The sequence below is a fragment of the Fusobacterium perfoetens genome (genome assembly GCF_021531475.1).
Taxonomy (GTDB): Bacteria; Fusobacteriota; Fusobacteriia; order Fusobacteriales; family Fusobacteriaceae; genus Fusobacterium_B.
The window spans coordinates 1-48,417 of the sequence record NZ_JADYTX010000014.1; the positions used below are offsets into that span (position 1 = coordinate 1).

48 protein-coding genes are annotated in these 48,417 nt (G+C 28.6%); 16 read left to right on the forward strand and 32 right to left on the reverse strand.

Annotated features, from left to right (window positions below; all coding sequences use genetic code 11):
* Positions 1-92: 92 nt before the first annotated feature.
* The 10 genes from I6E15_RS04480 to ald form a co-directional block, all read right to left on the reverse strand.
* Complete coding sequence (locus I6E15_RS04480; protein ID WP_235245606.1) at positions 93-1,337, reverse strand: nucleotide sugar dehydrogenase; 1,245 nt, start codon at positions 1,335-1,337, stop codon at positions 93-95.
* Positions 1,338-1,358: 21 nt separating this feature from the next.
* Positions 1,359-1,907 carry a serine O-acetyltransferase gene (locus I6E15_RS04485; RefSeq protein ID WP_235245608.1) on the reverse strand — a complete coding sequence of 183 codons (549 nt, stop codon included), beginning with the start codon at positions 1,905-1,907 and terminating at the stop codon, positions 1,359-1,361.
* Positions 1,908-1,932: 25 nt separating this feature from the next.
* A complete protein-coding gene (locus tag I6E15_RS04490) occupies positions 1,933-2,964 on the reverse strand; it encodes an NAD-dependent epimerase/dehydratase family protein (RefSeq protein WP_235245611.1) in 1,032 nt (343 codons plus the stop codon).
* A 1,075-nt stretch (positions 2,965-4,039) separates the two neighbouring features.
* Positions 4,040-4,612, reverse strand: coding sequence for a hypothetical protein (locus I6E15_RS04495; protein WP_235245613.1), 573 nt, complete (start codon positions 4,610-4,612; stop codon positions 4,040-4,042).
* Complete coding sequence (locus I6E15_RS04500) at positions 4,612-5,955, reverse strand: AAA family ATPase (RefSeq protein WP_235245614.1); 1,344 nt, start codon at positions 5,953-5,955, stop codon at positions 4,612-4,614. The genes I6E15_RS04495 and I6E15_RS04500 overlap by 1 nt, the downstream gene beginning before the upstream one ends.
* A gap of 406 nt (positions 5,956-6,361) precedes the next feature.
* Positions 6,362-7,501, reverse strand: a complete 1,140-nt coding sequence (gene tnpB, locus I6E15_RS04505) for an IS200/IS605 family element RNA-guided endonuclease TnpB (RefSeq protein WP_235245615.1) — start codon at positions 7,499-7,501, stop codon at positions 6,362-6,364.
* A 19-nt stretch (positions 7,502-7,520) separates the two neighbouring features.
* On the reverse strand, positions 7,521-7,925 hold the full coding sequence (gene tnpA, locus I6E15_RS04510) for an IS200/IS605 family transposase (protein ID WP_235245616.1): 405 nt from the start codon (positions 7,923-7,925) through the stop codon (positions 7,521-7,523).
* 266 nt (positions 7,926-8,191) lie between these two features.
* Positions 8,192-8,449: a hypothetical protein gene (locus I6E15_RS10305; protein WP_419180947.1), complete on the reverse strand. Its 258-nt coding sequence runs from the start codon at positions 8,447-8,449 to the stop codon at positions 8,192-8,194.
* A complete protein-coding gene (locus I6E15_RS04515; protein WP_235245617.1) occupies positions 8,446-8,772 on the reverse strand; it encodes a DUF3644 domain-containing protein in 327 nt (108 codons plus the stop codon). The genes I6E15_RS10305 and I6E15_RS04515 overlap by 4 nt, the downstream gene beginning before the upstream one ends.
* A gap of 47 nt (positions 8,773-8,819) precedes the next feature.
* On the reverse strand, positions 8,820-9,926 hold the full coding sequence (gene ald, locus I6E15_RS04520; protein ID WP_235245618.1) for an alanine dehydrogenase: 1,107 nt from the start codon (positions 9,924-9,926) through the stop codon (positions 8,820-8,822).
* Positions 9,927-10,108: 182 nt separating this feature from the next.
* Between ald and I6E15_RS04525 the strand changes: the two genes are divergently transcribed.
* The 7 genes from I6E15_RS04525 (at position 10,109) to I6E15_RS04555 (ending at position 16,452) form a co-directional block, all read left to right on the forward strand.
* The gene (locus I6E15_RS04525; RefSeq protein WP_235245621.1) at positions 10,109-11,437 is read left to right on the forward strand and encodes a Na+/H+ antiporter NhaC family protein; all 1,329 of its coding nucleotides are present in this window, start codon (positions 10,109-10,111) and stop codon (positions 11,435-11,437) included.
* A gap of 72 nt (positions 11,438-11,509) precedes the next feature.
* A complete protein-coding gene (locus I6E15_RS04530; RefSeq protein WP_235245623.1) occupies positions 11,510-12,430 on the forward strand; it encodes a phosphatidylserine decarboxylase in 921 nt (306 codons plus the stop codon).
* The gene (locus tag I6E15_RS04535) at positions 12,427-12,819 is read left to right on the forward strand and encodes a NusG domain II-containing protein (protein ID WP_235245626.1); all 393 of its coding nucleotides are present in this window, start codon (positions 12,427-12,429) and stop codon (positions 12,817-12,819) included. Before I6E15_RS04530 ends, I6E15_RS04535 begins: the two co-directional genes overlap by 4 nt.
* An 11-nt stretch (positions 12,820-12,830) precedes the next feature.
* A complete protein-coding gene (locus tag I6E15_RS04540; protein WP_235245628.1) occupies positions 12,831-13,979 on the forward strand; it encodes an AI-2E family transporter in 1,149 nt (382 codons plus the stop codon).
* Positions 13,979-15,118 (forward strand): THUMP domain-containing class I SAM-dependent RNA methyltransferase, encoded by a 1,140-nt coding sequence (locus I6E15_RS04545; protein WP_235245630.1) that lies wholly within the window; start codon positions 13,979-13,981, stop codon positions 15,116-15,118. The genes I6E15_RS04540 and I6E15_RS04545 overlap by 1 nt, the downstream gene beginning before the upstream one ends.
* Before the next feature lies 1 nt (position 15,119).
* On the forward strand, positions 15,120-15,761 hold the full coding sequence (locus tag I6E15_RS04550; protein ID WP_235245631.1) for a hypothetical protein: 642 nt from the start codon (positions 15,120-15,122) through the stop codon (positions 15,759-15,761).
* Positions 15,762-15,855: 94 nt separating this feature from the next.
* On the forward strand, positions 15,856-16,452 hold the full coding sequence (locus I6E15_RS04555; RefSeq protein WP_177161008.1) for a peptidylprolyl isomerase: 597 nt from the start codon (positions 15,856-15,858) through the stop codon (positions 16,450-16,452).
* Positions 16,453-16,799: 347 nt separating this feature from the next.
* Here I6E15_RS04555 and I6E15_RS04560 read toward each other — a convergent pair whose 3' ends face one another.
* The 14 genes from I6E15_RS04560 to mutL form a co-directional block, all read right to left on the reverse strand.
* The gene (locus tag I6E15_RS04560) at positions 16,800-17,453 is read right to left on the reverse strand and encodes an amino acid ABC transporter ATP-binding protein (RefSeq protein WP_177160992.1); all 654 of its coding nucleotides are present in this window, start codon (positions 17,451-17,453) and stop codon (positions 16,800-16,802) included.
* Positions 17,453-18,079: an amino acid ABC transporter permease gene (locus I6E15_RS04565; protein ID WP_235245632.1), complete on the reverse strand. Its 627-nt coding sequence runs from the start codon at positions 18,077-18,079 to the stop codon at positions 17,453-17,455. Before I6E15_RS04565 ends, I6E15_RS04560 begins: the two co-directional genes overlap by 1 nt.
* A 27-nt stretch (positions 18,080-18,106) precedes the next feature.
* Positions 18,107-18,868, reverse strand: a complete 762-nt coding sequence (locus I6E15_RS04570; RefSeq protein WP_177160994.1) for an amino acid ABC transporter substrate-binding protein — start codon at positions 18,866-18,868, stop codon at positions 18,107-18,109.
* A 179-nt stretch (positions 18,869-19,047) separates the two neighbouring features.
* Positions 19,048-19,656: a copper homeostasis protein CutC gene (locus I6E15_RS04575; protein ID WP_177160995.1), complete on the reverse strand. Its 609-nt coding sequence runs from the start codon at positions 19,654-19,656 to the stop codon at positions 19,048-19,050.
* A gap of 19 nt (positions 19,657-19,675) precedes the next feature.
* Positions 19,676-21,238, reverse strand: a complete 1,563-nt coding sequence (locus tag I6E15_RS04580) for a ClC family H(+)/Cl(-) exchange transporter (RefSeq protein WP_235245633.1) — start codon at positions 21,236-21,238, stop codon at positions 19,676-19,678.
* Between the two features lie 114 nt (positions 21,239-21,352).
* Complete coding sequence (gene recJ / locus I6E15_RS04585; RefSeq protein ID WP_235245634.1) at positions 21,353-23,935, reverse strand: single-stranded-DNA-specific exonuclease RecJ; 2,583 nt, start codon at positions 23,933-23,935, stop codon at positions 21,353-21,355.
* Positions 23,936-24,050: 115 nt separating this feature from the next.
* The gene (locus I6E15_RS04590; RefSeq protein ID WP_235245635.1) at positions 24,051-24,719 is read right to left on the reverse strand and encodes a DUF3226 domain-containing protein; all 669 of its coding nucleotides are present in this window, start codon (positions 24,717-24,719) and stop codon (positions 24,051-24,053) included.
* Entirely contained in the window at positions 24,716-25,729 is a 1,014-nt protein-coding gene (locus tag I6E15_RS04595) for an AAA family ATPase (protein ID WP_235245637.1), read from the reverse strand. Before I6E15_RS04595 ends, I6E15_RS04590 begins: the two co-directional genes overlap by 4 nt.
* A 462-nt stretch (positions 25,730-26,191) precedes the next feature.
* A complete protein-coding gene (lysS, locus tag I6E15_RS04600) occupies positions 26,192-27,688 on the reverse strand; it encodes a lysine--tRNA ligase (RefSeq protein ID WP_320614639.1) in 1,497 nt (498 codons plus the stop codon).
* A gap of 20 nt (positions 27,689-27,708) precedes the next feature.
* The gene (locus I6E15_RS04605; RefSeq protein WP_235245639.1) at positions 27,709-29,151 is read right to left on the reverse strand and encodes a tetratricopeptide repeat protein; all 1,443 of its coding nucleotides are present in this window, start codon (positions 29,149-29,151) and stop codon (positions 27,709-27,711) included.
* A 17-nt stretch (positions 29,152-29,168) separates the two neighbouring features.
* Positions 29,169-29,540 carry a DUF1934 domain-containing protein gene (locus I6E15_RS04610; RefSeq protein WP_235245641.1) on the reverse strand — a complete coding sequence of 124 codons (372 nt, stop codon included), beginning with the start codon at positions 29,538-29,540 and terminating at the stop codon, positions 29,169-29,171.
* Positions 29,540-29,875: a DUF1292 domain-containing protein gene (locus tag I6E15_RS04615; RefSeq protein WP_177161001.1), complete on the reverse strand. Its 336-nt coding sequence runs from the start codon at positions 29,873-29,875 to the stop codon at positions 29,540-29,542. The genes I6E15_RS04610 and I6E15_RS04615 overlap by 1 nt, the downstream gene beginning before the upstream one ends.
* Before the next feature lie 25 nt (positions 29,876-29,900).
* Complete coding sequence (gene rlmH, locus I6E15_RS04620; RefSeq protein WP_177161002.1) at positions 29,901-30,368, reverse strand: 23S rRNA (pseudouridine(1915)-N(3))-methyltransferase RlmH; 468 nt, start codon at positions 30,366-30,368, stop codon at positions 29,901-29,903.
* Positions 30,369-30,377: 9 nt separating this feature from the next.
* Entirely contained in the window at positions 30,378-32,387 is a 2,010-nt protein-coding gene (mutL, locus tag I6E15_RS04625; protein WP_328221909.1) for a DNA mismatch repair endonuclease MutL, read from the reverse strand.
* A 107-nt stretch (positions 32,388-32,494) separates the two neighbouring features.
* Between mutL and I6E15_RS04630 the strand changes: the two genes are divergently transcribed.
* The 6 genes from I6E15_RS04630 to I6E15_RS04655 all read left to right on the forward strand — a co-directional run bounded on the left by I6E15_RS04630 (position 32,495) and on the right by I6E15_RS04655 (position 39,025).
* On the forward strand, positions 32,495-33,148 hold the full coding sequence (locus tag I6E15_RS04630) for a toxin-antitoxin system YwqK family antitoxin (protein WP_235245644.1): 654 nt from the start codon (positions 32,495-32,497) through the stop codon (positions 33,146-33,148).
* Positions 33,149-33,216: 68 nt separating this feature from the next.
* Positions 33,217-34,080: a KH domain-containing protein gene (locus tag I6E15_RS04635; protein ID WP_235245645.1), complete on the forward strand. Its 864-nt coding sequence runs from the start codon at positions 33,217-33,219 to the stop codon at positions 34,078-34,080.
* Positions 34,061-34,483: an HD domain-containing protein gene (locus I6E15_RS04640; protein WP_235245646.1), complete on the forward strand. Its 423-nt coding sequence runs from the start codon at positions 34,061-34,063 to the stop codon at positions 34,481-34,483. Before I6E15_RS04635 ends, I6E15_RS04640 begins: the two co-directional genes overlap by 20 nt.
* Positions 34,484-34,501: 18 nt before the next feature.
* On the forward strand, positions 34,502-36,283 hold the full coding sequence (locus I6E15_RS04645) for a TIGR03960 family B12-binding radical SAM protein (protein ID WP_235245648.1): 1,782 nt from the start codon (positions 34,502-34,504) through the stop codon (positions 36,281-36,283).
* A 14-nt stretch (positions 36,284-36,297) separates the two neighbouring features.
* Complete coding sequence (locus tag I6E15_RS04650) at positions 36,298-36,972, forward strand: uracil-DNA glycosylase (RefSeq protein ID WP_235245649.1); 675 nt, start codon at positions 36,298-36,300, stop codon at positions 36,970-36,972.
* A gap of 343 nt (positions 36,973-37,315) precedes the next feature.
* Entirely contained in the window at positions 37,316-39,025 is a 1,710-nt protein-coding gene (locus tag I6E15_RS04655) for a bifunctional metallophosphatase/5'-nucleotidase (RefSeq protein WP_235245651.1), read from the forward strand.
* A 179-nt stretch (positions 39,026-39,204) separates the two neighbouring features.
* Here I6E15_RS04655 and rpsP read toward each other — a convergent pair whose 3' ends face one another.
* From rpsP to ylxM, 3 genes are read right to left on the reverse strand one after another with little or no spacing between them, the layout of a single operon-like run.
* Positions 39,205-39,465 (reverse strand): 30S ribosomal protein S16, encoded by a 261-nt coding sequence (rpsP, locus tag I6E15_RS04660; protein WP_235245653.1) that lies wholly within the window; start codon positions 39,463-39,465, stop codon positions 39,205-39,207.
* Positions 39,466-39,524: 59 nt separating this feature from the next.
* Positions 39,525-40,877, reverse strand: a complete 1,353-nt coding sequence (gene ffh / locus I6E15_RS04665) for a signal recognition particle protein (protein ID WP_235245656.1) — start codon at positions 40,875-40,877, stop codon at positions 39,525-39,527.
* An 8-nt stretch (positions 40,878-40,885) separates the two neighbouring features.
* Positions 40,886-41,197 carry a YlxM family DNA-binding protein gene (gene ylxM / locus I6E15_RS04670; protein ID WP_177161825.1) on the reverse strand — a complete coding sequence of 104 codons (312 nt, stop codon included), beginning with the start codon at positions 41,195-41,197 and terminating at the stop codon, positions 40,886-40,888.
* Positions 41,198-41,337: 140 nt separating this feature from the next.
* On the opposite strand from ylxM, the gene I6E15_RS04675 reads away from it, so the two are divergent.
* Positions 41,338-41,796: a CAP domain-containing protein gene (locus tag I6E15_RS04675; RefSeq protein ID WP_235245658.1), complete on the forward strand. Its 459-nt coding sequence runs from the start codon at positions 41,338-41,340 to the stop codon at positions 41,794-41,796.
* Positions 41,797-42,051: 255 nt separating this feature from the next.
* Here I6E15_RS04675 and I6E15_RS04680 read toward each other — a convergent pair whose 3' ends face one another.
* The 5 genes from I6E15_RS04680 to I6E15_RS04700 form a co-directional block, all read right to left on the reverse strand.
* Positions 42,052-43,230: a DUF3798 domain-containing protein gene (locus I6E15_RS04680; RefSeq protein WP_235245659.1), complete on the reverse strand. Its 1,179-nt coding sequence runs from the start codon at positions 43,228-43,230 to the stop codon at positions 42,052-42,054.
* 32 nt (positions 43,231-43,262) lie between these two features.
* A complete protein-coding gene (locus I6E15_RS04685; RefSeq protein WP_177161828.1) occupies positions 43,263-43,988 on the reverse strand; it encodes a basic amino acid ABC transporter substrate-binding protein in 726 nt (241 codons plus the stop codon).
* A 30-nt stretch (positions 43,989-44,018) separates the two neighbouring features.
* Complete coding sequence (locus I6E15_RS04690) at positions 44,019-44,747, reverse strand: amino acid ABC transporter ATP-binding protein (protein ID WP_235245661.1); 729 nt, start codon at positions 44,745-44,747, stop codon at positions 44,019-44,021.
* The gene (locus I6E15_RS04695; protein ID WP_235245663.1) at positions 44,740-45,453 is read right to left on the reverse strand and encodes an amino acid ABC transporter permease; all 714 of its coding nucleotides are present in this window, start codon (positions 45,451-45,453) and stop codon (positions 44,740-44,742) included. The genes I6E15_RS04690 and I6E15_RS04695 overlap by 8 nt, the downstream gene beginning before the upstream one ends.
* 332 nt (positions 45,454-45,785) lie before the next feature.
* Positions 45,786-46,475, reverse strand: coding sequence for a DUF554 domain-containing protein (locus I6E15_RS04700; protein WP_235245664.1), 690 nt, complete (start codon positions 46,473-46,475; stop codon positions 45,786-45,788).
* A 144-nt stretch (positions 46,476-46,619) separates the two neighbouring features.
* On the opposite strand from I6E15_RS04700, the gene I6E15_RS04705 reads away from it, so the two are divergent.
* Positions 46,620-47,657, forward strand: coding sequence for a threonine aldolase family protein (locus I6E15_RS04705; protein ID WP_235245667.1), 1,038 nt, complete (start codon positions 46,620-46,622; stop codon positions 47,655-47,657).
* A 9-nt stretch (positions 47,658-47,666) separates the two neighbouring features.
* The gene (locus I6E15_RS04710) at positions 47,667-48,308 is read left to right on the forward strand and encodes an NUDIX hydrolase N-terminal domain-containing protein (RefSeq protein WP_235245668.1); all 642 of its coding nucleotides are present in this window, start codon (positions 47,667-47,669) and stop codon (positions 48,306-48,308) included.
* Positions 48,309-48,417 lie beyond the last annotated feature (109 nt).

The following is a 48,417-nucleotide window of genomic DNA, read 5'->3' on the forward strand; positions in this document are numbered from 1 at the left end:
TTTTTGTGATGCATTTTTTTAAATTAACAAATTTATTTAATTTTTTTATTTTTGACTTGACATTTAATAGTTAGTCTTATATATTTTGTTAATTAATCTCTACCAAATAAATCCCTTGTATATACCTTTTCCCTTACATCATCTAATGTTTCATCATATCTATTAGCTATTATTGCATTTGACATTTTCTTAAATTTCTCTAAATCATTTACAACTAAACTTCCAAAGAATGTTTCTCCATCATTTAATGTAGGTTCATATATTACAACCTTAACTCCTTTAGCTTTTATTCTCTTCATTACTCCTTGAATTGAACTTTGTCTAAAGTTATCTGAGTTTGATTTCATTGTTAAACGATATACTCCAACAACACCTTGATTTTCCTTTTCTTGATCCCATTCACTATTTTCTTCATAACAACCAGCAAGAGTTAATACTCTATCAGCTATAAAGTCTTTTCTAGTTCTATTAGATTCTACAATTGCACCGATAATATTTTCTGGCACATCTTTATAGTTTGCTAAAAGTTGTTTTGTATCTTTTGGAAGACAATATCCACCATAACCAAAAGATGGGTTGTTGTATTGATCTCCAATACGTGGATCAAGACATACACCTTTTATTATTTGTTGAGTATTAAGACCTTTCATTTCTGCATAAGTATCAAGCTCATTAAAATATGAAACTCTTAGGGCAAGATAAGTATTAGCAAATAATTTAACAGCTTCAGCCTCAGTAAATCCCATAAATAGAGTGTCTATATTTTCTTTTATAGCTCCCTCTTGAAGAAGTCCAGCAAAAGTATGAGCTGCTTCAACTAATTTTTCATCTTTCATATCAGTTCCAACTATGATACGTGATGGATAAAGATTGTCATACAAAGCTTTACTTTCTCTTAAAAATTCTGGGCTGAATAATATATTTTTTGTATTATATTTTTCTTTTACTGATTCTGTGAAGCCCACAGGAATAGTAGATTTTATTATCATAATTGCGTTTGGATTATATTCCATTACAAGTTCTATTACTTTTTCAACAGCTGAAGTGTCGAAGAAATTTTTCTTACTATCATAGTTAGTAGGAGCAGCAATAACTACAAAATCTGCATCGCAATATGCTTCTTTTGCATCAAGTGTTGCTACTAAATCTAAATCTTTTTCAGCTAAATATTTCTCAATATATTCATCTTGAATAGGAGATTTTTTATTATTTATTAAATCTACTTTTTCAGGTACAATATCAACAGCTACAACTTTATGATGTTGTGCTAAAAGTGTTGCAATACTAAGACCTACATACCCTGTACCAGCCACTGCTATTTTTAATTTTTTGTCCATTTTTTTACACATCCCTTTTATCTAAACTATATTATTAATATAATCTTTTGTTGCTTCTATATTCTCTATTATTTTACAAGGATTTCCTACAACTATTGAGTTATCAGGAATATCTCTATTTACATAGGTATTTGGTGCTATCAAAACATTATTTCCTATTTTTATTCTACCTACTATCGTTGAGTTTACTCCAATCCATACTTTATTACTTATTATAGGAGTGCCTTTTCTTTCTCCCCTATTTTCCTGACCAATAGTAACTCCTTTATGAATATTTACATTCTCTCCTAGAATTACATTTGGATTTATAGTTATATCAAAGGGATGACCCACATAAAATCCCTTTCCTATTTTTGTATTTGGACTTATCTCTATTCCATACTTAAGTCTTATTTGCCTTATAAAAATTTTATAAAATAATTTTAAAAATTTATTGTTTGAATTTTGATATTTTCTAAAAAAATAATTAAATCTCAATTCGTGATTAAATATTACTTTTAAGATATCTTTATTCTTGCATTCTCTTCCAAAATATCTATAAAAATCTTGTGAAAATTTTAAACTATTCATAAACTTACCCCTCTATTTGTATTTCTTATAAATAGAATTTTTTATACCATTCTGCAAATTTTCTTAATCCATCTCTTAAAGAAGTACTTGGTTTAAAATTAAAATCTCTTATTAAATCCTCTACATCTGCATAAGTCATTTCAACATCACCAGGTTGCATTGGTACTAGCTCTTTATGAGCTTCAAAGTCATAATCTTTAGGTAAAACCTCTGCTCTTATTAACTCTTGTTGTAAAATATCTACAAAGTCTAATAAATTTTCTGGTTTATTATTTCCTATGTTATATACCTTATATCTAACACCGTTTTCATTTCTGTCTGGAGTTTTTTCCATAACATTTACTACACCAGTAACAATATCATCTATATATGTAAAGTCACGTTTACAATTTCCATAGTTAAATATTTGGATTTTTTCACCTTTTATTAATTTATTAGTAAATCCGAAATATGCCATATCTGGTCTACCTGCTGGTCCATAAACTGTAAAGAAACGTAACCCTGTTGATGGAATATCATAAAGTTTTGAATATGCGTGAGCCATCAATTCATTTGATTTCTTTGTTGCTGCATAAAGTGATACAGGATTATCAACTTTATCTTCTGTTGAGTATGGTATTTTTTTATTCATTCCATATACGCTAGAACTAGATGCGTATACTAAGTGTTCTACTTTATTGTGACGACAAGCTTCTAAAATATTAAAAAATCCGATTAAGTTTGATTCTAAGTAGGCATCAGGGTTAGTAATTGAATATCTTACTCCAGCTTGAGCAGCTAAATTTACAACAATTTCTGGTTTATATTCTTCAAAAACTTTTTCAACTAAAGGTTTATCAGCAATATTTCCTTTTATGAAAGTAAAGTTTTTGAAGTTTTTAAGTTCTATTAATCTGTATTCTTTTAGATTAACATCATAATAGTCATTAACACTATCAAAACCAATAACTTTTATATCAGAAAATCTATTGTATAACTCTTTAACTAAGTTTGAACCGATAAATCCAGCAGCTCCTGTTACAAGGATAGTTTTTTGTGATAAATCAATTTTTTCCATAACCAATCTCCTATATACTTTCTAATTTATGTAGATAATTGTATCTTTTTATTATAAAAATGTCAATCTATATTTAACAATTTTAATAATAAAAATTACATTTTTTAATTAAGTTCAATGAAACAAAAAGACCCTCATTAAATTTCAAATTAATTACAGGTCTACACTATTTTTATTTATACTACCCCCCCCCCCCGTTAAATTCGTACACTTATATTAAACTTTTTCATTTTCAAATCAGGTTAATTAATTATACCCCTCAATTTTTGATATGTCAAGGAAATATTTACTTTTTTACATCACTTTTACAATTTTATTTTTCTTACTAATCACTGACATTTTCTGTCTTTTATCCAATCTGAAAATTATTAAGATGTTTTGATTTTTCTATTTTTTTATATTTTCTTAACAAAAATTACTATTTTTCTTATTTATTTTTTTCATTAACTATACTTATAAGAAAAATGAACTATAATTTCATTTTTCTTATACAAATATGCAATAATATCAGATTGAATTTTAGATTTTTTATTACATTTTTATAATAATTTTAATTTCTTTTTCATAATTTTATATGGAAAATGTTTAGTGTAATAAAACACTGTATACATAAAAAATCCCATCTCTCAAAAGACAGGATTTTTTTCTTTAATTGAATTTTATTAAATTATATGATAAAATACATATACCAATATTGCTATTATGATGGATTTTTATCTTATTTTGCAGATGAAATCATAACATATATTGATTTCAATCAAACTTTTGATATTTGTATTTGGTTTAAAAACTTAAAGCAAATATTTTTTTATTATTTAACTTTACTACAAAATTTAAAATTGGAGGAAATAAATATGAATCTTTGCAAAATAATAGGAGTTTTAATGAAACTGGTTCTTATAGAAGGTATTTCACTCTCAAAATAACAAAATCCATTTTTATAGATAAGAATCAAATTCTAAACCAGAGGGGAGAACTCCCCTTACCTTCCACCAAATGAAAATATTTAAATATTTTAAAGATTATATTTATATGAAAAATTAGAACTCTACAAATCTTTTTTTACACTATTTCATTAAATAAATAGCTTTTCTAACTCATAAATTTCATTTGCCTTTTTAATAAAAAATTCAACTTTACTTATACTATCTATATTATTCTCTTTGCTACTTTTTCTTTTTGAAGTAAGTTTTCTCTGGTCATTATAAAATATTCCTTCTTTTATAACATAATCTATTTTCTCTATTTCGTTACTATCTTTATATATTTCAAATAAAAAATCTACAAAAGCTTTTCCTTTTCTCAGTTGAGACAAAGCTTTCTTTTTTGCATCATTACTTAATGTTGATTTTATTTCTAAAAGAAATACACAAAGATGATTATCCTTTTTAAAAATAATTATTCTATCATTTTTTGAGTTAATACCTTCAATAGATTTATTAAAAAAAGGATATACTCTAAACTCTCCATCTTCATTTTGATCCAAAGAAAAGGCAACAATCTTTCCTTTTGTCTTTATTTTAACAAACTTTCCACTTGCATTGCTATTTTCTTCATAAAAAATTAAATGACCGTCTACATTTTTTCTAACTTTAAAATCTTCAAAAATAATATTATCTAAATCTACCAAAATTTGATCTACATCCATTATTCATCACCAGATTCTTTTATTGAATAATAAATATCATCATTTCTCTCGTTGATACTTTCAATTACTTCGTCAAAAGTTTTTGTAATAATTCCCTCTTCTCCTATTTCCATTTCATCTAGAATTCCATCTTTAAATAAATAAGCTCCCACATTCTTTCTTTCTAAAACATCTTCTTTACTATAGTCATATTTTTCCATAATTTTAGTTTTATTTTTAAAATCATTATCTAACATTAAAAGATTATTAAACTCTTTAGTAATATAATCACTGTGGGTAGAAATAATTACTTTAATACCACTATTTACTAATCTTACAAGTAGTTTAGCAATTTTTACTTGATTTTCTGGATGTAAATTTAATTCTGGCTCATCAATTATTAGATAATCTCTATTTTTTATTAGATGTCTTAAGTAAAATATTATTCCAAAAATTGTTTTTACAGTTGAAGAAGCTATATATAAGTCTAACTCTTTTTCATTTTCAGTTTGATAAAAAATTCTATTATTATCTATTTTATATTTTCCCCTAATTATCTCTTTTTCCATCTCTTTTGCTATGTTAACAAAAATTTCGTTTCCTTCGTTTTTATCATATATATCCAATTTAGTTAAAATTTTTAAATAATCTTTTACAGGTTTAGGATAATTATTGACATTTTCTATCTCTTCCTTACCTTCAACAGAAAAATCCATATTTTCTACAATATTAGCTCTTTTTCTTAAAAGTTCATTATAGAAAATATTAAGTCCATTTCTCTCAGTAGGTAACATATACTTTTGATTCTCTTCTTGAATTAAACAAATTTGAAGGAAATTTTCTATATATCTTCTCAAAGATTCTTCTAATATTTTTTTTTCTGTTTTTTCTTTAAAATAAATTAATGTTATTTTATCACTACCTTCCACTTTATTAAGATTGCTTATTTTTACTTTATTTTCTCCAATGGTTACATTTCTGTCAAATTTTAGTTTAATTAGCTTTTCTCTTTTTTGCTCTTTATCTAATTCAATCTCTAATTCTAATTCTTCAAAAAAATCTTTCTTGCTATTAAAAACTTTATACAAATTTTCTTTAACTTCATTAGCTATTTCTTTAACTATTCTATCAAAATTATTATCAAATAAACTAACTACATCTATTTCTTGCACCCCTTCTTTAAACAATTGATCTATATTTAAATTAAGGTTTGTTCTATAATCTTTTAAGGTTTCTAAAATAGAATAAATTAAATAATTAACATAAGTTTTTCCTGTATTATTTTTTCCACAAAATATAGTCATATTTCTTATAGTAACTTCACCTTTTTTTAAAGGACCTAAATTTTTAAATTTTATTTTCAATCTGATCACCTGTTCCTATATCTATATTTTCCAATCAATTTTTTTATTAATATTTTATATTATTCTCAAAATTTCTGTTATATATAAAAGATTCTACCATTTTTTAATTAAAATATCAACGAGGACTTTTTTCTTTTCTGACCATTGCTGATACAAAAGATTATACTAATACAAAACCTCATACTTCCAAAAGTCCAAAAGGGTATACTGACGGAATTACAGAAAGCTATACTGACACTAGTACAGAAGGCACATACTCTATTAATAATAACTATAGTGAACCTCTCCCACTTAAAATTACTTTGTAATTTTTGAAGTGGGAGCTTCTTCTTGGGAAGTAGCTGCTTTTGTTAGCCAACTATATTTACCAAGCTATCCCCGTAGTTCCTACGGTTCTTTTTATTTTTTAGACTGCTTGTCTTATTCTTAGACCTTCAGCCAATATATTTTTACTTGCATTTATATCCCTGTCGTGGTGAGTATGACAAATTGGACAAGTCCACTCTCTTACATCAAGAGTTTTCTTGCCATCACGATTCCCACATACAGAGCATATCTGACTTGACGGATATAGTCTATCTATTTTTATTATTTCTTTACCATACCATTTCGCCTTATACTCAAGTTTATTTACAAAACTAGCCCAAGATACATCTCCAATAGATTTTGCTAATTTATGATTATGAAGTAATCCCTTTGTATTTAAGTCTTCAATACAAATAATATCGTGGTTTTTGATTATATCCATACTTAATTTATTTAAGAAATCAACTCTCATATTCATAATTTTTTCGTGTATCTTAGCTACTTTAATTTTTTGTTTTTGATAATTTTTAGCCTCGCTTAATTTTCTATTTTCTTTTTTTGCAATTAGAAGTCTTTTTGATAATTTTCTTTGTTCTCTTTTTAGTTTTTTCTCTAATTGTTTTCTAAATTTTAGATTTTCTATTTTTTCTCCAGTAGAAAGAATAGCCATATCTTTAATACCTAAATCAATTCCTACTGATAAATTAGTTTTTGGTAATTCTTGAATATCAGTTTCACATAACAAAGAGATAAAATACTTGCCACTTCCATTACGCGAAATAGTAGCAGATTTTATTATACCCTCTATTTTTCTATGCACTTTAATTTTTACTAATTCTTTAAGTTTTGGAATTTTTAATCTGTTTTCAAAAATATTTATAGTACCATTTTGATTATTAGTTGTATAACTTTGTACAGGATTTTTCTTAGATTTGAATTTAGGAAAACCTATAGATTTATCTCTAAAAAAATTTTTATATGCTTTATCTAAATTCATTTGAGCGTTAGCAAGAGCAAGACTATCTACTTCTTTTAGAAATTCATACTCTTTTTTATATTGAGCAGGAGTTGGATATTTTATCTTTTTATCAGTATTACCTTTACTTTCTTCATATGCTTTGATTCTATCATTTAGCATAAGATTATAGACAAGACGAACACAACCAAAAGTTTTACTAAAAAATATTTTTTGTTCATTGCTTGGATAAATTCTAAATTTATATGCTTTTAGCTGTTTCATCAGTCCAACTCCCTCAAAATTATTTACTCTTTTGTCCTTGTTCCTCTATATATTTTTTTATGATTTCAATAGGAGCTCCTCCAGTGGTCAACAAACAAAAACTTTTAGACCAAAACATTTCTTTCCAAAGATATTTTCTTATATGTGGAAATTCTTTTTTTATTATCCTAGAACTTGCTGATTTATACGCATTTATGAATTTAGTCAATTCTGTTTTAGGATGAGCCTTGAACATTATATGTATGTGGTCTTTATCGTGATTCCATTGTACTAAAGTTATATGATACGGAACTCCAATTCTTACAAACATATCTTTAGCAAATTCAGAAATTGTGTCATCAAATACATTTTTTCTATATTTTACTACAAGAACTAAGTGATAATGCAATAAAAATACTGAATGACAATTACTATCTAATTCCATTGTTTTTACTCCTATTTTTATATATTTACTGATTATATTATATCACTTTACCTTCTAAAAAACAATAGGGCAATTCATCGCACTACCTATAGAGGTGGGCGACTTCTTGCCCATTAGGTTAAAAAAATTTTTATTGCTATTTTTTTATTTTTATGATAAAATTTTTATACAAATGAAAGTTAATTTAAGCTAACTTGTGAAGGGTTTGAGCTGGGTTCTCGAATGAGAGTAGGTGCTTTGCACTTAGAATTCCTTTGCTCCTGGGGTTAGCTTTTTTTATTGCCATCTTTTAACTTTTTCTTTAAATTTTGTATAATATTTTCTGGATCTTTGACGTATTCCCCAATAATAAAATCAATAGCTTGCTGAGAATAATAATACCTAGGTTTTCCATCATTCATTAATGTATAGCAAAATCTTTCTTGATTTTTCAATTCATAATAATTAACAAATAATAAAAACTCATTCCTGTTAAACTTTTTAGTAGTTAAAGAATTATTAATTCTTTCCAATGCTCTAGTCATTGTGTAAGGATGTGTTGTGTACTTGTATTTCTTAACTCTATTATTTTTTCTAAATTTTTTCTTAAAGGATCCTTATCATTTGTAAAAACTTTTTTTATACAATTTTCCAAAGTAATAGTTCTTTCAGGACTATCCTTATAGTATATTTCTTTATTACCAAATTTTTTAATAATATGAGCTTTTAGCATTAATTCCCAAGCATTGCATATAAAAAAACTAAATCCTTCAACTCTATATTTTATAGTTGGTTTATTATATATTTCAATTCCCAATATAAAAGCTTCTATTGCTTTATTTAAAATATTTTTTTCTAACTCAATCATAATTTTCCTCCATTATAAAAGCTAGTCTTTTATCACAACTTCTTTTATTAGAATCCAACACCTACATAGTCTAGTCCCAAGCTATCGGCAACTTTTCTGCAAGTAACTCTCTCATTCATAATATTTATTCCACCTAAAAGTTCTGGATAAACAGTACAAGCTCTCTTTAGACCTTTACTTGCGATCTCTCTTGCATATTTAAGGATTGAGTTTTCAACAGAGACAGTGGCAGTTATAGGATAAGCTCCCGCCATATTACCAACACAGTAATGGACAACACCATCTACCACATATGTTGGATTTTCCAAAGTTGTTATCTTAGAAGTTTCAAAGCAACCACCTTGGTCAATAGCCACGTCAACTATTACACTACCTTTTTGCATTGTATTTATATATTTTTTAGTAACAAGACAAGGAGTTTTTCCACCTGGGATAAGTACAGTACCTATTAAAAGATCTGCCTCAGAAACAGCTTTTTCAATATTTCTTGGTGTAGAATAAAGAGTTGTTATTTGACTTTTATAATTATCGTCAAGATATCTTAATTTATTCATATCTATATCAATAGCAGTTACCTCTGCTCCCATTCCAAAAGCTGTCTTTATAGCACTTTGTCCAGCAACTCCAGCTCCAAGTACAACAACTTTTCCTCTCTCAACTCCGGGAACTCCACCTAAAAGTTTTCCCATTCCGCCGTTATTTTTTTGAAGATAAAAACTTCCCACTTGAACAGCCATTCTACCAGCTACTTCAGACATTGGAGAAAGTATTGGTTTTACTCCGTCCTCTTGAATGATAGTTTCAAAGGCTATACAAGTAGCCCCTGTTTTTAAAAGCTCAAGAGTAGTTTTTTTATGTGCTGCAAGGTGAAGATAAGCATATAATATATGGTGAGGTTTTAAAAGTTTTATCTCACACTCTAAAGGTTTTTCTACTTTTATTATTAAGGTAGCTTTTTCATAAATCTCTTCAAAAGTATCCACCATTATAGCTCCACTAGAGATATATTCTTCATCAGTTATTCCAGTAGCAAGTCCAGCTCCCTTTTGGACATATACTTCGTTACCATCTAGTACTAGTTGCCCAACACCAGCCGGAGTCAGCCCTACCCTACTTTCATCGTTGTTTTTTTCTTTAGGTATTCCAATCTTCATATATATCCTCCAAAATTCCCTATTATTTTTTTATACTTTATATTATATATTATTTTTAAGAAAATAACAAATAGAATATATATATTATAAATCATTTTTTTACAAAAAATATTATAACTTTATTTTATTTTTTGTGAAATATATACTATAATGTATATATAACGATTATATGGGGTGAATTTATGAAAAAAGTTCTATTTTTTATAAGTGTTTTATTGCTTATCTCCTTTGTTATTTTTACAAAATTTACCATTGGAGGAATTATTCTGGCAATCTATGTTATTCTTTCTATGGTGGCAACTAGAAGAAATTTAACATTAGATGAGATCATTGATATCTCTATTTTGTATGGGAAAAAATCAAGTCTGGTTATTATCCTTTTTATTTTTATAGGTAGCCTCTCTGCCACTTGGATGGCTTGTGGTACAATACCGGGACTTGTTTATTATGGATTAAAATTTATTAATCCGAATATATTTTTATTCTTTGTTTTTGTAATCTGTTGTATCGTTTCATCAATCTTAGGTAGTGCCTTTGCCTCTACTGGTATAATCGGTGTGGCTTTAATGGCTATTGCAAAAACTAGTGATATTAACTTAAATCTTGTTGGAGCAGCAATAATTTCTGGAGTTTATTTTGGAGATAGATGGTCGCCAATCTCTGTAAGTGCCAACCTTGTATCATCTCTTACTGGGGTTAGTATCTTTACAAACTTAAGAAATATGGTAAAATCAACAATTGTGCCATTTATCTTGACATCAATTCTTTACCTTGGGCTTTCAAGAGTATTTACTCTTGATATTACAGAAAATCTTCTACCTAATATGATAATGGTAAATTATAATCTTGATATTAGATTTATTTTCTTGCCACTTGTTGCTATTATAGTTTTATCAATCCTTAAGGTAAATGTTAAAATTTCAATGGGAATAAGTATAGTTATGGCAACTTTAATCTCTGTATTTTTACAGAATGAAAAGTTTTTTGATGTACTTAATTATGCTTTCAACGGATTTTATAAATTTAACGGTGGAGAACTTGAAAAAATCATAAAAGGTGGAGGGGTTGTATCTATGGCAAATGCTACAATCGTTATTGTTATCTCTTGCCTTTTAGTTGGAATTTTGGAAAAAATGGAAATTTTATCATTCCTTAAATCAAAAATCAGAAATATAGATTCAAGAGCTAATCTTTTTGCAAATATGTTTGGTATCGGAGTTATATCAAGTATGATAGGTTGTAACCAAACTGTATCAATAATTATGACTGAACAGGTTATGGAAGAAGTTTATGATTCAAGAGGTCTTAGCCGTGAAGATTTAACTGTAGATTTGGAAAACTCAGCTGTTATACTTAATGGATTTATTCCTTGGAACAGTTCTTGTTTTGTTCCTTGTGCTATTCTTGAAGTGGCATTTTATATAGCTATACCACTAGCTTTCTTCTTGTCACTTATCCCAATCTGTACCTTTATTCAGTACAAGATTTCTGACAGAAAAGCTTTAAAATAAAATTTTCTTTATTGTTCTAATAATTAAAAAAATATGGTATACTATAAAGAGTAATTTTGATAGGAGATATATATGGAATTTAAAAAGATTAACTATATAGATAGAAAAACTGGAAACGTTCTAGTTGAAAATGTTCCCGGTGAAAAGTTTTTAAAATTTTTATACTATAATCCCTTTGGAAAACTACCACTAGAGCTTTTAGTAAAGAGAAAATTTTTATCTGCTCTTTATGGTAAAAAGATGGACTCTCCTAGTTCTTGCAAACTTATTCCAGACTTTGTAAAAGAACATAATATAAATATGGAAGAAAGTGTAAAATCAATTGATGAGTTTCAGTCTTTCAATGATTTTTTCACTAGAAAATTAAAGCCTAACTCAAGAGCTATCCAAAGAGAAAAGGGAGTTTTGGCAAGTCCTGCTGACGGGAAAGTATTTGTTCTTGAAAATATCAACAAAGATACTCAGTTCTTCGTCAAAGGTGAGAAGTTTACATTAGAAGAGTTTTTTAGAAACAAAAGTTTTGCTAAAAAATACGATAATGGGATTATGTTTATTATAAGACTTGCACCAGTGGATTATCATAGATTTCACTTCCCAGCCTCTGGTTTAATCTCAAAAAGTAAAGTGATAGATGGAGCTTACTACTCTGTATCTACCCACGCAATACGTACTAATTTTAGAATTTTCTGTGAAAATAAAAGAAGTTTTTCAACTCTTTTCACTGACCAATTTAAAGATATATGTATAGCTGAGATTGGAGCCACTATGGTAGGTGGAATAAAACAAACTTATATCCCTTATACATATGTAGAAAAGGGAGATGAAAAAGGTTATTTCTTCTTCGGTGGATCTACTGTAATCCTACTCCTTGAGAAACAATCTTTCAAAATTGATAAAGATTTATTAGAAAATAGTAAAAAAGGTATTGAAACAAAGGTTTATATGGGAGAAAGACTTGGAATTTCCCAAATAGCTAGAGGTGACGACTTTTGAGAAGAAAGCCCTGTTACTTTAAGAAATGGGATCTAGTTATATACTTTTTTATATTTTCAATACTTTTTTCTTTGTTTTGTTATGCCCAAAATCTTAACAACACAAAGGGAAATAAAGCTGAAGTATATGTAGATAACAAACTTCGTTATGTGTTTGATCTAGAAGAAAATAAAAAAGAATATTTTGTAGATACTAATCTTGGGGGGGTTAATATCGAGATAAATAAAATGAAAATAAGAGTTACAACTTCTAACTCTCCTCTAAAAATCTGTGTAAAACAAGGTTGGATTTCAAATTCTGGAGATACTATCGTAGGGATACCTGATAGATTACTTATAAAAGTAGTTGGAGATACTGATGACTCTGAAGTGGATACTATTATTAAGTAAGGAGTGAGCGTATGAATAAGCTATCTGAAAGAAAACTTTTCTTTAAAATTTTTATCTTAGGTATGATCCTAATCTTTATACAGACTATGTTTCAAAATAATTCTGAGTTTTTAAATATCTTAAGGACACTAAAATATTATGGAAAACCTTTTATCTATGGAATTTTTATAGCAATTCTTTTTGACCCTTTAGTTGAGTTTATTGAAACAAAATTAAAATTTTCAAGAATTGTATCTTTATGGCTTGGATTTTTAATATTTATCTGTGTTTTCACAGGACTTATGTTTTGGTTTATTCCAAACCTTATCAATAGTTTTGAAGATATTATAAAGATGTTCCCATCACTTCAAGATAAATTTGTCTACTATCTTAGAAAACTTTTTGATTTCCTAAGAGAAAAAGATCTTTTGATGATGAATGGAGATGAAGTTCAAAAGGCTATTGAAGATTTTATTGTTTCAAACATTGAGCATATAAAAAATATCCTACTTTCTATAAGTCTTAATGTGGTTTATTGGATTGCTGAGGTTTTTGTATTTTTCTTAGGTTTATTTTTAGCTATTTATTTTATATTATATAAGAGATATTTTATGGGATTTTTTAAAAATTTAGTATTTTTATTTTATGATGATGAAAAGTCTAAAAAAGCTTTAGACTTTCTTATTGAGTGCAAAAATATTTTCCTTAACTATATGTCTGGTAGAATTTTAATCTCCATTGTAGTTGGGATTGTTGCATATATTGTTATGTGGTTTGGAAAAGTGCCTTACGCTCTTATCATCTCAGTTATGATAGGTGTAGGTAATATGATTCCATATTTTGGGTCAATCGTTGCAGGTGTAATTGCATTTATTCTTGTGGTTTTGGTTGAGCCAGTGAAAGTTTGGTATATATTCCTTGCTATGGGAATTGCCCAAGCAGTTGACGGATATGTTGTTGGACCTTTAATTTTGAGCAAAAGTGTGGGACTTAGTTCTTTCTGGATAATCGCCTCAGTTATTATTATGGGGAACATTATGGGAACTACTGGAATGTTTTTGGGAGTACCAATATTTGCAATCTTAAAACTAATCTATACAAAGCTAATAAAAAATAAAAGAGAAAATTTACGTATCAAATATGAAGAAGAGAAAGAAAATAACGAGTTTAAGGAGTTTTAATGGAAGATAAAAAATATACAATAGTTGCCTCTACTACAATGGGGCTAGAAAGTATTGTAAGAGATGAGTGTAAAGATTTAGGATTTAGTGACGTTCAAGCTTTTAATGGTAAAGTTGAATTTACAGGAACTTTAAGAGATATAGCTGTTGCTAATATACATCTTAGATGTGCTGACAGAGTATATATAAAAATGGGAGAGTTTAAAGCATTTTCTTTTGAGGAACTATTCCAAAATGTTAAGAAAATCAATTGGAGTGAGTTTATTGAAAAGGACGGAAACTTTATAATAAGTTGGGTAAGTGCTGTTAAATGTAAACTTTTCTCAAAATCTGATATTCAAAGTATCACAGAAAAAGCTATTGTTGAAAACTTAAGAAAAATTTATAAAGTTGATAGATTTTCTAAAAAAGGTGCAAAATTCGCTGTTAAAATCCAAGGGAATAAAGATGTTTTTTCTATAATGATAGATACAAGTGGAGTTGGACTTCATAAACGTGGTTATAGAAACTTAATAAATGAGGCTCCTTTAAAAGAAACTTTAGCTGCTGCTCTTGTTATGCTTACAAGATGGAAAGGTGGAGAAAGACCTTTTATAGACCCAATGTGTGGTACAGGGACTTTACCTATTGAGGCTGCTATGATTGCTAGAAATATCGCTCCTGGAGTAAACAGAAACTTTGCTGCTGAAGAATGGAAAATCTTCCCTAGAAATATGTGGATTGATGTTAGAGACGAGGCTTTCTCAAAAGAGGATTACGACAAAGAAGTTAGAATTTATGGTTCTGATATAGATGGCGAGGCTATAAAAGTAGCTATTGAAAATGCTGAAAAAGCTGGTGTTGAAGATGATATCTTATTTGAAAATAAAAACTTTTTAGAGCTTGAATCAATGGCTGACAAAGGTTGTATTGTATCAAACCCACCATATGGAGAAAGACTCCTTGATGATGAAAAAGTTGAAAGATTATATAGACTTTTAGGAGATGTTTTAATGACAAGATTCCCTAAATGGTCATACTACATAATCACATCATATAAGGATTTTGAAAAAGCTTTTGATAAAAAATCTACTAAAAATAGAAAATTATTTAATGGTGGTATAGAGTGTCATTACTACCAATATTATGGAGAGAGATAGAATGGATATAAAAATATTTATAGACTATGCTACTGAAATTGTGTTGCAAGTCCTAAGAAAAAATTCTCAAGAACTTCAAAAGGCTTATCAAGAAAATGATAACAAGAAAATAGAAGTTTTAGAAACTGAGATTATCCCAAAATATGAAAAACTTTATCTTGGGCTTACCAGTGATGAGATGAAGAAAAAAACTCCTGAGGAGATTGAAAATATTTTAAAAGTTTTAGAAGATATTTTAGAAAAAAATAACTTTACTAAAGAGTTTATTGAAGAGTGTCAAAAAAAGAGAGAAGAATATAAAGAGAGTTCTGGAGCTTTAGTTGTAAAAAGACTTTTTGAATACTCTATAAAAAATCTTAAAAAGAATAAGTCCAAAGTTTATGACAAGCTTAACCCCTTATTAAAAAGAGAAGAAAAGCTTGAGGCAGATTTAAAAGAGGCTATCCAATATGAAGATGAGATGAAAATATCTGCTGATATTGTTGATGTAAGAGAGGAAAAAAGAGAGCTTAATGATAAAATTGCTCTTTTAGATTTAAAAATAGCATCTATTGAGAGAGATATCCAAAATAGATGGAAATATGAAATCTATGGTACTGTTACACAAAAAGAACTTGAAAAATATATGAACTACAAGGATTAATCAAAGGGGGATTATTATGCTAAACAAACTATTTATACTACTAGGAGTTTTAACACTAGCTATGCTTGCTACAAGGTTGACTGCTAATTTAAAAATGAAGAAGTTAAAAAAATTGGAGGTTAAATTAATGGAAGTAAAAAAACTAAACGCAAAAATTATAACTAACAAAGGGTCTATCAATATTAAATTATTCCCAGAAGTAGCACCTTTTACAGTTCTTAACTTTGCACATCTATCAATGATAGGATACTATGATAACTTAACATTCCACAGAGTTATCGACGAATTTATGATTCAAGGAGGAGACCCAGAAGGAAATGGAACTGGTGGACCAGGATACCAATTCCACGATGAGTTCAAAAAAGAAGTTGTGTTCGATAGACCAGGACTTTTAGCAATGGCTAATGCTGGACCTAGCACAAATGGTTCTCAATTCTTTATCACTCACGTTGAAACACCTTGGTTAAACTACAAACATACTATTTTTGGAGAAGTTGTATCACCTGCTGACCAAGATATAGTTAATAGAATCTGCCAAGAAGATGTTATCAAATCTATCCAAATTACAGGAGATATAAAAGAACTTTATTCTTCTGATGAGGCTAAAGAAACAGTTGCTCAAATCAATGAAATCCTTATGTCTCAAAATAAATTCAAAAACTTAAGATATGAATCTATAAATAATTTATAATATAAAAATTGACTTTTATAAAAAAATATCTTATAATGTATGTGTAAATGCCCGTTGGGTACTTGTGAATTGGATTTAAAGGTCAGATAGAAGCTCTCAATTTTTGGGAGCTTTTATTCTGCTCTTTGACCGAGAGTAGAAATCCAATTTCACAAGGAGGTACAGATATGACAGTTAACTATATCGAATCCTTAAGTATTAACATTGACGGACTTTTAATTTTAATCGTTCTTATGATTTTAGTATTTAAGTTCATTCACAAAAATTGATCTACTTACAAAATATCTGTAACCTCAACCCTTCGGGGTAGAAAAAAAGCTACTGTATTTCTACAATAGCTTCTCATATTATTTATTTCTATTAGAAGAGTTATCTATAATCTCTTTTACTTTTCCCTTTTCAAATACAAATATTCTATCTGATACCTTATTTACAAAATCCATCTCGTGACTTACTATTACCATTGTGATATTTTTATTTTCTTCTCTAAGGCTTTCAATAACATTTAATACCTCTTTTACCATTTCAGGATCAAGAGCTGAAGTAGGCTCATCAAACAGTAAAACCTCTGGATTTTTAGCTAAAGCTCTTGCAATAGCCACCCTTTGTTTTTGTCCCCCTGATAGAGTTTTGGGATAAACATCAGCTTTTTCCTTAAGTCCTACCTTATCTAAAAGATTAAGTGCAATCTCCCTAGCCTCTTTTTTATCCATTTTATCCACAACTATAAGAGATTCCATTATATTTTGTGCTGCTGTTTTATGTGGGAAAAGATTAAATGATTGGAAAACCATTCCCATTTTATTTTTCTCAGGAACTTTTATCTCTCCAGAATCAATTTGTTCAAGATCTATAAGACATCTTAAGAAAGTTGATTTCCCTCCACCAGATGCACCAATTATAGAAACTACCTCTCCACGATTAATATCAAGGTCTATCCCTTTTAATATCTCATCTTTTCCAAAACTTTTATGTAAATCTCTCACTGAAATAAATTCCATTATATCATCACCTTTTGTTCCAATTTTTTAAATAACATTATTATCACAACTGACATTAAAAAGTATAAAGCTCCACATATTGCAAAAGGAACTATTGAGAAATCTCTTGTAACTAACTCTTTTGAATTTCTTAAAATCTCTGCCATTCCTATTGCTGATACAAGTGATGTATCTTTTACAAGAGCTATTGCTTCATTTGATAGTGGTGGTAAAGCTGTTATAAGTGATTGAGGAATAATTATTCTTATCATTGTTTGCCAATAAGTAAGCCCTAAAACCTTAGATGCCTCATATTGCCCTTTATCTATTCCTAAGATACTTCCTCTAAAAATTTCACAAAAGTAAGCTGCATAGTTTACAACAAATGTTATCACTGCTGCTGAGAATGCTGTTAATGTTATCCCAACTATTGGAAGACCATAATATACAAAGAATAGTTGTAAAAGAAGTGGTGTCCCTCTAAATATTGAAGTATAAACTACTATTATATTATTTACAAGTCCTTTATTTTTTAATCTCCCTAGAGATAGAATTATACCCAAAGGTAATGAAAATACCAATGTTAGTACATATAAATTTACTGTAAGTCCCATACCTTTTAGTATGAATAAGATATCATTTTGCATTTTTCTCTCCCATTTTCCTATTTATTTTTATTTACCAAACCATTTTGCTACTATTTGGTCATATGTTCCATCTTTTTTCATTTCATCTATATTTTTTTGAACTTCATCTCTTAATGCTTTGTCGCCTTTTCTAAATGCAACTCCATAATATTCAGTAGTTAAAGATTCTTCAGAATAAGCTAGTGCATTTTTCTTAGAGTTATAATATTTTCCATTTACTGCGTCAACTACAACTGCATCTAATCTTCCAGCTTCTAAGTCCATTAAAGCTTCAACATTTGTTCCATATTTTTTAACCTCTTTGATTTTTCCAAAGATTTCATTCTTTTGAACAGCTATATCTGCTGAACTTCCAAGTTGAAGTCCTACTATTTTACCTTCTAGTTCGCTAACTTTATTTATCTTATTTTCTTTTTTAGAGAATATCATTTGTCCATCTTCAAAGTATGGTTCTGAGAATAATGCTTGTTTTTTTCTAGCATCAGTCATTGTCATTCCATTCCAAACCATATCTATTTTTTTACCTTTAAGGTCAAATAAGATTCCGTCCCATTCACAAGGTTTAAATTCAACTTGAACTCCCATTCTTTTAGCAACTTCTTTTGCTAAATCTATATCAAATCCAACAATCTCATCATTTTCATCTCTAAATCCCATAGGTGCGAAAGTGGCATCTAAACCGACTATCATTTTACCATTTTTTTGAACATTTTTCAATGAATTATCTGCTCCAAACCCTAAACAACTTATTCCAAATAACATAACAACCAACAATAATAATTTTTTCATAAAATCCCTCCTCATTAAATATATATATTTTTTACTTTATTACTCCATTTTACTAAAGTGACTTTTTTTAAAAATAAACCATTTAGTAAAAACTAAATGGTTTTACTTTGTTACTTTAGCCTGCTAAATTTTTCTATGCAGTAATAATATCACTTTATTAATAGTTTGTCAAGGATTTTTTAAACAATTTTTTTCCCATGATACTCAGTGCTTACAATCTCTTTTGAAACCTTGTCAAAATTGTCTGTAGTAACTCCTCCTGCCACTATTACTGTTATATCATCATTAGCCTCAGCTATCATCTTATTAAGAATATCTTTTCCATCTAAAGCTTTGGCTTTTGTACCAGAAGATAAAATTCTCTTAACTCCTATCTCTGCCAATTTTTTTATCTCTAAAACTGGATTTTCCAAATCATCTATAGCTTTATGGAAAGTAACTTCCATTGGAGCCGCCAAGTCTATTAACTCTTTTAATAATGGATAATCTATTTCATCATTTTTAGTTAAAACCCCTAAAACTATCCCTTTAACTCCTAGAGCTTTGCAAAGCTCTATATCTTTTTTCATTATTTCTATCTCATTTTTATTGTAACAAAAATTCCCACCCCTAGGTCTTATCATTACAAATACTGGTATTTTTAGTTTTTCTACTGTAGTTTTTATTGTGCCATAAGATGGAGTCGTACCCCCTACATCTAAATTATCACAAAGCTCTACTCTATCGGCTCCCCTTTTCTCTGCTGATACTGCTTCTGAATAAGAACCTACACAAGCTTCTTTAACCATAATATACCTCCCTAATTTTTTAAGCTCCCTCTCCCATTTCTATAAGAGTAGGAGTTACCTTATTAGCTGTTTCCTCATTCATAAGGATAACCAATAAGTCGCCACTTTGAATTAATGTGTCCCTTGTAGGAGTTAGATATTTATCTCCTCTTTCAATATCTACTACTATACATCTTCCAGGCCACTTGATATCTTTTATATATACATTATCAAATTTTGAATCTGGTCCAACTGGAACTTTAACCAATACTTTATTTTGGTCATTTCCACCGATTTCATCTTTTTTAGGTAACATATTCTCAAGCAACAAGTCATATATAGGTTTTATTCCAATAAGTTCTGACGCTAAAAATGTAACCATACAAGCTGTCACAACTGGGAAGAAACAATAGAATGAACCTGTCATTTCAAGAATTAAAACTGTTCCTGTAAGTGGAGATTTTACAACTGTTGTAAGAAGTGTAGCCATTCCTAAAATTACAAAATATGTTTCGTAGTTAGGTGGTAGTTCAAAAAAGTTTCCTACAACCATTCCATAAATTTTACCAACTATTGCTCCTATAACAAGCATTGGTAAAAATATTCCTCCGGGAATCCCTGTTGCATAACAAATCAAAGTAAATACAAATTTTAAAACTAAAAGTGTTATCAATACTTTATAAGAAAAACTTTCGTGCATTATTCTCTCTGCAAGTCCGTGTCCTCCACCTGTTACATCAAAGAAAAATATTCCCATAACTATTGTGATTGCCACTACAATAACAGGTTTTATTATAGGATTAATCATTATATTTTTATAAAGTTTTTGAAAATATAATATACCATCACTAAATAACTTCCCTATAAAAGTTATAATTATAGCAAGACCCGCTATAAGTAGATAATATTTTAGTTGATAAAATCCTTCAACCTGCACATTAAAACTAGGTGCAAACCCAAAGAAATTCTTTGAAACAAACTCTGCTGATACTGATGCAATCAAAACGCAAGTCACTAGAAGTGGTGACATAAATTTATGTAACTCTTCTATGGCAAAAACTGTTCCTGCTATTGGTGCACCAAAAGCTGCTGAAAGTCCAGCACTAGCTCCACAAGTTATAAGATATTTTTTATCATACTCTTTTCTTTTAAATAATTTAAAAATTCCACTTCCAACCTCTGCTCCAAGTTGAACAGATGGTCCCTCTCTACCAAGTGACATACCTGCTACAATAGCAAGGACACCACCAAAAAATTTAGCTCCAAGCTCTCTAGCCCAATTGAAATTCATCTGTCTAGCAATTATCCCTTTTACTTGAGGGATTCCACTTCCCTTAACCATTGGAATTTTTACAACTATCCAACCTAAAATAAGTGAAATTACAAGCCCTCCAGCACATAATCCTAGAAAAACTCCGATTCCAAAATTTTCTCTTGCATAAGTGTATACCCCTCTTCTAAAGATCTCTGCATAAGCAAGAGAAACTCTATAAGCAACAGCTATAACTCCAGAGAAAATTCCAACTATGAAAGCTAGAAAATAAAGATCCATATGGGATTTTATATGACTTTGTAAGGCATTAGCCCCTGTCTCTTTTTTCATAACCCTCTCCTTAAAAAAATTCACTAAAAAACTATCTAATTATACTCTATTTGCCAAAAAAAATCAAGTTCATTCATTGCTCACTGTATTCCTAATATCTTTTTTTAATTATATCTATAGTATTTCTAATATATCTTTTGTAGCAAAAATTATTCCCTTTTCTTTAAGATTATTTTTTAGATATTCCCTTTTGGCAATACTTATTTTTCTTGACCAGAAGTTTTTAAAATCCTCTACCTCTTCTAAGCTTTCTATTATTTTTATATTTTTAGGGATTTCAAAAGTATCTATTATAGTTTTTTCAACTTTTATATTGTCTATTTTTTTATCTTCATCAATAAAAATCAAATAATTTTTAGGTAAATTTTTATCTACTCTATCTAAATAAATATAAAAATCATATCCAGATTTATATTCTTTTGAAACCTCAATAAATTTTTCTATATAATCTTTAGCTAATTTTTTATCAGTGATTAAAAGGGCTTTTTTACCTATAGTTTTATAATAAAGTCCAATAGTTTTTATTATAGTTCCAACTCCTCTATTTTCTTTATAAAGAGTTAATACATTTTTTTTCTCTCTAAAAATTGATGCAAGAATTTTCTTTTGATAATTATTATACTCAAAATTTCCAATTAGATTTTCTTTTATCTCTTTAAATATCTCTCCTTCTCTAATTTTAAAACTTTCAAAAGAGTAATCACGGAAAATATCTATATAGATATTAAAATTCTCATCTGTTTCCTCTATCTCAGTTACCTCACATAGAAATTTATAACCAAATCTATCTTTTAGATTAGATAAAAGATAAGAGGTTGTGCTATCTAATTCTCCAATAATTTGTTTACTCTCTTTTACATAGATTTTATCCTCATAATATGCAAAAGATAATTTTTCTTTTATTCTCTTTCTAGTATAAAAAACTGTTTTTATTGGGTAAACTGTATCATACATATCCATATCTTCTAAGACTTGATTTTTTATTTTATCATCATAAGTTTCAGAAAACTTTATATCCTCTATAAATATTTTATATTGATACTTATCTCTAAAAATTTCCATCTTAAGTTTAAAAGCAATATCAACTACACTTGCCCCATTTATCTCATTAAAAAGATCAGCACTATTCCACCAAACACAATTTTTTATCTCCACACCATTTTTTATAATATTCATCATAAGATGAGTTTGATCTTTTCCAATTTTTCTAAGATTTGTAAATGTACAATTTCTTAATGAGAAAACTGGAGTTGAGTTCCCAAAACCAAAAGGCTCTATTTTTGATATTTCATCTAAAAATCCATAAGATATTTTTTCAACTCTTAAGTCCTTATCAATCTTTATAGGTTTTAAAAAGTTATCTTCATCTAATCTTTCATTTACATATTTTTCTAATCTTTCTTTAAGCTCAGATATTTTATCTATCTCTATTGTAAAACCTGCAGCTCCCGAATGTCCCCCATATTTTACAAATACATCTCTTACAGAGTTAAGAGCCTCGATTATATTAAACCCTTCAATACTTCTACAAGATGCAACTCCCACTCCCTCGTCTTCTTTTATATCTATTACGATTGTTGGCTTATAATATTTATCCACAATTTTTGAGGCAACTATCCCTATTACACCACTATGAAGTTTTTCACGAGCCACTATTATTATCCCTTTTCTATCAAGATGATTATCTTCAATCTCCTCTACAGCAAAATCTAAAATTTTAGATTGAATATCTTTTCTCTCATCATTTTGTTTTATAAGCTCATAAGAGATAATATCACAAGCTTTGTTATCTTCACTGATCAAAAGTTCCACACTTTTTTTGGCATCTTCCAATCTTCCAGCAGCATTAAAAATAGGAGCGATTATAAATCCTATATCATAGGTATCATATTTTTTCTCCCTATAATTTTCATATAGTTTTCTAAGCAAGATACTCAAGCCATTCCATCTAGTTTTTCTCAATTGCTCAAGACCTTTTTTTACTATTATTCTATTATCTTCAACAAGAGGAACTAAATCTGCCACAGTTCCTATTGCCACAATATCAAGATATTTATATGCTTTTTCTTCAATTCCAAGCTTTCTATAAATTGCAAGAACTAGCATAAAAGCTGTTCCAACTCCAGAAATTCCCTTAAAGTCATAAATATTGTCATCTCTTTTTACATTTATAACAGCACTGGCTTTTGGAAGATCACTGTTTATTTCATGATGGTCAGTTATTATCATCTCTACACCAATTGAATTAGCAAAATCTACCTCATCAATAGATGAAATTCCACAGTCAACAGTCAGTATTAGCTCTCCACCTAACTCTTTTATCTTTTCAATTGCATCTTTGTTAAGACCATATCCTTCATCTCTTAGAGGAATATAATATTCACAGTCTATCCCTATTTCGTGAAAAGCTCTGTATAATAAAGATGTCGAAGTAATTCCATCAACGTCATAATCTCCATATATCCAAATTTTTTTATTTTGTTTTTTATATGAAAAGATTATATCAATAGCTTTTTCCATATCAGTCAGATCAAAAGGGTTTCTTAAATCTTCTATATCTCCGTCTAAAAATTTTTCAATCCCATTTTCAGTTTTTATTCCCCTATTTTCCAAGATTGTTAATAAGTCCTTACTATAAAATCTATTTTTCTCAAAATTTTTACTACTTTCTTTGTATATCCATTTTGTATTTCTCAAACTCCCACCTCCCACTTAAGTTTTTTTAATAAAATCAATATTTTTTATTTTTAAATATAAAAGGAGATAAAATTTTATCTCCCCATATGTCAATAAAATATTTCTTTACTTAAAATTACATTTTTTTAACTAATTGATTCATAAATTTTTTAAAATTTTCCATTTTCTCCGAATCAAAATCCAATTTTTCTATTGTATCATCTTCTGTTAAAAAAAGATAAGCAACACCATTCATTGGATTTTGAGTAGCTCCATATATCATAAATTTTGCTTTTGTAGGATTTTTTATTTTTTCACCTTGTTCTTCTACTTTATATGATAATTCTGGAAATGACTTTTCCTCTATAAAAGATAACAAGTCTTTATCTTTAGATATTCCCATAATTAAATTTTCTAACATTCCATCGCATTTATTGTTATATGGAGAAATATATAAATAAACTTCTACTCCTAATTGTCCTTTTATATCTTCTGATACTTTTTTAGCTCTATTATATGTTTCTGAAAAATCCTTTTCTGCATCAATAAATATTCCTACTTTTTCTATTAATTCTCTCTCTTCTAATGGACTTTTTAAAATTTTCTTGACTATTTTTTCTAAGTTTCCATTTCCTTCAATATCCAATAAAAATAGATTATCAACGATTTCATTTTCCATATATTTTTTATTTCTTGAAAGTTTATACAGTTCTGATTTCTTAAATTTTATATTATATCCTTTTGTTTTTAAATATGAATATATAAAAGCTATTTCTCCTGAACCTTCACACAATATTAAATTCATCTTATCTCCCACCCTTCAGCTAAAAGCTCTTTTGCTTCTTCTTCTGAATAGTATATAGCTTTTATATTACTTTTTTCATTTTCCATTCTATATAAACTTACTGTATTATCTAATTTTAATTTATATAATTCTTTTAAAAACTCTTCCGAATGAGTTGTTATAAATAATTGAATATTATATTCTTTTATTAATTTTAATATTGTTCTAATCAACTTCTTTAAAGCAGTTCTATAAAGTCCATTTTCTACTTCATCTATTAATATTGTTATTTCTCTATCGTTTCCACCTGCAACCAAAAGATTACTTATAATTATCAAACTAGAAATAAATCCCTCTCCCATAGTTCCAATACTTAAACTTTTATCAACATTATTCAAATCTACATAAATATTATATCCATCAACATAAATTTTTTGTAAATTTTTGTCATAACATTTTAATATTTCTGTAAGTTCATCTATTTTCTTATAATTTTGTAATTTTCTAATATTATCCGCTAATTTAGAAATTTCTCTATTTGTTGGAACATAAACTATGTTTGATTCTTTCAAATTAGCAAAAGACGAAAAACCTATTGAATTATTTTCTACTTTAATCTCTATATTAGGTTTATTATTTAATAAAAATTTATAAATTATTTTTTGATTTTCGCTACTATTTGCTTTATTAAATATTTCCTTTTCTGAAAAAGAAATCTCTGTAACTTTTTTTTCACAAAATATTTCTAATTTTTCTTCAGATTCTTTTTTAGATAACTTTATAACTGGATTTTCTGACACATCTAAATTATAGAAAAATGAGTTTAGAACTTCTTCATATCCAATATATTTTCTTCCTGAAAGTATTCTTCTTAAATTTTCAACATCACTTATATTAAATAGAGAAATAGCTTCTAAAATAGTTGTCTTTTTTGAATTATTAGCACCTACAAAAATATTAATTTTGCCTAAATTATCTATTTTTACATTTTTTATTCCTTTAAATCTTTCTATCTCTATTCTCTCTATCATTATTTTCTCCCATTCTTCCATTTATTTCTTCTAATTCTATTTTCTCTAATAAATTAATATATCAGAATACAACATTTTCATATAAAGAAAGGTTCTTATTTCTAAGAACCTTTTTATTTATCTTCTTATTACTAGATCATTTATTAAAAATTAATTCAAAGAGATCCTTATAATATTTTTACTTCTGTAATACTAACAATTTCAAATATTAATTTTCCAAAGAAACACCATTGTAATCTTTCTATATATATTATCATTATAGTATATTTTTTCTAAAAACTCAATCTAAATTTAATAAAAGTCATTATCATAAACTTTACTTTTTAGTGAGTGATTCAGTGATACAATTTCTGCTCACTATACGTTCACTAAGATATTTATTAATTTTAAATAAACATATAAAAAGAATCCTCTATTATAAGTTAAGGCTGCCATATCATCATAGCAGCCTTATTTATTATACTATTTTAAGTTTTTTAAAGTTGGGAATAAAAGAACATCTTTTATTGTTGGACTTCCTGTAAGTAACATTACAAGTCTATCAATTCCTATTCCAAGTCCTCCTGTAGGTGGTAATCCAGCTTCTAGAGCTTCGATGAATGTATCATCTATTTCTGGAGTAGCTTCGTCGTTTCCAAGTTCAGCTTCCTCTATTTGAGCTTCAAATCTTCCTCTTTGGTCTGCTGGGTCGTTTAACTCAGAGAATGCGTTTGCATATTCTCTTGAATCGATGAATAACTCAAATCTTTCTGTAAATCTTGGGTCATTAGGGAATCTTTTTGAAAGTGGAGATATTTCAACTGGATGTCCATAGATGAATGTTGGTTGAGTAACTTTATCTTCACATTTATCTTCAAAGAATTGGTTGATGATATGTCCAACACCAGTCATATGAGGTAAAACTTCAACTCCGTGTTCTTTAGCTATTGCTTTAGCTTCTTCAAAAGTCATTTCTTTCCAGAAATCAACTCCTGTAACATCTTTAATCATATCTACCATATGAATTCTGTGGAACTTAGAAAGGTCTATATCTTTTCCGTTATATTCAACTTGTAAAGTTCCTAAAACTTTTTGTGCAACGTGTTGGATTATAGCTTCTGTTAAATCCATCATTGTTTCATAGTTAGCATAAGCCATATATAATTCAATTGTTGTAAATTCTGGGTTATGTCTTGTAGAAATTCCTTCGTTTCTAAAACATCTATTCATTTCATATACTCTATCAAATCCACCAACGATTAATTTTTTTAAGTATAACTCAGGAGCTATTCTTAAATATAATGGCATATCAAGTGCATTGTGATGAGTGATGAAAGGTTTTGCAGCTGCCCCTCCTACGATTGGGTGTAACATTGGAGTTTCAACTTCTAAGAAGTGTCTTTCATTTAAGAAACTTCTTATTTCACTTTCAATTTTAGTTCTTTTAATGAAAGTATCTTTAACTTCTCTATTCATTATTAAGTCTATATGTCTTTTTCTGTATCTTGTTTCGATATCAGTTAATCCATGGAATTTTTCAGGTAATGATCTTACATTTTTAGAAAGTAATGTAAATTCGCTTACTCTTAAAGTTTTTTCTCCAGTTTTTGTTATAAATAATGTTCCAGAGATTCCAACTATATCTCCAACTCCACATTTTCTTATTAATTGCCAAACTTTTTCATCTTCAAAAGCATCTTTTCTAGCATAGAATTGGATTCTTCCTGTTTGGTCTTCAATGTGAGCAAATCCAGCTTTACCTTGGATTCTATATCCCATTATTCTTCCAGCTGTTTTATAAACTTTTTTTTCTACAGCATCTTCAGCAGGAGCTTCTTCTTTTAAGATATCTCCTATCATAAATTCTTTGTCGTATCTCTTTCCAAATGGATCAAATCCTAATTCTTTGATCTCTTCAATTTTTTGCCATTGTTCTGCTAAAAGACGATCTTCAGCAACCATATCAGCATATCTTTTCATTATCTATCTCCTTTTATCTTTTATTTTAATCTTCTTAAATATATTATACTTCTTCTTCCCCAAACTGTTTGAGGATAATTTTCACTAACTTCTCCAAAAATTCTCTCTGCCTTAGATTTATTTCCATTTTTAAATTGGATATCTCCTAATTTATATAAAACTTCTGGATATTTTGCATTATCTTTAGAAATTTTCTCAAAGTTTCCTTGAGCTTTTTCTAAGCTATTTGTCAAATAGTATGAATTTCCAAGTAAGTAGTACACATCTTGAGCCTCTTTAGAATCTCCAGTTATTTGAGCCTTAGCTTTTTCTAGTACTAAGATTGCCTCTGCATAACTTTCTGTTCCATAATATTCAAGTCCGTTTCTTAAAAGATTTTCAAAATCACTACCAACTACTAAACTTTCTTCTGATTCTTCAGTAGAAGTTTCTTTTTGTTCCTCATATCTTTGGTTAAAACTACCTGTCATCTTTTCTTTTAAAGCTTTTGGTAGTATTCCAAATTTATTTTCTGAATAGTGAGTTCCTTTAGAAATATTTCCACTTCTAAAGTAGAAAGCTCCCAGTGTATCAGCTAACTCTCTTGTAGGAACATTAGCGTAACACTCCTCCATAAAGTCTAACTCTTCAAGAGTTGGTCTTCCTCTTTTTATTATATCATTTTTTATAACTTCGTTAAGTTCTGGTGAGTTTGTTTTAAAGCTTAAATATTTTTTAGGTAGAGCATAATCATTTTGTAAAGTTTCCTCTTTACCTAATATCACTCTTATTTTTTCCTCAGAAGTAAGATCAAAGTTTTCATCTAAGAAATTTGACTCATTAATTACAAGTTGTTTATCATTATTTATAACAGCTTGGTTAAAAAGAGCCATTGATACATCTTTTAACTTTGGATTTTCAGGGAAAAGTATTTTAAATGCTTGAACACTGTTTTGTAATTTTCCTAAATCTTTTTCTTCTGCATTAGCCATAACTAAATTATTTAGGTCAAAAGCAGATATTTGGTAACGAGATTTATTATTGATCACGATAGTTTCAGCTGGTTCTCCATATTTTTCCAAAGAGAATCCATATTTTCCTTGATATAAACTTCTAAAGTAAAAAACTCCACCTCTTATAAATGCCTCATAAGATTTTGATTTTGGTGAGGCTATTACAGAAACATTATAAGCAGTTGTTGGAAGAGCTATATATTCTCCTAGATAAAGGTCAAAAGCATTTCCTTCCATATGAGTTCTTGTTACATTATTTTTTATATTTCCAGATACCATATCTAAGAAATATGCAATTCCAGAATCACTTAAGTAAAAACTTTCTTGAGGAAGTTCTTTTTCTTTCTCAACTTGCATATTAAGTGCTGTTTCATAACCTTGTGGCATTGTGTTGTTATTCACAAGTGTATTTAAGTTTTGACAACTATAGAAAAGATTTGCCAAAATAGCGATAAATATAAATTTTTTCATAAACTCCTCCTACTTTTTTACAAAAGCTCCTCTATAGAGATAAAGATTTTATTTATGATTTCTCTCTCTTGATAAAGAACGTATTCGCTCTCAAATCCCTCATCTCTAATATTTAATTTTTTTGTGAATAATATAAGATTCATATTTAGATACTCACTTATATATTGTAGTTCAGTTTGACAGTCTTTTTTTAAAACCAAAGAACTCTCAACCTTCCCTCTTCTCTCTATTATAACAGAATCTTTAAAAATTTTTACAATATTTTTTCCAAATTCATCTACATAAGTATAAGATATATAGTTTCCCTCTTGTCTTTTTAAAGCTTTTACAACTTTTTCCAAAAGTTCATTACTCTCTTCAAAAGTTTTAATTTTTAAAGAAACTTTCATTAATAATCCTCTTCATCATGATAATCTTCATTATCATATCTTTCTCTTGAGCTACGAGAATCTTCTCTGTCGTAATATTCGTCGTCTTCCCAGTCCCCTATATCTTCTCTATCGTCATACTCATTTTCCCAGTATTCAATGATTTCTTCTACTTGGTCCTCATCATCAATGTACTCTAAATCCTCTTCGTCGTTGGCTAAGAATACATATCTTTCACCATCTCCGCTTTCAGCTATTACATAGTCGTCATTGTCATATGTTATCATAGCTAATATTTCAAATTCTACTTCTTCTCCTAAAACCCTTTGTCTAAAATAGTCCCCAGGTAAATACATAAAAAATCCCTCCTATTTCCTTTTACTATTTATGATATTTAATATTATTTATTATACTAAACCATCTATAAATTTGTTCTGACAATATAAGTCTCATCAACTGATGAGGAAATGTCATTTTTGAAAAACTTAAAGATAGGTTTGATACCCTTCTTATGTCATCAGAAACTCCATAAGAGCCACCGATAATAAAATTTATTGTGCTATAACCTTTTACACAGATATTTTCTATCTCACGAGCCATCTCTTCAGAAGAAAAATTTTTTCCTCCAATATCCAAAAGTATATTAAAACCTTTATTTTTTTCTAAAGCCTCTTGAATACTTTTTGCCTCACGAGAGATAGATGATTCTCTATCAGAGTCATTTCCAAACTCTTTTAACTCGATTATTTTAAATTTTCCGAAAGCCTGCATTCTTTTACTGAATTCAGCTATTCCATCTACAATATATTTTTCTTTTATCTTACCCACACAAACAATATTTATATTCAAAGTAACTCCTTATTTGCTCCCAAGTCTTCCAAAATGCCTTTCAATATCAGTAAGTGACATCTTAAGAAGTATAGGTCTACCGTGAGGACAAGTATATTCCTCTATCTCAAATAATTTTTTTAGCAAAATCTCCATCTCATCAAATGTAAGTTTTTGATTTGCTTTTATAGCTCCCTTACAAGAAGACATTATAATACTCTCTTCCAAAAGAGTATTTTTTATCTTAGAGTTTTTCAAATCCTCTATTATATTTTTCATCAAATCTTCTATACTACAAGAGATTTTAAAATTTGGTATCCCTCTTATAAGGATATCATTTTTATCAAAAAAATCAACCTCAAATCCAAATTTTTTTAAAATATCTATATTTTCCTCTATTAATTCTCTCTCTTTATTGGAAATTTTAAACTTTATAGGCACTAGCAACTGTTGAGTAGATATCTCTTTATTATCATACATCTTTTTATATTTTTCATATAAAATTCTTTCATGGATTATATGTTGGTCATAAATCTCTAGATTTTCATCTCTTTCCACCAAAATATATGTATTAGCCAGTTGTCCTATTATCTTGTAATTTTCTCTTTTTGGATTTTTTTCTTTTGGTTTATCCTTAGAAAAATCCTCATATTTTTTTAACTTCTCATCACTACTCTCTAGTTTATCAGTTTTTTCGTTATTTGCAAAGGATTTTTTTATATTTTTTTCTTTTTCCTTAAAAAAACTATTAATTTTCAAAAGTTCACTATCTTTTGAAAAATTTTTCTCCTCTTCTTTTTTAATCTCTTTTATTTCTTCTATTTTTTTATCTTCTTTTTTCTCGTCTTCCAAGATTTCAAAAGTTTTCTGAGGCTCTCTCACTTGAAAATCTAAATCTTCAAATCTATTTTTTTCCTTTTTATTATCCAAAATTTCTTCATTTTCTGGTATATCAAAAGAAATTTTCTCTGTTTTTAAAGTATCTTTTTCAAAACTTTTGACCTCTAATCTTTTTTCCTCTTTTGGTTTTATAACTGGAGCGATAAAATCCTCATCTCCAAAAAGTTTTTTATTAACCTCATCATACACAAGATTATAGATATATGACTCGTCTGAAAATTTAACTATTTTTTTAGTTGGATGAACATTTACATCTACATCTTTTGGGTCAATCTCCAGAAAAATCACTGCAAAAGGGTATCTCCCTTTCATAAGTTTTGTATAATATCCATCTATAAGTGCATTTTCTATAATTTGAGATTTTACAGGTCTACCATTTATAAAAATAAATATAAAATCTTTATTTGAACGATTAAGAGAGATATTTCCCAGATACCCAAGTGGAAAAGATACGATATTTTCTAGGGTATTTTTTCCAAAAATCTCAAGGATAGTATTTTTTATCCCATTCCCACTAGTTTTTAAAATCTCTTTATCATCATTTAAAAGAGTTATTGAAATATTAGGGTTTGCCAAAGCCTCCACAAGAACTGTATCTTTTATAGCTCTAAACTCTGTTGTTTCTTTTCTTAAAAATTTTAATCTTGCAGGAGTGTTAAAAAATAGATCCTTAACCTCTATCTCTGTTCCAATCCCCTTAGCAATCTCTTGAATATTTGTTATTTTTCCACCAGATACTGAAAGAGTAGTCCCTATCTCACTTTCTTTATCTTTTGAACTTATTTTTAATTTTGAAACAGCTCCTATTGATGAAAGTGCCTCTCCTCTAAATCCATAGGTCATAATGTTAAAAAGGTCTTCTTTTGTAGAAATTTTACTTGTGGCGTGACGTTCTACACACATCAAAAGATCTTCCTTTGACATTCCTATTCCGTTATCTGTAATTTTTACATATCTATTATTTTGTTTAACATTTATTATAATCTTTGTACTTTTTGCATCTATTGAGTTTTCCAAAAGCTCTTTTATCATATTGGCTGGTTTTTCTACAACCTCTCCAGCAGCTATCATATTGGAAACTTTTTCGTCTAAAATATTTATAGTTTTTATAATTATACCTCCTATAAAAATTATAGTGATAACAAATTATACTTCATATTAGAAAATTTTTCTATATTATTTTTTAAATTTTCTGAAAAGTATGTTATAATATTTAAAAATTAAAAAATTATTTGGGAGAAAAATTTATGAAAAAATTTCTTGTTTTAATAACAACAGCCTTGCTTATTTGTAGCTGTACATCAGTTGAAAAAAAACAACCTATTCTTCAATCTACTGAGATTGTAATGCAATCAGAAAGAGAGCTTAATAAATCACTTCGTGAAGTCCCTTTAAAAGATAAAGTATATAAAAATAAGCTAGCCTATGTAAATGGAGAAGAAATTCCATTCACTGGAGTTTTTACAAATAGATATATTGGTCATCTTCTTTATTTTGAAGAATATAGAAATGGACTTTTACATGGTTCAAGAGCTTGGTTTGGAGATGATGGTTCAATCGGACTTAGAAAAAGTTACATAGATGGAATAGAAAATGGTGAGCAAACTACCTATTATCCAAATGGAAATATCCGTTCTATCTTCCCATATATCAATGGAAAAATCGAAGGAATAATTGAATGGTACAAAGAAGATGGAACAATGTTTGATTCTAGCGAAATATTAAACGGTACTGGTAGATATATTGTTTACTGGAATAATGGAGAGATTCATACAGAGGGATATTTTACAAACAATAGAAAAACTGGCATCTGGAAAGAGTTTAATCAAAAGGGAGAACTTGAAAAAGAGATCACTTATTCAAAAAGAGGAACTATCTTAAAAGAAAAATGGTATAAATAGGTTGAGTCAAAACATATATTATGATATAATTAATGGTACGCAAAAATTTCATTTTTAGAAGAGGGAATATGGATATAAGAGCTTTAGAAAAAACTAACAAAATAGGTTATATCTTTGATATTTTTTATAATGGAAAATATTTTGATTCCTTTGATGAAATCAAAAACAAAGAAACTGTAAAAGGTTGTTTTAAAAATATTATGAACTCTTTGGGCTTTACTTGGGCCAAGGGTATTCAACAAGGAGGAAGAACAGATGCTAAAGTTTCCGGAAGTAATTGTCTTTATGTTAGTAGTACTTTCAACAGAAATATTCAGAAAATAATTGAGGAATTTAACTTACTAGCTGGTGGCAAGATGAAAATAACTAGATGTAGAAAAACTTTTCCAAATCTTGCATTTCCAGAATATGTGGAGAAAAGAAGATATATTTATAAATATCCTCAAAAACTAATAACTAATGATACGGATACTATTCAAAAACTTTGTAAGGAATTAAGTGGTACTTATGATGTGAGTGTTTTCTCTGACTCTAAAGGGGAAAAACTAAAAGAACATATAAGAACTGTTGAGATTTCTTTTGAGAATAACACCCTTACTTTTTTAGGAGATTCTTTTATGCCAAAACAAGTAAGAATTACAAGTGGATATATTTTAACAGGGGAGAAAATCCCATTACCTGGAAAATATCTTACTCTTGATAAGGTGGTATTAAAAAAAGAGATTCTTGATAATATCTTTGTGGAAGAAACATCTTTTACCATTGATAACGTAAAAAAAATAGAAAAAAATACAGCAAATGATATACATATTCTCTACGTTGAGCCATCAAAACGTGGAGAGGTCATTGGAAAAAATGGTAGCAATATCAAAAAATTAAGAAAATCTCTTGGAACTATCATTGTGAGGGACTATGATAATTGCGAGAATTAAACAGGGACTTACATATATTTTTATAAGATACAATCAAAAAAATGATTTAATAGTTCGTGAGATTTTAACTGATGAAGAATTTAAAATTTTTAATGAGATGAGTGAGTATGATAAAATTCACTCATTTAATTTATTCAAATTAGTAAAAGAAAACGCTACCTTAAGAGATAATAAAAATTATCTAAAACTTGCTCTTTTACACGACTGTGGAAAAGAAAATCTTTCTCTTTTTGTGAGAGTAAAAAAAGTTTTGATAGGAGATAAAAAAGTGGAAAATCACCCAAAGATGTCCTATGAAAAACTTAAAAATATAAATAATACTGTTGGAGAGTTAGCACTTTCTCATCACTTGGCACCTATCAGTGAGGAGATGAAAATTTTCCAAGAGTTAGATGATAAATAAATATAAACGAGGTAATTAATGAAAGTAAATATAAACGAATATCTTTTATCTGTTGAAAAACCAGCTCAATACTTAGGTAACGAGATAAATAGTTGCCATAAAAAAGAATGGACAAGTAATATGTGTCTTGTTTTTCCAGATATTTACGAAGTTGGAATGTCAAATCTAGGGATAAAAATCCTTTATACACTTATGAACAAAGTTCCAGGATTTTATCTTGAAAGAGCTTTTATGCCAATGGACGATATGGAAGAGATAATGAGAAAAGAAAATATTCCAATGTTCTCTCTTGAAACTAAAAGCGAACTTAAAGATTTTGATGTAGTTGGATTTTCTCTTTCTTATGAGATGTGTTATCCAAATATGTTAAATGCTCTATCTCTTGCAGGGATTCCTATAAGAAGAGAGGATAGAGGAGAAGATGACCCTCTTGTAATGGCTGGTGGTACTTGTGTTATGAATCCAGCTCCCCTAAAAAAATTCGTAGACTTTTTAATGGTTGGAGACGGAGAAAATAATATGCCTGAGCTTGCGAGAATTTTAGTTGAAACTAAAGGAAAATCAAAAATGGAAAAACTAAAAGCTCTTTCAAATATTGAGGGAATATATATTCCAGCTCTTCACGATGAAAATAAAAAAGTACAAAGAGCAATAGTTAAAGATTTAAATGATTGTCCTCTATATGACGAGCAACTTATACCTTATATGGCAATAGTTCACGACAGAGCCACAGCGGAAATCCAAAGAGGTTGTACAAGAGGTTGTAGATTCTGTCAAGCAGGGATTGTTTATAGACCTGTAAGAGAAAGAAGTCTTGAAAAAAATATTGAGCTTGTATCAAAACTTATAGAAAATACAGGTCACTCAGAAATATCTCTTTCATCTCTAAGTAGTAGTGACTATACAAATATCGACTCACTTATTGAGGCTATAAAATCAAAATATTCTTGTGACAGTGTTGGAGTTTCTCTTCCATCTCTTAGAATGAACACTCACTCTGTTGAGGTTGCTGAGATTATAAGTGGTGGTAAAAGAACTGGATTTACTTTTGCTCCAGAGGCTGGAAGTCAAAGAATGAGAGATATAATTAATAAAGGTGTTACAGAACAAGAAATAATGGACACAGCTGAGGCTGCTGTAAAAGCTGGTTGGATGTCTTTAAAATTCTATTTTATGATAGGTTTACCATTTGAAACAATGGAAGATGTTCAAGGAATTTATGAGCTTGTAAAAAAAGTTTCTCAAATGTGTAGAAAAATAGATAAGAGAATAAATATTACAGCTAGTGTTTCAAACTTTGTTCCAAAACCTCATACACCATTTGAATGGTGCAAACAAATGAATATGGAAGAAATGCTTGAAAAACATACTTTCCTTAAAGATCTATTTGCTGGTCTAAAAGGTGTGGCATTAAAAATTCACCCACCTAAAAAATCTCTACTTGAAGGTTTAATCTCAAGAGGAGACGAAAGAACAGGAGATTTAATAGAACTTGCATTTAAAAAAGGTGTAAAATTAGATGACTATCGTGATAACTATAATCTTTGGATCTCTGCTTTAGAAGAACTTGGAATGAAAGTTGAAGATTACCTTGGAACAAGAGATTTTGATGAAAAACTTCCTTGGGATATTATAGATATAGGAGTTTCAAAAGAATTCCTAAAGAGAGAATATGACAAAGCGGAAATGGCATCTCTTTCTCACGATTGTAGACTTGGTTGTCTAGGTTGTGGAATGAAAAGAATTATACCTCAATGTGGAAACATTGTAGATTCTAAAAAAGATTTTTGTACTAAATAGTGAGGTGAAATAAAATGATAAATATTGGAAATGATTGGGACGAACTTTTAAGACCTGAAACTGAAAAAGAATATTATAAAAATTTAAGAAAGTTTTTGGTAAATGAATATAAAACTCATAAAATTCACCCAGATATGAATGATATTTTTTCAGCTCTAAAACTTTCTAGATACAAAGATACAAAGATTTTATTACTTGGACAAGACCCATATCACGGAGAAGGACAAGCTCACGGACTTGCTTTTTCAGTAAAACCCGGGATAACTCCTCCGCCATCTCTTAAAAATATGTATAAAGAGATTCAAGCGGAACTTGGTATCGCCCCACCAAATAATGGTTATTTAGTTTCTTGGGCAAGTCAAGGAATACTTATGATAAATACAGTTTTAACTGTGCGTGATGGTTTAGCAAACTCTCACAAAGGACAAGGTTGGGAGATTTTTACAGATAGAATAATAGAACTTCTAAATGAAAAAGATGAGCCTGTTATCTTTATTCTTTGGGGAAATAATGCAAAATCTAAAAAAAGACTTATAACTAATAAAAAACATTTTATAATCGAGGGAGTTCACCCAAGCCCACTTTCTGCAAGTCGTGGTTTCTTTGGTTGTGGACATTTCAAAAAAGTAAATGAGATTTTAAAATCTTTAGGTAAAAAAGAGATTGATTGGAGCATTCCAAATCTTTAATAAAATATAATAATTTAATGGCTGTTGCATACTAAATATAAGATTAAAAATTACTACAGATTCCAAAAAATTGATTTATTTAAAGCTCATCTCATTAAAATCACAAAACTCGCTACGCTCAAACAGTTGTGATTTTTAGCATTCGATGTCGCTTTATAAATCTAATTTTTCTCCATAATTTCCGTAATTTTTAATCTATATTCTTTTTAATAAAATGTAGCAGTCTTTTTATTTTCTAATAGATATTAAATTGTTAAAAATTGGTAAATTGCTCTTGTATTTTAACTAAGATTTTGTTATCATATTAAATATTTAAAATCATTTATAAAAAGAGGTAGAAAAAATGGCAAAAAATAAAAGACTTTCTTTACTGTCATTAATAAGTATCGGTATTATATTTTTATTTATCAGTTTAAATAAAAATACAACTATTAGTGCACCTGAAAAAATTATAATTTTACACACTAATGATGTTCACTGTCAGATCGATCAAAAGAAAAATAAAGACGGAATTGTTACTAATATTGGCTATGCTGGTGTCTTGGCATATAAAAAAGAGATGGAAAATCTTCACGGAATCAACAATGTTACTTTGGTAGATGCTGGAGATGCTATCCAAGGAGGACCAATTGGTACTCTTTCTAAGGGAGAATATATCGTTGATATTATGAACTATGTTGGATATGATATAGCTTGTCCTGGAAATCACGAGTTTGATTATGGAATGGAAAACTTTTTAAAGCTTTCAACCGAAACTTCTAAAGCAAATTATATCTGTTGCAACTTTAGAGATTTAGAGGGAAATCCAATACTTTCTCCTTATACTTTAATAAAATACGGAGATTTAATTATTGCATATTTAGGAATTAATACTCCTGAATCTTTTACAAAATCTTCTCCTATATATTTCCAAGATGAAAATGGAAATTATATCTATGATTTCGCTCAAGGAGAAAAAGGACAAACTCTTTATAAAACTGTTCAAAAATATGTTGATGAGGCTATAAAAGAGGGAGCTAATTATGTTGTGGCAATTGGACATTTAGGAGATGAGGGAGCTAGTGAATATTGGTCTTCTAAATCTTTAATAAAAAATACTTATGGAATTGATATATTTATCGACGGACATTCTCACGAAGTTTATTCTGAAATCTTAAAAAATAAAAAAGGTAAAAATGTTTTACTTGCTCAAACTGGTACAAAACTTCAAAATCTTGGTAAGATTACAATCAATACTAAAAATAAAAAAATAACTTCTGAATTTATATCTAACTATAAAGCACAAGATGAAGATGCTGTCAATTACATCGAGGGAATAAAAAATAAATTTTCCGATGTTTTACAAGAAGTTATAGCAAAATCTAGTGTAACTCTTACAACTTTAGATCCTACTACTCACAAAAGAGCTATAAGAAATAGTGAAACAAATCTTGGAGATTTCTGTGCTGATGCTTATCGTACAATGGTTGGAGCTAATATTGCCTTTATTAATGGTGGAGGGATTCGTGCTGATATTGAAGAGGGAGATATAACTTATGAAGAAATCATAAATGTTCACCCATTTGGAAATGAAATCTGTATGATTGAAACTACTGGACAAGATATTTTAGATGCTTTAGAAGTTGGAGCTTGTGAATATCCTATAGAAAATGGTGGATTTTTACAAGTATCTGGTCTTTCTTATACTATCGACCCATCTATTCCATCTAGTGTGGTTTTTAATGAAAGAGGACAATTTGTAAAAGTTGATGGAAAATATCGTGTAACTGAAGTTATAGTTGGAAATGAACCTTTAGTTCTTAACAAAACTTATACTTTAGCATCTCACAACTATATGATAAAAAATGGTGGAGATGGTTATACAATGTTTATGGACGACAAGATGATAAAAGATTCTGTTGTTATTGATAATGGAGCTTTAATCAATTATATCACTGAAAATCTAAATGGTGTTATTGGTGATGAATATAAAAATCCAAAAGGTAGTGGACGTATTATAATAAAAGAAAATATCTCTTCAAACTCTCAAGAAGAGATAAAAAATGTTGCTTAAAAATACAAATAATTTTAAGAGCTATGTAAGTTAATGATTTTTTATTATTAACTTCTTAGCTCTTTTTTTATAAATATTTATTTTTACCTAAAAATTTTTCTAATGTAAACTTAAAAATCTTCTTCAAAAGAAAAAAGCAACCTTTCGGTTGCTCTCTCGTTATTCTTCTTAATTAAAAACTATTTTTTTAATTCTTCGAATTTTGCCCAAACTCCAGCTTTAACTAATAAAGATTTTACAGTTCTTGTAGGTTGAGCTCCATTTTTTAAGAATCCTAAGATTTCTTCTTCTTTTAATTCTACTCTAGAATCTTCTAATGGATAGTAGTTTCCTAAGTAAGCTACTGCTTTACCATCTCTTTTAGATAAGTTTTCCATTACAGCTAATCTGTAAACTGGGTTTTTTTTGCTTCCTAATCTAGTTAATCTTAATTTTAACATTTAATCACTTCTCCTTATAATTTCTATTTATTTTATTTTTTTATTTACTTGATCATTTTTTAGAAGAATTTCCTTCCATTTCTTCCCATTGGCATTTTTGGAAGTCCAGCTCCAAAGTTTGGTAATTTACCAGAGCTTAACATCTTCATCATACCTTTCATTTGTTCAAATTGTTTTAAAAGTTTATTTACATCAGAAACCTCTGTTCCACTTCCCTTAGCAATTCTTTGTTTTCTCTCTGCCTTAAGAATTTCTGGTTTCTTTCTTTCTTGTTTTGTCATTGATTGGATAATCGCTTCTACTTTTTTCATCTCTTTTTCAGCAGGAGCTAAATCTCCGATATCTCCCATTCCTGGAATCATTTTTAATATACTTCCAAGAGGTCCCATCTTCTTGATTGTTTGAAGTTGTTTTAAGAAATCTTCTAAATCAAATTTTTGAGTTTTAATTTTTTCTTCAAGAGATTTTACATCATCAGCACTTATATTTTCCTGTGCTTTTTCAACTAGTGATACAACGTCTCCCATTCCTAAAATTCTTGATGCAAGTCTTTCTGGGTGGAATAGTTCTAAATCTCCTATTTTTTCTCCAACTCCCACAAATTTAATTGGTTTTCCAACTACTGCTTTTATTGAAAGAGCAGCTCCACCTCTTGTATCTCCGTCAAATTTTGTAAGAACAACACCGTCAATACTAATTTTATCGTTAAAGTTTTTAGCTAAGTTTACTGCATCTTGCCCAATCATAGCATCAACTACTAAAAGTATCTCTTGTGGTCTAACTATTTTTTTAATCTCAGCAAGTTCATTCATTAGATCTTCATCAACGTGTAATCTACCTGCTGTATCTATTATCATATAAGTATAGTCTTGTGCTTTTGCATTTGCCCAAGCTCTTCTACAAATATCAACTGCGTCTTTGTTTGATTCATCTATATAAGCTGGAACTTGGATTTGATTTGCTAAAACTTCTAATTGTTTCATAGCTGCTGGTCTGTAAACGTCAGCTGCTACTAAATATGGTCTTTCTCCATCTTTTTTTAATTTATTAGCAAGTTTTGCTGCAAAAGTTGTTTTCCCTGCCCCTTGAAGACCTGCAAGCATAATCACTGTAGGATTTTTAACTCCTTTAGTAAGTCTTGAATTTGTTCCTCCAAGAAGTTCTACAAGCTCATCATTAACAATTTTTATAAATTGTTGTCCAGGATTAACTCCGATTAAAGTTTCTGTTCCGATAGCTTTTTCTTGAATTTTAGCTATGAAATCTTTTACAACTTTGTAGTTAACGTCAGCTTCTAGTAAAGACATTTTAACTTCTCTTAAAGCATCTTTGATGTTACTTTCTGTTAACTTTCCTTGTCCTCTTACTTTTTTGAATATACTTTGAAATCTATTTCCTAAATTTTCTAACATATTCTCTCCTAACTTAATTTTTCTATTATCTCATCAAGTTTTTCCATTTTGAAGTCTTTTTTAAGTTCTAATAATTTTTCACGAAGTTCTTTATCTCTTTGATAAAACTTTAATTTTTCTTCGTAATTTCTTAGAATTTTTATTCCTCTTTTAACATTATCATATACAGCCTGTCTACTGATTCCATAATTCTCAGCTATCTCTGTAAGTGATAGATCCTCTTCAAAATATTCAATCAAATATTTGCTTTGTTTTTCTGTTAAAAGAACTTTATAATAATCCAATAGAATTCCTATTTCTATCATCTCTTTTAATTCCATTAATATCACCAAGATATTATATTAGATTTTCAAAAGTTTGTCAAGTATTTTTTCTTTACTTTAATAATTTTTTTATTATTTTTAGATTTTTTTTATTTTTCTTCGTCTAAATGAAAAATTAATATTTTGGAGGTTATAAAATGAGAAAAATTTTAAAATTATTATCTATTGGAATACTTTCGCTTTTTATTTTCTCAGTTAGTTTTTCAGCGGATGATTATCAAAAAGATATGTTGTCTCTTGTGAATATTGAAAGAGAAAAGGAAAATCTTTCTCCTCTTACTCTTGATGAAAAACTTAATGAAATTGCAAAAGATAAAGTAAATCTTTTAATAAAAGAGGAAAAACTTAATCATCTAGCTGGAGGTTATAAATCTTTAGGGGAATTTTTGAGAACTTATGATGTAGAATTTCTTATGGCTGGAGAAAATATAGCTAGAAAAACAAGAACAAATGAGGAAACTATGAATCTTTGGTTAAACTCAAAAGGTCATAGAGCCAATATTTTAAATAAAAGTTTTACAAATATAGGTATTGCTAAGGATAGTGATGAAAATGGAGATATCTATTGGGTACAAATTTTTATAAAAAATAAATAAAATAAAAAAACTATTGTAAATTTAAAAAATAGATTAAATTTTAGAGAAGAAAACTTTAAGAATTACGGAAATTACGAAGAGAAGTTAGATTAACAAGGACTTATTGAACGCTAAAAATCTCAACTGTTTGAGCCTTGGCGAGTTTTGAGATTTTAGTGAGATAAACCGTAGTTAATCAACTTATCGTAGTCTGGAGTAATTCAAAGTTTTCTTTTCTTTATCTATTTATAAAGATACAATAGCTCTATTTATTTTTTATTCAATTACTTTATATTTTTCTGGAACTTCCAAATCAGTCATTCCTAAATATCCTTTACCAAATACATAAGTATCTTGGTAAGTAAATACATAGTTTTCTCTTTCTACTTCATTACTATCAACAAAGTAGCTTCCGTTCCAACCAGCTCCTGGAGTATTATCTTCTAAACTTTTCATAATAGCATCAAAGTCAAGAAGTTCTTCTTTCTCCTCTATAACATTTACTGCGTGATCAGCTAATGCTTGAGCTCCTGCAAAGTTATAAGAATATGCCCAAGTTCCCATTCTTCCACTAGCACCTTTATTAACTACTGTTTTTTCAACTTTAGCTAATATTTTTGGCCAGTTTCCTTTTTCGTCATCACTAAATTTAATTCCTAAAGCTCCTGGATATCCCATTGTTGGAGATGGTAATTCAGCTTCTACAAAATATCCTCCCTCTTCAGCAACTCTTTTTAATAAAGGTTCTGTATGAGCATCGTTTGTACAGAAGAATGCAGTATCTTTTCCATATTGTTTTAACCAGTTAGGTACTTGCTCTAATATATATTGTTGAGCTCCTGCTACCCCAACATCACTTACTGGATCTGGAGCAGAAATGTCATAGAATCCCATTCCTAGATCTTCAGCAGTTTTTTTCATAATATTTCTTCTTCTTGAAATTAATTCATAGCTTAAATGTCTTGGGAAAGATATATGAATAAAGTTTTTAGCTCCCATATCTTTTGCTGCTTTTACTATTAAATATCCTCTGCTTATTGCATCTTGATCCATTACTAAGTCTGCTGCGTCAGCTATCATTTCTGGATCTTCGTGAGGCACATTTGCAAGTAGTAAAATATCAGGTCTTTTTTCTCTAACTCTTCTAAAAGCTTCAACTGTTCCAGGTATAGCTTCTGTCATAATTATAGCTTTCATTTTTGGATCATCTGCAAGAGAAGCGATTTGAGTTATAGTAGTTTCCATCTCCTGCATAAAGTTATATGGATAAGTTAAGTGAATAACTTTTCCTCCATCACTTGCTTTTCCATATTTTTTTAGTATTGCTTCTGCTCCTCTTAATGAGTCTTCAGATTGAGGTACTGTTCCACTCAAAACTCCAATATGATAGTCTGATTCTGCAAAAGAAACGGCTATCATTCCCATTAAAAGGCAACTAAATAACATTTTTTTCATTTGCTTTTCCCCCTAGTTTTTATTTTTATATTTTAGTTAAAATATTTTTTTAAGATTTTTTCAAATTCTCCATTTGATTTTAAAGTAGCTATAGCTTTATTTACATCATCTAATAATTGTTTATCATCTTTTCTAACAGCTATTGCATAATCTTCAGCTTCCCCTTCAGTTTCAGCTAATTTTAAACCTTTATTATTTTTTACATAATTTTTAGCAGTTTCAGAGTCAAGTACAACTGCATCTAATTTTCCATTTTGTAATGCCATAATTCCAGCATAAGCAGCACTAAATTTTTCAGATGGAAGACCCATTTCAGTTATAACTAAATCTCCAGTAAATCCTAACATAACTCCGATTTTTTTACCTTTTAAATCATCAAAAGTTTTTATATCATTATTTGTATCTTGTAAAACTATAACTTGATTTGCTGAATAATATGGTTCAGAGAAGTTAACAGCTTTTTTTCTTTCTTCACTAGCAGTCATTCCAGCTATAACTAAATCTACTTTTTTAGATTGAAGAGCTGGTAAAAGTCCGTCAAAACTCATATCTTTCATAACTACTTCTTTTCCCATTTCTTTTCCAATAGCATTGATAAAGTCAACGTCAAATCCAACCATTTGGTCTTTTTCTAAATATTCAAAAGGAGGAAACTCAGCATTTGTTCCTACATAGATTGTTTTCTTTTCCTCTTTTCCACAAGCTAAAAACATAAACATTGTAAGTAATACACCACATACTTTAAAAACTTTTTTCATAATCATACCTCCATAATTTTTATTTATTAATTAACGATTTAAAACTTTATTTAAGAACTCTTTTGTTCTTTCGTGTTTAGGATTTCCAAATATTACTTCTGGAGAATCGTCTTCTAAAATTGTTCCTCTATCCATAAAGAATACTCTGTCTGCAACATTTTTAGCAAATCCCATTTCGTGAGTAACGATTATCATTGTCATTCCCTCATCAGCTAGCTCTCTCATAACATCAAGAACTTCTTTTATCATTTCTGGGTCAAGAGCTGAAGTTGGCTCATCAAATAGAATTATTTCTGGATCCATTGCAAGAGTTCTAGCAATAGCTATTCTTTGTTTTTGTCCTCCAGAAAGTTGATCTGGATAAGCATTAGCTTTATCTGCTAATCCTACTTTTTTTAAAAGTCCCATAGCTTTTTCGTTTATCTCATCTAATTTAGCATTTTTTATTTTTAAAGGAGATAAAGTAAGATTTTCTAAAACTGTTTTATGTGGGAAAAGATTAAAATGTTGGAACACCATTCCCACTTTTTCTCTTATTTTATTTATATTTGTTTCGTCGTCCATAAGATTTTCATCATTTATATAGATAGCTCCTGCTGTTGGTTCTTCAAGTTTATTTAGACATCTTAAGAATGTTGATTTTCCACTTCCTGAAGGACCGATTATTGCAATAACCTCCCCATCTTGTATATCTACTGATATATCTTTTAATACTTCTAATTTTCCAAAACTTTTATATAGATGTTCTACCTTAATCATTTGTTTTCAACCCCTTTTCAACATTTCTCATTACTTTAGTAAATATTCCTGTCATTATTAAATAGATAAATCCAACTGCTAGTAATGGTTCTACTCCTCTATAAGTTTGGCTTGTAATGATGTTAGCTGAACGAAGAAGGTCAACTCCACCGATAAATCCAACAATTGAAGTTTCTTTTAAAAGTGTTATAAACTCACTTACAAGAGCTGGTAAAATTTTTCTTACAGCTTGAGGAATTATAACTTCTTTCATTGCTAATGAATAAGGCATTCCTAAAGCTCTTGCTGCCTCCATTTGTCCTTTGTCAAGTCCCTCAATACCTGCTCTTATTATTTCGCAAACATAAGCTCCTGAGTTAATTCCGAAAGCTATTCCAGCCGTTAAAAATACTGGCATATCTCTAAATCCTGCAAAAATTATATTTGATAAAATCATAAGTTGCACAACTGCTGGTGTTCCTCTGATTAGATCAGTATAAAGAATTGCTAAACTCGCTAATGGATTGTAATCTCTCCATTTTTTATTTTTGCTGTGTTTAAATGGACGGAAGTTACAAATTCTCATAATAGCAACTAAAACTCCCAAAATTATTCCAAGTACTGCTGAAAATAGTGTTACTCCAACTGAGAAAGAAAGACCTTGTAAAATATATTTATATCTCTCCCCTCCTATAAATATTTCTTGTAGTGTGTTTAAATATTCCAATATAATCCCTCCTAAAAACTTCTATAAATCAATTTTTTAATAAACTTAGGTAATAAAAAAAGCTTAATTTCTCTTGAAACTAAGCCTCAACATCTTAAAACATTAAAAATGTCATAAATCTATGCTCATAGGAAAAATCTTCCTAATCTTTACAAAGAAAAAACAGATATTTTTGGACAAGCTCAAAGAAACGATATTAAATTCGTTTAATAATTTCTATTCCTTTCTTGCCTGAATATAAATACCATAATTTTATCTCCTACTTTTATTTTTTGATTTAACAAATGATAGCAAATTATTTTGCTTTTGTCAAGTTTAATTTAATTTATTTTTTAAACTATTTTGATAAAAAAAGCAACGATTATAGGTAAAAACATAGCTGGTAAAATATTTGTTATCTTTAGCTTTTCTTCAGATAGTAAAAGATTTACACCAAGCCCTGCAAGAATAACCCCACCTATTGCTGTTATATCGCCCATTACACTTGGCTCTGTTATAAGTTTTAGCCAACTTCCCATAAAAAACATTAACCCTTGATAAACTACCACAACAACAGCAGAAAAAATAACTCCTATTCCATAAGTTGATGCAAGCATTAAAGACATTACTCCATCTAAAATAGATTTTATATAGATAAGACTTCCATCTCCATTCAAAGATATTTTTATTGGACCAAGAATCGCCATTGAGCCTACACAAAATATTAAAACTGCTGTAACAAATCCTTGAACTGTATTTGCTCCAGAATTTACTTTTAATTTTTTCTGTAAAAGTTCTCCAAGGTTTTTTAGTTTACCATCTAAATCTAATCTCTCTCCTATAATAGTTCCCACAACTAAATAGCAAGCTATATACATTCCATTTTTATAAGTCAGAGCATCTTTTAATCCCATTATAAAAACAAAAATTCCCAAAACTTTGATTATGGATTCTGTAATATTTTTAGATAAACTTTTTCCAAAAAATAATCCGATCAAACTTCCTACAACTATAAAAATTCCATTTAAAATTATTATTGACATCTTATCCCCCCTTTGTTCAATAATTTTTCTTTATTATAGCAAAATATTATATGAAATTACAGTAATTTTTATATTTTTTTCTTTTAAATCCAACTAAATAATGATATAATTTTTCTATCACTTAGAAAAAGGGGGACTAAAAATATGATAAGTTTTAGCAATGATTACAGTGAGGGAGCTCACATTAATATTATAAAAGCTTTAACAGAAACAAACTTAGAACAAACAGTTGGTTATGGTGAAGATATTTATACTTTAGAGGCTTATGATAGAATTAAAAAATCTTTAGATTGTGAAAATTGCCATATAAGATTTTTAGTTGGGGGAACTCAAACTAACTTAGTTGTTATTTCTCATCTTTTAAGACCACATCAAGCTGTAATATCTTCTGACCTTGGACATATAAATGTACATGAGACAGGAGCTATTGAGGGAACAGGACATAAAGTTTTAACAAATAAAGGAGTTGACGGAAAATTAACTCCAGAACTTATAAAAGAAGTTTTAGATATTCACACTGACGCTCATATGGTACAACCAAAAATGGTTTACATCTCTAACCCAAATGAGATTGGAGCTATCTATTCTAAAAAAGAGTTAGAAGATATCTATTCTTTCTGTAAAGAACACAATCTTTATTTCTATATTGATGGTGCTAGACTTTCTTCAGCTATCGCCTCAACAAAAAATGATATAAAATTATCTGATTATAAAAATCTATGTGACGTATTATATATCGGTGGTACAAAATCTGGAGCTTTATTTGGAGAGGCTGTTGTTTTCTTCAATACTTCTTTAGTTGGAGATTTTCAATATACAATAAAATTAAGAGGAGCTTTACTTGCAAAAGGTAGACTTTTAGGAATCCAATTCAATGAACTTTTCAAAGATAATCTTTATGAAAAAATTGGAAGACATGCCAATGAAATGGCTCTAAGACTTAAAAATCTTTTCACAGAAAATGGAATAGAATTTTTAAATGATTCTTATTCAAATCAACTTTTTGTAATTTTGCCTAATAATATGGTAAAAGAGATAGAAAAAAAATATATAATAACTTATATAGGAAAACATGATGAAAACAGATCTGTTATTAGATTTGTTACTTCTTGGGCTACAACTGATGAAAACATTGATTCTTTTGTAAAAGATTTCAATGAAAATTATAAATTTATAAAATAGGTGAAAAATATGGAAGAGAAAAAATTATCAGAACTACTTAACTTAGTAAAAAGAAATATTAATCTTAGTGATTTAGGAATACTTTATGCACACAATGGATATGATGATGAAAGATACAGAGAGTTAAAAGAAATAAATCTTAGAATTTTAGATATTCTAACTAATGAGGGTGTATCTTTAGAAAAGTTAAAGGATTTTTATCTTCCGATTAAAGAATATCCTACACCAAAAGTTGAAGTGAGAGGTCTACTTCTTAATGAAAATAATGAAATTCTTATGGTTGAAGAAAAACTAGATCCTCAGAAATGGTCAATCCCCGGTGGTTGGTGTGATATAGGTTTTTCTCCAAAAGAGGTTGTTATAAAAGAGATGAAAGAGGAAACAGGACTTGATGTGGAGGTTTTAAAAGTTCTTGCTATCTATGATAAGAAATTTCATAACCACCCAGCAGAACCATTTTATACTTACAAGATAGTTTTCCTTTGTAAAAAATTAGAGGGGTCTTTAAAAACAACTTTTGATATTACAAATGTAAAATATTTTAGTCTTGATAATCTTCCTCCACTTTCTACTCCTAGAATATTGGAAGAACAAATCAGACATCTTTTTAATCTAGCTACAAATAACATAAAAGAAACATACTTTGAATAAGAAAAAAGGGATTGCTATAAATTTATATAATGTACTGCACCCAAAATCTTAGACAACTAAGATGGAGGGTGCAGTTTTTTTATGGCTAAACTAACAAAAGAACAAAAAA

Coding starts and splice junctions, on each gene's coding strand:
- I6E15_RS04480 (WP_235245606.1), bottom strand. CDS start 1,337: ATGGACAAAAAATTAAAAATAGCAGTGGCTGGTACAGGGTATGTAGGT.
- I6E15_RS04485 (WP_235245608.1), bottom strand. CDS start 1,907: ATGAATAGTTTAAAATTTTCACAAGATTTTTATAGATATTTTGGAAGA.
- I6E15_RS04490 (WP_235245611.1), bottom strand. CDS start 2,964: ATGGAAAAAATTGATTTATCACAAAAAACTATCCTTGTAACAGGAGCT.
- I6E15_RS04495 (WP_235245613.1), bottom strand. CDS start 4,612: ATGGATGTAGATCAAATTTTGGTAGATTTAGATAATATTATTTTTGAA.
- tnpB (WP_235245615.1), bottom strand. CDS start 7,501: ATGAAACAGCTAAAAGCATATAAATTTAGAATTTATCCAAGCAATGAA.
- tnpA (WP_235245616.1), bottom strand. CDS start 7,925: ATGGAATTAGATAGTAATTGTCATTCAGTATTTTTATTGCATTATCAC.
- I6E15_RS10305 (WP_419180947.1), bottom strand. CDS start 8,449: ATGACTAGAGCATTGGAAAGAATTAATAATTCTTTAACTACTAAAAAG.
- I6E15_RS04515 (WP_235245617.1), bottom strand. CDS start 8,772: ATGATTGAGTTAGAAAAAAATATTTTAAATAAAGCAATAGAAGCTTTT.
- ald (WP_235245618.1), bottom strand. CDS start 9,926: ATGAAGATTGGAATACCTAAAGAAAAAAACAACGATGAAAGTAGGGTA.
- I6E15_RS04525 (WP_235245621.1), top strand. CDS start 10,109: ATGAAAAAAGTTCTATTTTTTATAAGTGTTTTATTGCTTATCTCCTTT.
- I6E15_RS04530 (WP_235245623.1), top strand. CDS start 11,510: ATGGAATTTAAAAAGATTAACTATATAGATAGAAAAACTGGAAACGTT.
- I6E15_RS04540 (WP_235245628.1), top strand. CDS start 12,831: ATGAATAAGCTATCTGAAAGAAAACTTTTCTTTAAAATTTTTATCTTA.
- I6E15_RS04545 (WP_235245630.1), top strand. CDS start 13,979: ATGGAAGATAAAAAATATACAATAGTTGCCTCTACTACAATGGGGCTA.
- I6E15_RS04550 (WP_235245631.1), top strand. CDS start 15,120: ATGGATATAAAAATATTTATAGACTATGCTACTGAAATTGTGTTGCAA.
- I6E15_RS04555 (WP_177161008.1), top strand. CDS start 15,856: ATGAAGAAGTTAAAAAAATTGGAGGTTAAATTAATGGAAGTAAAAAAA.
- I6E15_RS04560 (WP_177160992.1), bottom strand. CDS start 17,453: ATGGAATTTATTTCAGTGAGAGATTTACATAAAAGTTTTGGAAAAGAT.
- I6E15_RS04565 (WP_235245632.1), bottom strand. CDS start 18,079: ATGCAAAATGATATCTTATTCATACTAAAAGGTATGGGACTTACAGTA.
- I6E15_RS04570 (WP_177160994.1), bottom strand. CDS start 18,868: ATGAAAAAATTATTATTGTTGGTTGTTATGTTATTTGGAATAAGTTGT.
- I6E15_RS04575 (WP_177160995.1), bottom strand. CDS start 19,656: ATGGTTAAAGAAGCTTGTGTAGGTTCTTATTCAGAAGCAGTATCAGCA.
- I6E15_RS04580 (WP_235245633.1), bottom strand. CDS start 21,238: ATGAAAAAAGAGACAGGGGCTAATGCCTTACAAAGTCATATAAAATCC.
- I6E15_RS04590 (WP_235245635.1), bottom strand. CDS start 24,719: ATGAATTTAATATTGTGTGAAGGTTCAGGAGAAATAGCTTTTATATAT.
- I6E15_RS04595 (WP_235245637.1), bottom strand. CDS start 25,729: ATGATAGAGAGAATAGAGATAGAAAGATTTAAAGGAATAAAAAATGTA.
- lysS (WP_320614639.1), bottom strand. CDS start 27,688: ATGAAAAGATATGCTGATATGGTTGCTGAAGATCGTCTTTTAGCAGAA.
- I6E15_RS04605 (WP_235245639.1), bottom strand. CDS start 29,151: ATGAAAAAATTTATATTTATCGCTATTTTGGCAAATCTTTTCTATAGT.
- I6E15_RS04610 (WP_235245641.1), bottom strand. CDS start 29,540: ATGAAAGTTTCTTTAAAAATTAAAACTTTTGAAGAGAGTAATGAACTT.
- I6E15_RS04615 (WP_177161001.1), bottom strand. CDS start 29,875: ATGTATTTACCTGGGGACTATTTTAGACAAAGGGTTTTAGGAGAAGAA.
- I6E15_RS04630 (WP_235245644.1), top strand. CDS start 32,495: ATGAAAAAATTTCTTGTTTTAATAACAACAGCCTTGCTTATTTGTAGC.
- I6E15_RS04635 (WP_235245645.1), top strand. CDS start 33,217: ATGGATATAAGAGCTTTAGAAAAAACTAACAAAATAGGTTATATCTTT.
- I6E15_RS04640 (WP_235245646.1), top strand. CDS start 34,061: ATGATAATTGCGAGAATTAAACAGGGACTTACATATATTTTTATAAGA.
- I6E15_RS04645 (WP_235245648.1), top strand. CDS start 34,502: ATGAAAGTAAATATAAACGAATATCTTTTATCTGTTGAAAAACCAGCT.
- I6E15_RS04650 (WP_235245649.1), top strand. CDS start 36,298: ATGATAAATATTGGAAATGATTGGGACGAACTTTTAAGACCTGAAACT.
- I6E15_RS04655 (WP_235245651.1), top strand. CDS start 37,316: ATGGCAAAAAATAAAAGACTTTCTTTACTGTCATTAATAAGTATCGGT.
- rpsP (WP_235245653.1), bottom strand. CDS start 39,465: ATGTTAAAATTAAGATTAACTAGATTAGGAAGCAAAAAAAACCCAGTT.
- ffh (WP_235245656.1), bottom strand. CDS start 40,877: ATGTTAGAAAATTTAGGAAATAGATTTCAAAGTATATTCAAAAAAGTA.
- ylxM (WP_177161825.1), bottom strand. CDS start 41,197: ATGGAATTAAAAGAGATGATAGAAATAGGAATTCTATTGGATTATTAT.
- I6E15_RS04675 (WP_235245658.1), top strand. CDS start 41,338: ATGAGAAAAATTTTAAAATTATTATCTATTGGAATACTTTCGCTTTTT.
- I6E15_RS04680 (WP_235245659.1), bottom strand. CDS start 43,230: ATGAAAAAAATGTTATTTAGTTGCCTTTTAATGGGAATGATAGCCGTT.
- I6E15_RS04685 (WP_177161828.1), bottom strand. CDS start 43,988: ATGAAAAAAGTTTTTAAAGTATGTGGTGTATTACTTACAATGTTTATG.
- I6E15_RS04690 (WP_235245661.1), bottom strand. CDS start 44,747: ATGATTAAGGTAGAACATCTATATAAAAGTTTTGGAAAATTAGAAGTA.
- I6E15_RS04700 (WP_235245664.1), bottom strand. CDS start 46,475: ATGTCAATAATAATTTTAAATGGAATTTTTATAGTTGTAGGAAGTTTG.
- I6E15_RS04705 (WP_235245667.1), top strand. CDS start 46,620: ATGATAAGTTTTAGCAATGATTACAGTGAGGGAGCTCACATTAATATT.
- I6E15_RS04710 (WP_235245668.1), top strand. CDS start 47,667: ATGGAAGAGAAAAAATTATCAGAACTACTTAACTTAGTAAAAAGAAAT.